General features: G+C 64.7%; 49 protein-coding genes and 1 riboswitch (1 of these 50 running past the window's edge). Of the genes, 24 read left to right on the plus strand and 25 right to left on the minus strand.

Going from position 1 to position 57,671, the window contains the following annotated elements; all coding sequences use genetic code 11:
• Positions 1–69: 69 nt before the first annotated feature.
• The 8 genes from R2834_13390 to cyoE all read right to left on the minus strand — a co-directional run bounded on the left by R2834_13390 (position 70) and on the right by cyoE (position 7,699).
• A complete protein-coding gene (locus tag R2834_13390; GenBank protein ID MEZ4701324.1) occupies positions 70–537 on the minus strand; it encodes a hypothetical protein in 468 nt (155 codons plus the stop codon).
• An 8-nt stretch (positions 538–545) separates the two neighbouring features.
• On the minus strand, positions 546–1,877 hold the full coding sequence (locus tag R2834_13395) for an amino acid permease (GenBank protein MEZ4701325.1): 1,332 nt from the start codon (positions 1,875–1,877) through the stop codon (positions 546–548).
• A 55-nt stretch (positions 1,878–1,932) separates the two neighbouring features.
• The gene (locus R2834_13400) at positions 1,933–3,612 is read right to left on the minus strand and encodes an ATP-binding protein (GenBank protein MEZ4701326.1); all 1,680 of its coding nucleotides are present in this window, start codon (positions 3,610–3,612) and stop codon (positions 1,933–1,935) included.
• Positions 3,596–3,820, minus strand: coding sequence for a hypothetical protein (locus R2834_13405; protein MEZ4701327.1), 225 nt, complete (start codon positions 3,818–3,820; stop codon positions 3,596–3,598). The genes R2834_13400 and R2834_13405 overlap by 17 nt, the downstream gene beginning before the upstream one ends.
• Before the next feature lie 12 nt (positions 3,821–3,832).
• A complete protein-coding gene (gene rlmN / locus R2834_13410) occupies positions 3,833–4,921 on the minus strand; it encodes a 23S rRNA (adenine(2503)-C(2))-methyltransferase RlmN (GenBank protein MEZ4701328.1) in 1,089 nt (362 codons plus the stop codon).
• Between the two features lie 70 nt (positions 4,922–4,991).
• The gene (locus tag R2834_13415; GenBank protein ID MEZ4701329.1) at positions 4,992–5,780 is read right to left on the minus strand and encodes an ABC transporter permease; all 789 of its coding nucleotides are present in this window, start codon (positions 5,778–5,780) and stop codon (positions 4,992–4,994) included.
• Between the two features lie 42 nt (positions 5,781–5,822).
• Positions 5,823–6,761 carry an ABC transporter ATP-binding protein gene (locus tag R2834_13420; protein MEZ4701330.1) on the minus strand — a complete coding sequence of 313 codons (939 nt, stop codon included), beginning with the start codon at positions 6,759–6,761 and terminating at the stop codon, positions 5,823–5,825.
• Positions 6,762–6,772: 11 nt separating this feature from the next.
• Positions 6,773–7,699 (minus strand): heme o synthase, encoded by a 927-nt coding sequence (gene cyoE / locus R2834_13425; GenBank protein MEZ4701331.1) that lies wholly within the window; start codon positions 7,697–7,699, stop codon positions 6,773–6,775.
• A 351-nt stretch (positions 7,700–8,050) separates the two neighbouring features.
• Here cyoE and glmM point away from each other — a divergent pair, with 351 nt between their 5' ends.
• Together glmM and R2834_13435 are read left to right on the plus strand one after the other, a co-directional pair.
• Entirely contained in the window at positions 8,051–9,433 is a 1,383-nt protein-coding gene (gene glmM, locus R2834_13430; protein ID MEZ4701332.1) for a phosphoglucosamine mutase, read from the plus strand.
• The gene (locus tag R2834_13435; protein ID MEZ4701333.1) at positions 9,430–10,692 is read left to right on the plus strand and encodes an Hsp70 family protein; all 1,263 of its coding nucleotides are present in this window, start codon (positions 9,430–9,432) and stop codon (positions 10,690–10,692) included. Before glmM ends, R2834_13435 begins: the two co-directional genes overlap by 4 nt.
• Here R2834_13435 and R2834_13440 read toward each other — a convergent pair.
• From R2834_13440 to R2834_13450, 3 genes are all read right to left on the minus strand, one after another.
• Positions 10,689–12,485 carry a T9SS type A sorting domain-containing protein gene (locus R2834_13440; protein ID MEZ4701334.1) on the minus strand — a complete coding sequence of 599 codons (1,797 nt, stop codon included), beginning with the start codon at positions 12,483–12,485 and terminating at the stop codon, positions 10,689–10,691. The genes R2834_13435 and R2834_13440 overlap by 4 nt on opposite strands.
• 100 nt (positions 12,486–12,585) lie before the next feature.
• On the minus strand, positions 12,586–13,347 hold the full coding sequence (locus R2834_13445; GenBank protein ID MEZ4701335.1) for a cupin domain-containing protein: 762 nt from the start codon (positions 13,345–13,347) through the stop codon (positions 12,586–12,588).
• A gap of 69 nt (positions 13,348–13,416) precedes the next feature.
• Positions 13,417–14,214, minus strand: coding sequence for a DUF6683 family protein (locus R2834_13450; GenBank protein MEZ4701336.1), 798 nt, complete (start codon positions 14,212–14,214; stop codon positions 13,417–13,419).
• A gap of 162 nt (positions 14,215–14,376) precedes the next feature.
• On the opposite strand from R2834_13450, the gene R2834_13455 reads away from it, so the two are divergent.
• On the plus strand, positions 14,377–15,627 hold the full coding sequence (locus tag R2834_13455) for an amidohydrolase family protein (GenBank protein MEZ4701337.1): 1,251 nt from the start codon (positions 14,377–14,379) through the stop codon (positions 15,625–15,627).
• Between the two features lie 118 nt (positions 15,628–15,745).
• Here the strand turns inward: R2834_13455 and R2834_13460 are convergent, their stop codons facing one another.
• The 7 genes from R2834_13460 to R2834_13490 form a co-directional block, all read right to left on the minus strand.
• Positions 15,746–16,117: a hypothetical protein gene (locus R2834_13460; protein ID MEZ4701338.1), complete on the minus strand. Its 372-nt coding sequence runs from the start codon at positions 16,115–16,117 to the stop codon at positions 15,746–15,748.
• Positions 16,118–16,153: 36 nt separating this feature from the next.
• Entirely contained in the window at positions 16,154–17,581 is a 1,428-nt protein-coding gene (locus tag R2834_13465; protein MEZ4701339.1) for an aldehyde dehydrogenase family protein, read from the minus strand.
• 14 nt (positions 17,582–17,595) lie between these two features.
• Positions 17,596–18,228, minus strand: a complete 633-nt coding sequence (locus R2834_13470; GenBank protein MEZ4701340.1) for a CAP domain-containing protein — start codon at positions 18,226–18,228, stop codon at positions 17,596–17,598.
• Entirely contained in the window at positions 18,218–19,222 is a 1,005-nt protein-coding gene (locus R2834_13475; protein ID MEZ4701341.1) for a MoxR family ATPase, read from the minus strand. The genes R2834_13470 and R2834_13475 overlap by 11 nt, the downstream gene beginning before the upstream one ends.
• Before the next feature lie 39 nt (positions 19,223–19,261).
• Positions 19,262–20,647, minus strand: coding sequence for a peptidylprolyl isomerase (locus tag R2834_13480; protein ID MEZ4701342.1), 1,386 nt, complete (start codon positions 20,645–20,647; stop codon positions 19,262–19,264).
• A gap of 104 nt (positions 20,648–20,751) precedes the next feature.
• Positions 20,752–21,651, minus strand: a complete 900-nt coding sequence (locus tag R2834_13485) for a peptidyl-prolyl cis-trans isomerase (GenBank protein ID MEZ4701343.1) — start codon at positions 21,649–21,651, stop codon at positions 20,752–20,754.
• A complete protein-coding gene (locus R2834_13490; GenBank protein ID MEZ4701344.1) occupies positions 21,644–23,731 on the minus strand; it encodes a peptidylprolyl isomerase in 2,088 nt (695 codons plus the stop codon). The genes R2834_13485 and R2834_13490 overlap by 8 nt, the downstream gene beginning before the upstream one ends.
• A gap of 218 nt (positions 23,732–23,949) precedes the next feature.
• Between R2834_13490 and R2834_13495 the strand changes: the two genes are divergently transcribed.
• The 3 genes from R2834_13495 to gltX all read left to right on the plus strand — a co-directional run bounded on the left by R2834_13495 (position 23,950) and on the right by gltX (position 26,733).
• Positions 23,950–24,549, plus strand: coding sequence for an RNA polymerase sigma factor (locus R2834_13495; protein ID MEZ4701345.1), 600 nt, complete (start codon positions 23,950–23,952; stop codon positions 24,547–24,549).
• Positions 24,550–24,601: 52 nt separating this feature from the next.
• Positions 24,602–25,141, plus strand: a complete 540-nt coding sequence (locus R2834_13500; GenBank protein MEZ4701346.1) for a zf-HC2 domain-containing protein — start codon at positions 24,602–24,604, stop codon at positions 25,139–25,141.
• 110 nt (positions 25,142–25,251) lie between these two features.
• Positions 25,252–26,733, plus strand: coding sequence for a glutamate--tRNA ligase (gltX, locus tag R2834_13505; protein ID MEZ4701347.1), 1,482 nt, complete (start codon positions 25,252–25,254; stop codon positions 26,731–26,733).
• Positions 26,734–26,738: 5 nt separating this feature from the next.
• On the opposite strand, the gene R2834_13510 is transcribed toward gltX, so the two are convergent.
• Together R2834_13510 and R2834_13515 are read right to left on the minus strand one after the other, a co-directional pair.
• On the minus strand, positions 26,739–29,111 hold the full coding sequence (locus R2834_13510; GenBank protein MEZ4701348.1) for a DUF5916 domain-containing protein: 2,373 nt from the start codon (positions 29,109–29,111) through the stop codon (positions 26,739–26,741).
• A 49-nt stretch (positions 29,112–29,160) separates the two neighbouring features.
• On the minus strand, positions 29,161–31,485 hold the full coding sequence (locus tag R2834_13515; protein ID MEZ4701349.1) for a DPP IV N-terminal domain-containing protein: 2,325 nt from the start codon (positions 31,483–31,485) through the stop codon (positions 29,161–29,163).
• Between the two features lie 100 nt (positions 31,486–31,585).
• Between R2834_13515 and R2834_13520 the strand changes: the two genes are divergently transcribed.
• Complete coding sequence (locus tag R2834_13520; GenBank protein ID MEZ4701350.1) at positions 31,586–32,119, plus strand: DUF1572 family protein; 534 nt, start codon at positions 31,586–31,588, stop codon at positions 32,117–32,119.
• Between the two features lie 11 nt (positions 32,120–32,130).
• On the opposite strand, the gene R2834_13525 is transcribed toward R2834_13520, so the two are convergent.
• Together R2834_13525 and R2834_13530 are read right to left on the minus strand one after the other, a co-directional pair.
• Entirely contained in the window at positions 32,131–32,526 is a 396-nt protein-coding gene (locus R2834_13525; GenBank protein ID MEZ4701351.1) for a hypothetical protein, read from the minus strand.
• A 7-nt stretch (positions 32,527–32,533) separates the two neighbouring features.
• Positions 32,534–33,601: a Gfo/Idh/MocA family oxidoreductase gene (locus R2834_13530; GenBank protein ID MEZ4701352.1), complete on the minus strand. Its 1,068-nt coding sequence runs from the start codon at positions 33,599–33,601 to the stop codon at positions 32,534–32,536.
• A 148-nt stretch (positions 33,602–33,749) separates the two neighbouring features.
• Between R2834_13530 and R2834_13535 the strand changes: the two genes are divergently transcribed.
• A complete protein-coding gene (locus R2834_13535) occupies positions 33,750–34,481 on the plus strand; it encodes a dienelactone hydrolase family protein (GenBank protein MEZ4701353.1) in 732 nt (243 codons plus the stop codon).
• A 144-nt stretch (positions 34,482–34,625) separates the two neighbouring features.
• Positions 34,626–35,573, plus strand: coding sequence for a CBS domain-containing protein (locus R2834_13540; GenBank protein ID MEZ4701354.1), 948 nt, complete (start codon positions 34,626–34,628; stop codon positions 35,571–35,573).
• On the opposite strand, the gene R2834_13545 is transcribed toward R2834_13540, so the two are convergent.
• The gene (locus R2834_13545; protein ID MEZ4701355.1) at positions 35,494–36,564 is read right to left on the minus strand and encodes a PA0069 family radical SAM protein; all 1,071 of its coding nucleotides are present in this window, start codon (positions 36,562–36,564) and stop codon (positions 35,494–35,496) included. The genes R2834_13540 and R2834_13545 overlap by 80 nt on opposite strands.
• 137 nt (positions 36,565–36,701) lie before the next feature.
• On the opposite strand from R2834_13545, the gene R2834_13550 reads away from it, so the two are divergent.
• From R2834_13550 to R2834_13560, 3 genes are all read left to right on the plus strand, one after another.
• Entirely contained in the window at positions 36,702–37,469 is a 768-nt protein-coding gene (locus R2834_13550; protein ID MEZ4701356.1) for a glucose 1-dehydrogenase, read from the plus strand.
• Between the two features lie 94 nt (positions 37,470–37,563).
• Positions 37,564–38,706: a hypothetical protein gene (locus R2834_13555; GenBank protein MEZ4701357.1), complete on the plus strand. Its 1,143-nt coding sequence runs from the start codon at positions 37,564–37,566 to the stop codon at positions 38,704–38,706.
• Between the two features lie 161 nt (positions 38,707–38,867).
• Complete coding sequence (locus R2834_13560; protein ID MEZ4701358.1) at positions 38,868–40,412, plus strand: bifunctional metallophosphatase/5'-nucleotidase; 1,545 nt, start codon at positions 38,868–38,870, stop codon at positions 40,410–40,412.
• A gap of 68 nt (positions 40,413–40,480) precedes the next feature.
• Here R2834_13560 and R2834_13565 read toward each other — a convergent pair whose 3' ends face one another.
• Positions 40,481–41,239 carry a spondin domain-containing protein gene (locus tag R2834_13565; protein MEZ4701359.1) on the minus strand — a complete coding sequence of 253 codons (759 nt, stop codon included), beginning with the start codon at positions 41,237–41,239 and terminating at the stop codon, positions 40,481–40,483.
• A 172-nt stretch (positions 41,240–41,411) separates the two neighbouring features.
• Here R2834_13565 and R2834_13570 point away from each other — a divergent pair, with 172 nt between their 5' ends.
• The 9 genes from R2834_13570 to thiC all read left to right on the plus strand — a co-directional run bounded on the left by R2834_13570 (position 41,412) and on the right by thiC (position 53,492).
• Entirely contained in the window at positions 41,412–42,353 is a 942-nt protein-coding gene (locus R2834_13570) for a DinB family protein (protein ID MEZ4701360.1), read from the plus strand.
• 3 nt (positions 42,354–42,356) lie between these two features.
• Entirely contained in the window at positions 42,357–43,430 is a 1,074-nt protein-coding gene (locus tag R2834_13575; protein ID MEZ4701361.1) for a phospholipase D-like domain-containing protein, read from the plus strand.
• 174 nt (positions 43,431–43,604) lie between these two features.
• A complete protein-coding gene (locus R2834_13580) occupies positions 43,605–44,342 on the plus strand; it encodes a PAS domain S-box protein (protein MEZ4701362.1) in 738 nt (245 codons plus the stop codon).
• A 485-nt stretch (positions 44,343–44,827) separates the two neighbouring features.
• Positions 44,828–45,211 carry a nuclear transport factor 2 family protein gene (locus R2834_13585; protein ID MEZ4701363.1) on the plus strand — a complete coding sequence of 128 codons (384 nt, stop codon included), beginning with the start codon at positions 44,828–44,830 and terminating at the stop codon, positions 45,209–45,211.
• A 178-nt stretch (positions 45,212–45,389) separates the two neighbouring features.
• Positions 45,390–45,836 carry a BLUF domain-containing protein gene (locus R2834_13590; GenBank protein ID MEZ4701364.1) on the plus strand — a complete coding sequence of 149 codons (447 nt, stop codon included), beginning with the start codon at positions 45,390–45,392 and terminating at the stop codon, positions 45,834–45,836.
• Between the two features lie 99 nt (positions 45,837–45,935).
• Positions 45,936–46,457 carry a putative metal-dependent hydrolase gene (locus R2834_13595; GenBank protein ID MEZ4701365.1) on the plus strand — a complete coding sequence of 174 codons (522 nt, stop codon included), beginning with the start codon at positions 45,936–45,938 and terminating at the stop codon, positions 46,455–46,457.
• Between the two features lie 107 nt (positions 46,458–46,564).
• Positions 46,565–49,786: a DUF1553 domain-containing protein gene (locus R2834_13600; GenBank protein ID MEZ4701366.1), complete on the plus strand. Its 3,222-nt coding sequence runs from the start codon at positions 46,565–46,567 to the stop codon at positions 49,784–49,786.
• A gap of 76 nt (positions 49,787–49,862) precedes the next feature.
• The gene (locus R2834_13605; protein ID MEZ4701367.1) at positions 49,863–51,308 is read left to right on the plus strand and encodes a DUF1501 domain-containing protein; all 1,446 of its coding nucleotides are present in this window, start codon (positions 49,863–49,865) and stop codon (positions 51,306–51,308) included.
• A gap of 57 nt (positions 51,309–51,365) precedes the next feature.
• A riboswitch (TPP riboswitch) is annotated at positions 51,366–51,500 on the plus strand.
• 66 nt (positions 51,501–51,566) lie between these two features.
• Positions 51,567–53,492, plus strand: a complete 1,926-nt coding sequence (gene thiC / locus R2834_13610) for a phosphomethylpyrimidine synthase ThiC (protein MEZ4701368.1) — start codon at positions 51,567–51,569, stop codon at positions 53,490–53,492.
• Between the two features lie 61 nt (positions 53,493–53,553).
• Here the strand turns inward: thiC and R2834_13615 are convergent, their stop codons facing one another.
• The gene (locus R2834_13615) at positions 53,554–53,847 is read right to left on the minus strand and encodes a hypothetical protein (protein MEZ4701369.1); all 294 of its coding nucleotides are present in this window, start codon (positions 53,845–53,847) and stop codon (positions 53,554–53,556) included.
• A 173-nt stretch (positions 53,848–54,020) separates the two neighbouring features.
• Here R2834_13615 and R2834_13620 point away from each other — a divergent pair, with 173 nt between their 5' ends.
• The 3 genes from R2834_13620 to folK form a co-directional block, all read left to right on the plus strand.
• Positions 54,021–54,164, plus strand: a complete 144-nt coding sequence (locus R2834_13620) for a hypothetical protein (protein ID MEZ4701370.1) — start codon at positions 54,021–54,023, stop codon at positions 54,162–54,164.
• Between the two features lie 620 nt (positions 54,165–54,784).
• The gene (locus R2834_13625) at positions 54,785–57,496 is read left to right on the plus strand and encodes a cytochrome c peroxidase (protein ID MEZ4701371.1); all 2,712 of its coding nucleotides are present in this window, start codon (positions 54,785–54,787) and stop codon (positions 57,494–57,496) included.
• Between the two features lie 146 nt (positions 57,497–57,642).
• Positions 57,643–57,671 carry the start of a 2-amino-4-hydroxy-6-hydroxymethyldihydropteridine diphosphokinase gene (folK, locus tag R2834_13630; protein ID MEZ4701372.1) on the plus strand. Its footprint extends 499 nt past the window's final position, so the window shows 29 of its 528 coding nt (coding positions 1–29); the start codon lies at positions 57,643–57,645; its stop codon lies beyond the right edge, outside the window.

Below are 57,671 nucleotides of genomic sequence, written 5' to 3' on the forward strand. Positions count from 1 at the left end.
GGGCGCTGTTGCTGATGGCCTCCCAGGCGCACCTCGTGACGGACGGAGACTGAGGACGATCCCGGCCCTTCAGAGCGAGTCGGTGGGCAGCGTCTCCGACGTCATGCGGGTCAGGCGTTTGTCGAGCTGGGCGAGGAAGCGCCGGCGGTAGTCCATCGTCCTTCCCGAACTGGACGCCATCGACGGCACCGCTTCCTGGGTCGATTCCACGATGACGCGGGTGACATCCGGGGTGACGCGCTCCAGGCGAACGGTGACGGTGGCGGTCTGCACGACGCTCTCGCTCGACGCGAACACGCGCTCCTGCGCGTTGCCGGTGAACACGTACGTCGCATTTTCTTCCAGCCATCCATGGTCCTCGATGTTGAGCCGGGCATCGGCAAACGCCTGCGCGACGGCCTCGACCGCCACCGGCAGCGCCGCGGCGTAGTAGCGCGGCCCTTCGTCGGCCAACGACTTGCTGGAGGCGCATCCGACGACGCCCGCGACGGCGAGGCCGGCGCAGACCGCGATGAGGAAACGAAGGCGGGCCGTCATGGGGCGGGTCAGGTTTTGTCGAGCGAAAGCGGCGGCGTTTTTCTCCGCATGAACACATAGAGAGGCAGGCCCAGCACGAGCAGCAGGAAGCCCCAGAAGACGGTCTCCTGGCCCGAGCCGGCGATGGCCCACATCGAATAGGCGAACGCGACGAGGCTGACCGCGAACCGGCCGGCGCGGCGCCATACATCCGTATTGCCGCCGTCGCGCATCCCGAGGAGCAGATCCGTCATGCTCGAAAATACATAGGGCATCAACGTCGCCAGCGTCGCCAGGAGGATCAGGAACGTAAAGGCCTGCACCAGTCCCCGGGTGTAGTTCATGGCGATCAGGACGCTGGAGAGCACGCTGGAGACGAGCAGGCCGGCGGCCGGCGTGCCCCGGTCGTTGAGCCGGGCGAAGCGGGCCGGCAGCAGGCCGTCGAGCGCCGCGGCACGCGGCAGCTGGCCGGACAACAGCACCCAGCCGTTCAGCGCGCCGAAACACGAGATGGCGGCGCCCGCGCCCATCAAAGACCGACCCCAGGGGCCCCACACCAGGCCGGCTCCGTCGGCAAACGGGGCGGTGGAGGCAGCCAGGTCCGCCGGGGCGATGATGCCCATGATCGCCACGGTGCACACGATGTAGATGACGGCGGCGATGATGGTGCCGAGCATCGTCGCGCGGGGGATGGTCTTGGACGGGTTCTCGACGTCCCCCGCCGGCACGGTGCCGGATTCGAGGCCGAGAAACGCCCAGAGCGTCAGCGTGATGGTCGCGCTCAGCGCGACGAAGGGCGACGAGTCGCTCGGGTTGAAGGGTTGGAAGTGATCAATGTTGAAGGAGAAGAACCCGAACAGGGCCACCGCGATGAGCGGCAGGACCTTGAGAATCGTCGTGACCAGCTGGACGCTGCCGGCCTCGCGCACGCCGGCGATGTTGACCGCCGTCAGCAGCCACAGCGCCCCGAGGGCCGCCAGGGCGCCCAGCGGCGGCGACTCGCCCAGCGCGGGCCAGAAAACCGTGCTGTAGCTGGCGAAGGCGACGGCCAGCGCGGCGTTGGTGGTCCACATGGAAATCCAGTACGACCATGCCACCCAGAACCCTCCGAAGTCGCCGAAGCCCTCGCGCGCGTAGGCATAAGGACCTCCGAGCCGGGGCAGCCGCTGGCCGAGCCGGGCGAACACGAGCGCGAGGCACAGGGCCCCGCCGGCGCTCACGAGCCATCCCAGAATGCTGATCCCTCCGAAAGGCGCCAGCGACGCCGGCAGCAGAAAGACGCCCGAGCCGATCATGTTGCCGACGACGAGCGCCGTGCACATCCAGAGGCCGAGGCCGCGACGTTGGGGTAATGCTGACATGGAGGTTAGGTTTGGTGGGTCGTTGGTTCGTGCGTGACGGGGCACGCAGCGGATCTCAGTAAAAGTCGGAGTCGATCGATTTTCGCGCTTCCTCGAGGGTACGTGGTCTCGGGCGGTCGTCCTGCGCGGTCATCGCATCGAAAAACGTCTGGTCGTACGTGCGGCTTCGGACGACGATCGGCATCGGCACGGCGTGCCCGAGCATCAAGGCCTGCTGCTTGGAGTCGAGGCCGGCAAGCACCTGCCGGAGCCCCGAGGAACCGCTCGTGCCGACGAGCGCGGCGGCGATGTCCTTCTCGTCGTTGAGCTGGGCCACGATCTTGGTGCCGATCTGGCTGAGCACTTCCTCGTCGATGGCGCTCGGCCGCTGGTCTACCACGAGGAGCGAGACGTAAAACTTGCGCATCTCGCGCGCGATCTTGCCGAAAGGCGTCTCCCGCGCGATGCCCGGGCTCAGGAATTTGTGCGCCTCCTCGATGGTGATGATCAGGGGAGTGGGTTTGTCGCCTTCGTTTTTGCTCTGCAGGTACTTGTTGGTCTTCTCCTCGTACGCATCCCGCAGCCGGCGCGTGATCACGTTGGCGACGAGCAGGTAGACGTCCAGACTCGCATACCGCCCGAACTCGAACACGATGGACTTGCCCTGGTCGATCGTTTCCAGCAGGGCCGCGATGACGTCGATCTTGTCCCGCGAGCTGTCCGTACTGAAGAAGTCGTGCCGCTGAAAGCGGGACAGCTTGCGCTTGAGGGCTTCGAGCGATGCCTGATGCGCGCCGCACGATTCCGCCAGCTCCTGCAGGGCCGGCCCGTCGGCGTCGAGAATGCGCTGCAGCCAGGCGCGGCCGTGTTTCTGCTGGACGAGGTAGGCGCTTTCGGCGGCGGTAGGGTTCAGGCTCAGGGTATCCCGCAGCGGGAGGATGTCGTCGGGGTCGATCTGGTCCGCGTAGAGCCGCACCTCGAAATCCGGCGTGACGCGGCGCTGGCGCGTCGTTTTCGGGTCGAGCGAAAAAATGCTCACCCGGGATGGAAAGAGGTCGCGCAGGCCCTTCACGAAGCCGGTGCCGCCGTCGTTTTCGACCGTGGCGCTGTACCCGTATTCCGAGTGCATGTCGAAGATCAGATTGACCGCGCGGTCGTTCTTGATGGTCCCGCAGAGCAGGAGGCGCGTCAGAAACGTCTTGCCCGTCCCGGTCTTGCCGAACACGGCATTGGAGCGTTCGACGAACCGCTTGAGGTTGATGCACACCGGGATGCCCTCCATCCCCAGCGGCTCGCCCATGTGGAAGTAGGTCTGGCCCCCGTCGTTCGCCTCGTGCCCGAAGATGCGGGCCACGTCGTCGTCGGTGGCGCGCGCGACCGGGGAGAAATGGGCGGGGATGGTCTTGACGGAACGCGCCGGCTCGTCTTGCAGGTCCTGATGCCCTTCGTTGGGCATCATCAGCATCGGCTTGAGGGCGACGGTCGCGTAGGTCGATACGCCGCGCATCACCTGGCGGAGGAGGTCGTCGTCGGCCGAAGGAGGATGCAGGAGGATGCCCTCGTTGGCCGCCTCGATGCGCGCGTCGGTGATCATCGCGAAGAAGTCGTACGATTCGCCCTGGATGACGACGAAGGAGCCGGCGGACATATCCTCGACGGAGAGGTTGTCGTCGAGCTTCATGTCGATCCCCTGGCTGAGGGATCCACGGGTGATGACCCCGATCTTGTTGGGGCGGTCGTTAGGGCTGTTCGTCATCGTCGCGCATGAGCCATTCGGTGAATTTCTCGAACAGGAGTCCGGTCAGGGCGATCCAGATCATTTCGGACGCCATCCGCGGCACGGCGCGCCGCGCGAAGACCCGAACGAGGCGGGGCAGGCTCAGGACGAGGAGAAACGAGCCGACCATGCCGAACATCCAGCGAAAGAGGCTGCCGGCTAGACGACGATCAGCGGGTGTGGCCATGGCGGTGGGTCATCAGGAGGCTTCGACGGGCGCATCGGAGCGTGACCGGAGCGCGAGCTGCCCGCAGGCGGCGTCGATATCCTGGCCCCGGCTGCGCCGCACGGTGACGGTCACGTGGCCGGCCACCAGCACCCGGATGAACCGATTCAGCTGGGGCTCGCTCGTGCGGTTGAAGGGAAGCTCCTCGACCGGATTGTACATGATGAGGTTGACCTTGCTCGGAGCCCAGCGCACGACGTTGATGAGGTGCCGGGCATCCTCTTCGGAGTCATTGAACCCCTTGAACATACAGTATTCGTACGTGATCTGCCGGCCCGTTTTGCGGGTGTAATACTGAATCGCCTCCTTCAGCGCCGCGAGATCCGTGCGCTCGTTGCGGTTTACCGGCATGATCTGGCTGCGCTTCTCGTCGATCGGGGCGTGGAGCGATACGGCCAGGTTGAAGCGCGTCGCGTCGTCCGCGAGTTGCCGGATGCGCCGGGCGAGGCCGACGGTCGATACGGTGATGCGGCGCGCCGAGAGCCCCATGCCGTCTTCGTGCGTCAGCGCTTCGATGCTCTGCAAGACGGCGTCGTAGTTGAGCAGGGGCTCGCCCATCCCCATAAACACGATATTCGTGATGCGCCGGCCGAACTCGTTCTCGGCGATCCGGTTCAGCTCCCACACCTGGTCGAAGATGTCGCCGGCGGTGAGGTTTTCGCTGAAGCCCATCATCCCGGTGGCGCAGAACGTGCAGCCCATCGCGCACCCCACCTGGCTGGAGACGCACACCGTCAGCCGGCGTGGATCGCCGTCCTCGTCGAAGTCGGGGATCAGCACGGCCTCCACCTTGCGGCCGGAGGCGATCGCGAAGAGACACTTGACCGTCCCGTCCGTCGCCTGGGCCCGCTGCTCCAGTGTCAGCGGTGCGAGGGCGAACCGTTCGGCGAGCGCGGCACGAAAGGTTTTGGGCAGGTTGGTCATCTCATCGTATGACCTCACCCCCTTGTTGTACAGCCAGTCATAGAGCTGCTCGCCCCGGTAGCCGGGCTGCCCGAATTGCGCCGCGAGGCCGAGGACCTCGGCGCGGGGAAGGGAAAGGAGCGGGGTAGTGGGGTTCACGATGGCACAGGATGAGGCGGAAGGTCCTCCTGCAACGCGCGGAACCGTGCCCGGGTTGCCCCAGCTCCGGTCAGTGCGCGGCGAAGAGCGGCTTGCGTACAGTCCACGCGGCAAACCCGACCATCGCGGCCGCGAAGCCGACGCCGATGATCAGGCTCCACGGGATGCCGACGAGCATCGACGGAGCCGTCCGGGGCCAGTACATGCCGGAGCGCATGCCGCTGATCATGTAGGAGACCGGGTTGAGGCGGATGCACCACTGCAGCACCGTCGAGGCGCCCTCATAGGGAAAAAACGCGCCGGAGATCAACCACATGGGCAGCAGAAAGAGGTTCATCACCGCATGAAAGCCGCGCGTCGTCTCCATGCGCCAGGCGATGGCGATCCCCAGGGCGGTGAAGGCGATGCCGGCGAGGATGCAGAGGGCCAGGATGAGGAGCAGGCCGGGGATGCTCGGGAAGATGGCGAGAAAAGGCAGCAGGCAAAGCAACAGCGCGGCCTGGATCAGCGCGAGGGTCGTGCCTCCGAGCGTGCTGCCCAGGACGAACACCGTGCGCGACACCGGCGCCACCAGCGCGGCCTGGAGGAAGCCGGCCTTGCGCTCCTCGACGATCGAGATCGTCGAAAAGATGGCGGTGAACAGGATCATCAGCGCGATGATGCCCGGAAACAGGAATTCGAAGTAGCCCACGCCGTCCGCGCCGCCGCCCGGCAGGCTGAACGAACGCTGGAAGCCCATGCCGAGCAGTACCCAGAAGAGGATGGGCTGGGCCAGCGCGCCAAAAACCCGGCTGCGATCGCGCACGAACTTGACGATTTCGCGTCGCCAGAGAGCGGATAGGCTGTGGATGTAGGACATCGGGTGGGGTACCGGTTAAAGGGTTCGGGCGACGGGGAGGGTTCAGGCGCTGGCTTCTTCCTCCTCCATGCGCCGGCCGGAAAGCACCATGAACACGTCCTCGAGGGTCGGCTTGCGGACCGTGGCCGAGGTGATCGCGCCGCCCATCCGCTCGTAGATGGCCGGCATCTGCGCGATGGCCTCGGCGCCGGCCACCCGCACATCGTTGCCCACGACATCGGTCTCGTAGCCGAACTCGGCATGGATCCGCTGGGCGAGCGACTCGGGGTCTTCCGCGCTGAGCCAGAGCATGTCGTCGCCGAGGCGCGCCTTCATTTCGGCCGGCGAGCCCTGCGCGATGAGCCGCCCCCGGCTGAGCAGCACCAGCGCGTCGCAGGCTTCCGCCTCGTCGAGCAGGTGCGTCGCCACGATCATGGTGACGCCTTCACGCCGGCGCAGCTGATGGAGCACGTCCCAGAAGGTGCGCCGGGCGATGGGGTCGAGGCCCGTCGTGGGCTCGTCCAGCAACAGGAGCCTGGGGCGGTGCAGGAGGCCGCGGATCAAGTCGACCCGTCGCTTCTGCCCCCCAGAGAGCTTGCTGATGCGTTCGCGCTCCCGGTCCTTGAGTCCGAACAGGACAAGCAATTCCTGGATGCGCTGCTGCAGCGGAGCGCCGGCGAGGCCGTAGAGGCTGCCGTGAAACGTCAGGTTTTCGAGGATGGTCAGCTCGCCATCGAGCGCGGGGTCCTGAAAGATCACGCCGAGGAGAGGGCGGACCTCGGCCGGGGCCGTGACGGGGCTGTGGCCGAAGACTTCGATGCGCCCGGACGTCGGATGGATCAGGGTCGAGATCGAGCGGAAGAGCGTGGTCTTACCGCTTCCGTTCGGTCCGAGCAGGCCGAACAGGTGGCCGGACTCGATGGAGAACGAAACGCCATCGAGCGCCTGGAATGCCCCGTAACGATGGGTAAGGGCATCAACGCGTACGGCAGGGTGAGCCATGTGGGGATGGATCAGATGAGCCGATCCAGTATGATGAACAGTACGAGGGCGGGAATGTGGTAGATGGACACCTTGAGCACGCGGCGGGCGTCCAGGTTGCCGCGGCTACGGAAGAAGACGACGCTGGCATACAGCAGCCAGCCGCTGAACAGGGTGGCGCCGGCGGCATACAGCCAGCCGGTGAACCCGAAAACGGAAGGCAGCACGCTGGCGATCAGCAGGGCGGCCGAGGCGAGCACGACCTGGAAGACGGTAGACCAGCCGTCGGGCTCGACGACGGGCAGCATCTTGAAGCCGGCGCGGCCATAATCCTTGCGGTACATCCACGCAAGGGAGAGGAAATGCGGCAGCTGCCAGATGACGAGGATCGCGAACATCAGCCATCCACCCAGACCGAACGACCCGGTGGCGGCGGTCCACCCGCCCAGCGCGGGCAGGGCGCCCGGCAGCGTGCCGACGAGCGTATTGTATTTCGTGTGCTGCTTCAGCGGGGTGTAGAGCAATACGTAGAGCCCGATCGTCGATGCGGCCAGCAGCATCGTGATGAGGTTAGTCATCGTGTACAGCAGGACGAGACCCGAGGCCGACAGCAGGATGGCGGTGAGGAAGGCCCGGGGGAGCGTGATGCGTCCGCTCGGAAGCGGCCGGTCGGCCGTGCGGCGCATCTTTTTGTCCAGCTCTCGCTCGAGGCAGAGGTTGAACGCGGCGCCGCCGGCGGAAGAGAGCGCGACGCCGACCAGGAGCCCGATGAGCACCACGCTGTCGATGCGCCCCGGCGTGCCGAGGAGGTAGCCCGCCAGCGCGGAAATGGCCACCAGGAAGGAGATTTCGGGCTTGGTGAGCGAGCCGTAATCCTTTAGCGCCTGCTTGAAAGACCAGGCCGCCGGCGCTTCTGCGACCACGGTCGCGGTAAAGGGGGTAGGTGACTCTACGGCCATGAAATCCCGGTTCATGAGATGATCGCGCTGCCCGCCGCGCGAGGCTGTGTCGATAACGCGCGCCCGGACAGCAGGCAGCAAACGGACGGAATACGGCGCTGTTCCATTAAAACCCCTTGAAGCCCGCCCCGAAGACACGCGGGGGTGGAACGATTAGGTTAGCAAACGATTCAGGAATGCCGTTCGATACATGCAAATCGCGAATCGTCTATCGCAAAATAGGGTGTGATATCGGGGTATGCTTCTCCCGGTTTGCGGACACATCGCCTGATCGAGCATACAATTTGCCCTTTGCGCCGTACCGGGTGCAGTCCTTCCGTTTCGTCTAACCACAACGCTACCTATTGACCCATGTCCAACCCAGGTACCCTCATCGTATCGATCTCCGGCATCCGGGGCATCTTTGGCGACGGCCTCGACGCACGGAGCATCGTCCGCTACGCGGAAGCCTTCGGGATCTGGTGTAGACAGCAGGCCGGCGGCAGGGCGACGGTTGTCGTCGGACGCGACGCGCGGGTTACGGGCGAAGTGTGTGCCGCGCTGGTGACGGCGACGCTCCAGAGCGTGGGGTGCGACGTAATCGATGCCGGCCTCGCGCCGACGCCCACGATTGCCTACGGCGTCCTGGCAGAAAACGCCGCGGGCGGCGTCATTCTTTCCGCCTCGCACAATCCGGCCGAATGGAACGCGCTCAAGCTCCTCGGCCAGCGCGGTGAATTTTTGCGGGCCGTCGAGGCCGAGGCCATGCTGGCCCTGGCCGATGCCCCGGGTTCGCCGACCGTCCGCTACGACGCGATCGGCTCACTGCGCCGCCACGATTACCTCGGCGACCATATCGACGCGATCCTCGCGCTGCCGTACATCCAGCCGGATGCCATCGCGAAACGTCGCTTCCGCGTCGTGGTGGACGGCATCAATTCGGTCGGCGCCGTCGCCATGCCGGCGATGCTCCGCCGCCTCGGGGTGGCCGAGGCCGACATCGTCGTCATCAACGGCGAACCGAACGGACGCTTTGCGCACAATCCGGAGCCGCTGCCCGGTCACCTGGCCGATCTCATGCACCGCGTGGCGAGCGAGAAGGCGGACCTCGGCATCGCGGTGGATCCTGACGCGGATCGCCTCGCCCTCGTGGCCGATGGCGGCGTCTACATGAGCGAAGAACTCACCCAGGTCATCGCGGCGGATTTTCTGTGGAAGCATGCCGAGGGGCCCTTCGTGACCAATCTTTCGTCCTCCCGGGCCATCGAGGACATCGCCCGCCGGCACGGGCAGCGCGTGTACCGCTCGGCCGTTGGCGAGATCAATGTGGTGGATACCATGCAGGCGGTGGGCGCGGTGCTCGGTGGCGAAGGCAACGGCGGCGTCATCGTACCCGAATTGCATTACGGGCGCGACGCGCTCGTGGGCGTGGCGATGGTGCTTCAGCATCTGGCGGACGAGGGGCTGTCGATGTCGGCCCTCCGCGAACGCCTGCCGCGGTACGCCATCGTCAAGGATCGGCTGCCGCTGGGCAACTCGAATCCGGACGACGTGCTCGCGAAGCTGGCCGAACGGCACAAAAACGACCGCATCTCCACCGTCGACGGGCTGAAGATCGACTTCGAGGACGGCTGGGTGCACCTCCGCAAGTCGAACACCGAGCCCATCGTTCGCATCTATGCGGAAGCGGCGACGGAGGCGGAGGCCCAGGCCATAGCGGATCGGTTCAAACGTGCGATGGGAGAGCTGGCGTGAAGTACATCTATGGGATCGACTTCGGGACGTCGAATTCGGTCATACAGGTTTATGATGTGGAAAACGGGCGCGTCCTCGATGTGCCGGCGGATGTGGAGACCTCCATCGAGAGCGCGCTCTTTTTCCCGCTCGGCCAGGGGGGCGACTACCTGCTCGGCGCGCCGGCGGTGGCGGAGTATGCGCGCTCCGGCATGACGGGGCGCTTCCTGAAGTCGATCAAATCGGCCCTGCCCGAGCCCTCGCTGGCCGAAGTGACGGTGCACACCAAACGCGTGCGCATCGAAACGCTGGTCTCGTATTTCATCGGCCATCTCAAACGGCAGTGCGACGCGTGGCTGGGCGAAGAGGTACGGCATGTGGTGCTGGGCCGGCCCACGTATTTTTCGGAAAACGACACGCGGGATGCCCTCGCCGTCCAGCGCCTCACCCGCGCGGCGCGGCTGGCCGGCTTCGAAGAGATCGCGCTCCAGCCGGAGCCCATCGCGGCGGCGATCGAATACGAGCAGCACATCGATCGCCCCGAGACCGTCTACGTCGTCGACATCGGGGGCGGCACGTCGGACTTTTGCATCATGCATCTCGACCCGGCGCGGATACGCGACACCGATCGCCGCAACGACATCCGCAGCACGTCCGGCATCAAAATCGGCGGCGACGACTTCGACGCCGAAATCATGTGGGCGCGGCTCGTGCCGTATTTCGGATACGGGGCGCAGTACGAATCGTACGGCAAGTGGCTGCCCGTACCGCCCAACATCTTCCGGACGATCTGCTCGTGGGAGAAGATGTCGGTCCTGAAACGGGCCGACATCCAGCAGGCGTTGAAGACCTATCAGTTCTTTTCGGACAACAAGCCGGCCATGGCGCGTCTGCTGTCGCTCATCGATAACAACCTCGCGTTTGGCGTCATCAAGGCCGTCGAACGGGCCAAGATCGCGCTGACCGACGACGAGCGCACCCGCATCCGGTTCGAGGCCCACGACATTGCGGTCAACGAACCCATCGCACAGGGCGAAATCCCCGGGATCCTCGACGGATTTACGGCATCGCTCGAAAAAACCGTCCGGGCCCATCTTCGCGAGAGCGCCGTCGATCCCGCCGCGATCGACGCGGTGTTTCTCACCGGCGGAAGTTCGCTGGTGCCGGCGGTGAGAAACACCATAAGTCAGGTCTTCGGGGCCGACAAGCTGCAGCAGGGTCACGCCTTCCGCAGCGTCGCGTACGGCCTGGCGTCGTCGGCCCGGCTGTTTTTCAGCTAGCGCAGCTTGACGACCTGGCGCGTGAGGCGCGTGGATGCGCTCTCGACGTGGATGAGGTACAGACCCGGAGGCGAGCCGGCGGCGTCCCAGCGGAACTGGTGCGTGCCGGCGGAGGCGAGGCCGTCGTGCAGCCGGGCGACTTCACGCCCCAGCACGTCGTACACCAGCACGCGGAGCGGCTGCGCGCCGGGCAGGTCGAGGTCGACCGACGTGCTCCCGGCAAATGGATTGGGATAGGCGGCATGGACGGTCAGGGCGCCGGGCAACTCGGCGCCGTCCTCTATCGCAACGGCTTGCTCCTCGCCCGTGGGGTATCGGCCGATGAAGATGTCGTTCTGGCCGGCGCCGATCCGCTCATCGACATCGTCCCCGCGGCCCAGATCCATCATAACCGAGAAGCCGCCGGTGACCACGACCGTCTCCCGCGCGTCGATCGCGATCCCCTGGCCGACGAGCAGTCCGGTGCCGGTCAGCGAAAATACCTTCCTGAACGCGCCATCCGCGCCGTAGCTGGCGACAAACACGTCGGTGCCGCCGCTGTTGGGAATCGTGATCTCGGCGGTGCCCGGTGCGAAATCTGTGGCGCCGGCGAACGTCCCGGTGATGAAGCTGACGCCCTCGTCGTCGGTCACGATATCCCGCGCCGAGCTCATGCCTCCTTGCAGGACATCCGCGAAGCGGTAGACGCCCTCGGCGGTGTAGCTGACCAGAAAGGCGCTCCCGTTGGCGTCGGCGAGCCGTTCGTTCGTGTTGCCGTCCTGGTTGGTGTCTTCTGGATCGAAGACGAGCACGTTGCTTCCCTCGCCGGCGACATAGACGTTGTCCAGGGCATCGATGTCGATGGCGTAGCCGCGATCGCTCTCGGCCAGCGCCGGACCGCCGAAGGTGTTGAGCCAGCGGAGATGGCCGGCGGCGGTGTAGCTGGCGATAAAGATGTCGTCCGTGCCGACGGCCGTGCGCTCGATGCGGTCGCCGTCGTTGTCGAGGTCGTCGGGATCGAACGCGGCCGTGCCGGTGAATTCACCGGTGAGGTACACGTTGCCGTCCGTATCGGCGACGATGCCCCACGCGGAGTCGGCCCCGGGGCCGCCGAGCGTATAGGCGAAGCGATAGACGCCGTCGGTCGTGAAGCTTGCCCAGAAGGCTTCCATGCTGCCCTGCGAGGAGATGTCGCCCCGGTCGTTGTCGTCCGGATCGAAATCGAGATAGGTCGTGTACCGGCCGGCGATGTAGAGATTGCCGTCGCCGTCGAGCGACAGGTCGTACGTTTCTCCGCCCGAGGTGTGGGCTCCGGTAATCGGAACGGACCAGCGATATGACCCGTCGCGCTCGTAGGCGGCGAGGTAGACGAGCCCGAAGGTGTTGGCCTCCTCGATGGGGTCCGGGTCGAAGTCGATCGCCCCGAAAGGCTGGCTTCCCGTCACGTAAAACCGACCGGACTCCTCGACGGCGATGCCGCCGGCGGATTCGCCGATCGAATAACCGTTTCCGATCCGGAACGCGAAGCGCACGTTGCCCAGCGAGTCGTACGAGGCGACGTAGGCGTCCGTATCGTTGGATTTGAGCTCCGCCGTTTCCGGTCCGACGGCGAAATCTATGTCGCCGTTGAAGTAGCCGAAAGCGTAGATGTTGCCGTCGGCATCGAGGCCTACGTCCGTGCCGGAATCGAAGTGAGCGTTGCCGAACGCGTAGGCGAACTGGGCGGTGGCGGATTGTGGCGTCGCCAGCATGAGCGCTCCAAACAAGGCGAAAAGCCCGGAATGGGCGAAAGAACGAGCGATCGAGCGTCGCATGAGTGTCTCCGAATAGCCTGTGGGTGACAAGGGTACAGGATATCTGGCGACAGGTGTGCGAGAATGTGGACACGGATGCCGGCCGTGTCGGGAAAAATCGCTATTCCCACTGGAAGGCGAAGTACGTGGTCGCGCCGGCGCCGGTGTTGGCGATGTTGTGACGAACCATCGAATCGACAAAGATCAGGTCGCCCGTCGCCGCGGGGTGGTCGATGCCGTCGATGGACTCGCGGGTGTCGCCTTCGATCGGGAGCAGGAATTCTTCGGCCGGGTGGGTATGGGGGGGATGGCTGACGAGGCCTTCGTTGAGGGTGGTGACATGCATCTCGAGCCGGCTGAACGCGGCCGTCGCCCGGTCCATGATGTTGCGCCGCCCGCCCTTGTCGTGCGGGGCGAAGGGGACGTCGTTCCAGTCGACGATCAACGACCCGCCGGCCTCGCGCCCGCGTTCCGGACGCATCGGTTGGCGCGAGACGTAGGCGAAAAGGTAGAAGGATGCCGGCGTGCTCCCGGCGTTGGTGAGGACGCTGGCCTCGCCGGGAAGCGCGACCACGACGCTGCCGCGTCCTACCGTGGCGGATGTGTCATCCAGGGCAACACGCAGCGCGCCGCTGCGCACGATGGCCAGCCGCTCTTCATCCTGGCCGGCCGGCGCGGACAGCGAGGCGCCGGGTTCGAGCGTCCATGCCGTGACGGACAGCCGCGCGAGCGCCGTGGTCGAGCCGGATGCCAGATCGCGCCGCGTTCCGCCCTCGACGGGGGTCGACGGGGCATCGTCCCATCGGTATACGCCGGAGGGCACGGCATCATCGGTATGCGGAGTCATGGCCACGAGCAGGAGGAATAGAAGGGGGATGCGCATCGGTCAAGGCGGGTGTCTGTGAGCCTCAACGAACGGCAAATGTGCCAGACGTGCAACCCCCGCGGGCGCCTATCGCGCGATGCCGGCCTCGGTGATGCGCAGCTCGCCGGCGCCCGATCCGAAGAGGCGTTCGAGGTTGTCCATGGCGGCCTTGCGGCGCTGCTCGGGGTCGCGGGTCTGGTCGAAGATCAGCGCCGGCATCGAGCCCATCGTCACAAACGATTCGGCCAGCAGCTCCTTGTCGTCGTCCTGCATGCCGGCCAGCTCTTCGTTGCCGAGCAGGATGGCCGCGGCCTGGGCATAGACGGCGATGGTCTTTTCGGCTTCGAGCCCGTCCAGGTCGTGCGCGTACAGATAACTCAGCACGATGTAGGCCGAAAGGGCCGCGCCGAGGTCGTCGAGCGGCATGCCGAGCCGTTCATGCTCTTCGCGGAACGATGCGTAATAGCCCTGCCAGAGCCCGTTGAAGAGCGCCTCCATCGCGCCGGCATCGAGGGTGGAGTCTTCCTCGGCCATCCGGGCGGCGAGCAGGGAGTAGCCGGAGGGTTCAAAGGCCAGCTCCGGGTAGAATGTCCCCGGCGCGCCGGCGGCGGGCAGCGATCCGACCCGGTCGAGGGTCTTGCCGGCGCCGGAAGAAGAAGCGATCGACTCGCCCAGGGTGCGCATATCGGCCAGCATCGACTCCAGAAACATGGATGAGGCGAGCGCATTCGAGCGGATCTGGTTCATCATGAAGTTGTGCCAGATCAGGCTCGGCATGTGGACGACGGGCGGCGGCGGCGGGGTGTACACCTGGGCGACGCCGGCGGCGGGAACGAGGGCCAGTAGGGCTGCGAGGATCGCAGGGCGCAGGGATGTGGATGGCATGGGTATGAGGACAGGTGCGTGCGATGCGGGTACGACGTCGACGCATGGGCTTTGATCCGCAGGAGGGTGCTTGTAAATCATCGCGGGTCGCGCGAGCTTGCGGTATCTCCCACCATCCGAGCTTGCGTTATGCGTGCAAACCTTTTTCGCATCCCACTTTCCTTGTTAGGGCTGGCATGGATGCTGCTTTGCCACCCGGTCACTGCCCAGACGTCAACCTATGTCATCCGCCCCGCCGGTGTCGTGGATACCCGGGCCGGCGAAATCCTGCCGGGCGCCCAGGTTGTCGTGCGCGGCGATCGGATCGAGGCCGTGGGCCGCAACCTGGCGGTACCCGCCGGCGCGACCGTGGTCGACCTGCCCGGGCACTACCTCCTGCCCGGATTGATCGACACCCATACACACATCACGCTGACGCCGGATTACACGGCCCGCAATCCGATCCTCTACAAGTCCATCCCGTATCGCACCGCCGAGGCGGTCGCCGCCGCGCGGGAGACGCTGCTCGCCGGCTTCACGACGATACGCGACCTCGACTCCGAGGGGGCGGACTGGGCCGATGTGGCGGTGCGTGACGCGATCAACAACGGCGTCGTCCCCGGGCCCCGCATGCAGGTTGCGACCCTGGCGATCAGCATCACGGGCGGCTACATGAACAACGACGGACTCGCGCCCGGACTCCAGGTGCCGCAGTTCGGCGCGCTCGCGGACTCGCCGGCCGCCATCGTGCAGACGCTCCGCACGCAGATCAAGAACGGGGCGGATTGGATCAAGCTGTACGCGACGGGAACGACCAAACACATCGACTTCGAGAAGATGGAGCCGCTCGGGCAGTTCAGCGACGCGGATATCCGGCTGGTCGTCGAGGAAGCCGCACGTTTCAGAACCCCCGTCGCGGCCCATGCCTACGGCGGTCATGCCGCGTACGTGGCGGTGGAAGCCGGCGTCCGCTCCATCGAGCACGGCATGATGCTGAACGATGCCACGCTGGACCTCATGGCCGCGAAGGGGACGTTCTGGGTGCCGACGATCTCGGTGTACTACCCGGCCGAAGGCGAGACGCCGAACGAGCGGCAGCAGGCCATCATGGATTCCCACCGCCGCGTCTTTGCCCGCGCGCTGGATAAGGGGGTGAAGATCGCCTACGGCACGGATGCAGGCGCCCTGCCGCACGGCCAGAACGCCATCGACCTGGAGCGCATGGTGGCATATGGCATGTCGAATGCCCAGGCCCTCCGATCGGTGACGCTCACGTCGGCCGAACTCATGGGGCTGGACGATCAGGTGGGGACGGTCGTGCCCGGGAAACGCGCCGACCTTATCGCCGTCTCGGGCAACCCGCTGGAGTCGATCGATGCATTGAAGAGCGTGTCGTTCGTCATGAAGGACGGGGTCGTCTACCGCCGTCCCTGACGGGCGCGGATCTGCCGAAACGATTCAGCGCGATGCGACGGTTGCAGTCCCCGTCGCATCGCGCTGAACGGTAATAGTCAGACGGGGCGCACAGTCGTAAAGACAGGTGCGAAGGTCATCAGAACGGTTTGTAGAGCGCCAGGTAGGCGGCCGTGAAGCCGAGCAGCAGGATCACGTACCAGAGCCACGACCCGCCGCGTCCCATCTTCTGGATCACGGCGGTGATGCCGCCGAAAACCACCCAGATGCCGAGCTTGACGAACACCCAGCCCGGCCACGGCCACGCGATGTTGAGGCGGGCCAGCATGCCGAAGCCGCCGAGCAGAATGAGCGTGAGACCTACCCCGTGCGAAATGGCGATGACGCTGCGCCAGCGGTTCTCGCTTTTGAGTCCGCCGTTGAAGGAATGCACAAACGCGCCGCCGACGGCGACGAACAGCATCATGATGCCGAGCAGGTGCACGAGTTTATAGACAAGGATGTCGATCATCTGGAAATACAGGTGATGGGTGGAGATGGGGCTGTATCAGCGGCCGTACCAGCGTAACAGGAATGCCTGGAGCCACCGCGAGGCACGATTATACGGCGGATAAAGTTTAGCGAAAAGCGCCATCGCGCCGGCATGCTGCCATAATACGGGACGTTCGTTCGAAAAGGCCATGAAGCCGGCGTGGCCGTGGCTGCGCCCGACGCCACTTTCGTGCGACCCACCGAACGCCATTTCGGGGTGGCTGAACTGGATCAGGGTGTCGTTCACCAGGATCGACCCCGTCGATGTGCGTTCCCGCACCCGTTTCACGGCCTCAGGGCGCGTGCTGAACACGTACAGGGTGAGCGCCGGCGGCTTGCCGGCGATCACGGCCAGCGCCTCGTCGAGGTCGTCGTAGGGGAGGATGGGCAGGATCGGACCGAAGATTTCTTCGGTCAGCAGACGGGATTCCGGATGCACGTCGGTGATGAGGGTGGGCATGACGACGCGTTCCGCCTCGTAGATGGCGCCGCCATGCAGCACGCGCGCGCCGGCGCCGACGGCCTCCTCGATCAGGTCCCGAAGCCGGCCCAGGTGGCGCTCGCTCACGATGCCGCTCAGCAGGAGCGGCGGACGATCCGTCCCGAAAAAGTCATCGATGGCTCGTTTCAGGGCATCGACCAGCGCCGGGAAAATCGAACGCTGCACCAGCAGGTAGTCGGGCGCGATGCACGTCTGCCCCGCGTTCGAAAACTTGCCGAACGCGAGGCGCCGCGCCGTCTGTTCGATGTGCGCGGAGGCGTCGACCACCGCCGGGGATTTACCTCCGAGTTCCAGGGTGACGGAAGTCAGATGCCGGGCGGCGGCTTCCATCACGAGGCGTCCCACGGTGGGATTGCCGGTGAAATAGATGTGGTCGAAGCGGAGTTCGAGCAGCGCCCGGGCCGTTTCGACGCCTCCCTCCACGACAGCGACCTCCGCTTCGTCGAACGTCTCCCGCACGATGCGCCCGATCAGGGCGGACGTCGCCGGCGTGAATTCGGACGGCTTGAGGACGACGCAGTTGCCTGCCGCGACAGCGGAGGCCACCGGCGCCAGCGCGAGCATGAGGGGGTAGTTCCAGGGGGCCAGCACGAGCACGACGCCCTTGGGCTCCAGATACCGGATGGCCGATGTGCCGATGAACGGCAGGGGCGTGTGGAGCCGGCGGGGCTTCATCCAGCGGCGCAGATGCCGTTCGACGTGGCTGATCTCGGCGATGAGTGCCGTGAGTTCGGTGAGATCGACCTCCTGGGCCGGCTTGCGGAAGTCGGCCCAGAGCGCGGCACGGATGGCTTCGCGATGGCCGAGCAGCGTCTGCTTGAGCCGGCGGAGTTTGGCGACGCGCGTCTTCCAGGTGCTGTGCCGAAGCGTGCGTGCCCGTTCCGTCTGTCGCTCGAGAAGCGCGGGGTAGTCTTCGACAAGCTGACCGGGTGGGACGCTCATGGCGGGTAGAGCGGTTAGCAGAAATTCTGCGTCAGAAACAACTGCCCTTCGTCATCGCTGGCTCCGCCGATGCCGATGGTCGTGTACTGCCGGCTGAGCAGATTGAGGCGGTGCCCCCGACTGTTCATCCAGCCCGTCACGGCCTCCTGGGCGATCGAATCGACGGTTTTCCAGTCGTAGGTGCGTTGGGTCACGCCGTCCCGAACGCGAGCAGTAAAAGCATTAAAAAGATAGGTGCTGAAGATGTTTTCTCCAATGCCGATGGCCATCCGGTTGTCGCCGGCCGACCGCACGCACGCGATGCCGCGTGTTTCACCGCGCTGGGTGGGGCCTTCGCCGCGCAGGTTCGTGTGGTCGAAGAACCGGTTGGCCGCCATGTCGGCGCTGTGCGAGCGCGCCAGGCCTTGAAGCTGCGTATCCGCGGCGAGCGGAGGAAGCTGGCGGCGAGCGCGTTCCGCATTGACGAGTTCGAGGACACGCCGCTCCACGGCGCCGATGTCGATGGGGGCGGGTTCGTCGAGCGGTCCGGGGTGATTCAGTTCGGACAGGGCGTGCACGCTCGGAGAGGGCGCGCAGGAGGGGAAGAAGATCAGAAAGGCCAGCAAGCACAGGGCAAGACCGGCCCGGGACGCTGACCTAGCCGGCATGCCGGTTGAGCAGCTGCTGGATGAGATCGACCGCCGATACCCCCTCGGCTTCCGCATTGAAGTTGGTGACGATGCGGTGCCGCAGGACAGGCACCGCCATGCGGCGCACATCGTCGATCACCGGGGTGGACCGGCCGTCGAGCGCGGCGAGCGCCTTTGCGCCCAGGATCAGGTATTGCGAGGCACGCGGGCCGGCGCCGTAGCTGAGGTAGCTCTTCACAAAATCGGGAGCCGACGGCGCCGACGGGCGGGTGCTGGTCACGAGACGCACGGCGTATTCGATCACGTTATCGGCCACCGGGATCTGGCGAACCAGCTGCTGATAGGCGATCAGCGCATCGCGCTGCAGGACCGGGCTGAGGGACACCGGGGCGGCGTTGGTCGTGTTGCGGACCACGTCCACTTCCTGCTCGAAGGAGGGATAGTCGAGCCACAGGTTCAGCATGAACCGGTCGAGCTGCGCTTCGGGCAGGGGGTATGTCCCTTCCTGTTCGATCGGGTTCTGCGTGGCCAGTACAAAAAAGGGCTCTTCGAGATCGTACGTATGGCCTGCGGCGGTCACGCGATGCTCCTGCATGGCTTCCAGCAGCGCCGCCTGGGTTTTGGGCGGCGTACGGTTGATCTCGTCGGCCAGGACGACGTTGGCGAAAACAGGCCCCTTCACGAACTTGAACGTGCGCCGGCCGGTGGTCATATCCTCCTCGATGATCTCCGTGCCGGTGATATCGCTCGGCATCAGATCCGGCGTGAACTGGATCCGGTTGAAATTCAGGTGGAGGACGCGGGAAAGCGTGCGGATGAGCAGCGTCTTCGCGAGACCCGGCACACCCACCAGCAGCACGTGCCCGTTGGCCAGCAGACAGACAAAAACCTGTTGCACGATGTCTTCCTGCCCGACAATCACCTTGCCCACTTCACGCGTCAGCGCCGCGAAGCTGGACCGGAGTTCTTCGAGCAGCGCGATATCGGTGTCAATGCTCTGGCTTTTCGACATGTACTGGGGTCGTTTCGGAGAATGGAAGGGGCGGTGTCGCTACAGGGTGTTCGCCGCAAGAGAGAGGGCCTTGGCTTTGCCGCGGAGATCGATGTAGACTTCGGTTCGAAGTTCCTCCAACCACTCGGTCATGACCCGGTTCTGCTTGTCCTGAAGGGCCAGGTCCTGGATGCGCTCATAGTCGGTCAGGATATCGACGGGATGCTCAGGCACGCGGCGATGGAGGAAGACGATGTGGAAGGCCCGCTTGCCGTCGAGCAACTCGACCTCCGCCGGCTCGCTGATCTCGCCGGGCTGGATCGTGTTGATCGTCTGGCGCCAGGTGTAGTTCAGCGCCTGCAGCACCAGGTCGCGCTCGCCCGTACGTGGGTCGACCACGCGGCCGCCGAGGCGCTTCGAGATTTCTTCCTCGGAATAGCGCCGCGCCATCAGTTCAAACGGGACCCCGCTGGTGACGATGGAGTCGCGAACGACCCCGAGGAGCGCGATGGCGTCCGCCGGGTCGGCCTTGCTGTCGTCGACCTGGATCAGGATGTGGTTGAAGTCGACGATGTCGCCCTTGCGGTTGTTCACGCGGAGGATGTGGTACCCGAAGGGCGACTCGAACACCGGAGACACTTCGCCGATCGGGGATCGGGATGCGACGGCGGCGAACTCAGGCACGAGTTCGCCCAGCCGGCTGCTGGTGTAACGGCCGCCATTTTCGGCGGACCCCTGGTCTTCCGAATAGAGCCGGGCGTATTCCTCGAGCGAGGCGCCGCCGACCACGATGGAGTCGCGAATGACCGAGATCAGCTCGCGTGCATAGGCCTTGGCCTCGGGCGCCGGCACGGGGTACCGAACGATGTGCGAGATCCGGACGATCTCCGGGATGACGGGCAGCGAATCCTGGGGGAACTGGGAGAACCATTCCGTCACTTCGGACGGGGTGATCTTGATGCCGCCGATCTTGCCGTTGCGGATCTGGTCGGCGAGCATCTGGTCGTGCAGTTCCTCGCGAAGGTCGCCCCGGATGTCCAGCAGGCTCTTGCCGTAAAACTCCTCGAACTGGGCGGTGCCGCCGGCCTGGGCCGTCAGCTGGTCGATGCGCTGGTTCAGGGCCTGCTCGACCTGTTCGTCCGCGATGACGATGTTCGTGTCGCGCTCCGCGTGGATGGTCATGACCTTCTGGTCGATCATCTGGTTGAGCGCGACCATCCACAGGTCCTCGGTGTAGGGCATCTGCTGCTGCTGGAGCAGGCCGAGCACGACGCCGTCGACTTCGGAGCGGAGCAGGATGCGGTCGCCAACGACGGCTACAATCTCATCGACGACCTCACTCGAGTCCTGGGCGTGGGCCTGGCGTGCCGGAAAACAGCATGCTGTCGCGGCGAGGAGGGCGTACAGCACGAATCCGTGGTACTTCGGAAGGATCGGTATAGTCATGCGTGGAGCATTCGAACAGAGCGTGTGGGATGTAAACGCTGTTCGTCTGGATATTATTGCCCGGTATCGCACAGGAGTCGACGACGAGCGGAAGAAGAGGTGCGCTACCGTATTTCGAGGTCCTCGCGGGCCAGCGCTTCGTTTCTGAGCCGTTGAACCTGACGCGCAACCATCTGTTTCCGGGCGTCGATGATGAGGCGTTCCTTGAGGTCGTCCTCGATCCATTCCATGCGGGGGGTGGTGCCGGCCGCCCGGCGTTCCACGACCTGCAGCACGTGGTACCGCCCGCCTTCGTTGAGTACGGGGGCGATCTGGCCGTCATTCAGCCGCTGCGTCCACTCCCGGAGCACGGCGGTCGGGAAGAGCCGGCTCTGGGGGAAAAAGTTGAGGTTGAGCCGGGTGGAGCCGTCGAAGTCCTGGGCGAACTCGCGCGCGATGGAGTTCCAGAGGGAATCGGCGGTGCCGGCGGCGGTGGCGTCGCGCAGGCGGTCGCGCGCGCGGTTGGCTTCGGATTCCGTCGCCGTCGTCAGATACCGCACCCGGAGGTAGTCCTCCTTGAGGAGAAATTGCTCCGCGTGCTGCGCGTAGTAGGCCTCGATGTCGCTCTCCGAGGGTTCGTTGTCCTCTTCGAGGTAGAACCGGGAAAGCAAGGCGCTCACGAGCACCGAGCGTTCGTTTTCGGCGACGAGGCGCAACACTTCCTCGTCGTTCTGGAGCCCCTTGCGAATCGCCTCCTGGGCGATCAGTTCGCGCGTGACCCATTGCTCGATGATCTGCTTCCGGGCCTCGACGGAATCCAGACCCGTCACCAGCGTCTTGAGACTGGCGTTGAGTTCGTCCACCGAGAGGTAGTTGCTGCCGACGCGGACCGCGAAGTCCGGCACGACTTCTTCCTTTTTGCAGCCGGCGCTGACGAAAAGCAGCAGCAGCGTGAACAGGAACGACCACCCCGGAAACCGGGCGAAGGGTTTCGCCCGGTCCGGGACGCGAGGGGTGTCAGTCATTAGCGATTTGTGGCAGTGTCGGGTCGATATTGGCGATCGCCGCCTTGTGCTTCTCCTCCGCGAAGGCCGGCGCGAGCTGGGCGGGGTAAAGCTGCACCTTGTATTTCTTGCGGAGCCGCTTCACCAGCCCGTCCTCGAGCTGCTCCTGGTATTCGCTCAGCACCTCGGCCCGGGCCTCCCAGAACGTCTTCTGGCGCGCGGGCTCCACCCCGTCGTTGACGAGGGCGATGTAGCTGCCGGCGTTCAGGATCGGCGCCGTAGCCTGGCCGCGGGCGATCGAGAGGGCGCGGTCGTACACCGAGTTGTTCGGGCCGGCCATGAAGGTCGTGTCGACCCGGATGATGTTGAGCGTGTCCTTCTGCGCCATGTCCACCAGCGCGGATACCGAGAGGCCGTGACTCAGGTGCCCGGTCATGGCTTTCAGCGTCGAGTCACTCCGGCTGCGGATGCTGATGATGCGCGTCCGGTCGGGAAACCAGAAGCTGTCGGCGCGCGGGTGATGATACGCCATCAGGGCGGCGGTGTCCTGCGCGGCGGCGGACCAGACCGAATCCTCCATGAGCTTGAACAGGAGCAGCCCGTCGCGGAACTCGGCCATGATGGTCTTGAAGTCGTCGTTCGTTACCTCGAGGCGCGATGCTTCGAGATCCAGCGCCGCGTTGTTGAGGTACATGTCGATCGTCCGGTAGACCCGCTGCAGCGTATCGGCGATGTACGGCAGGTTCGCCGTCTCGGCGTAGTCGACGATGTCTTTGAACGTTTGACGCTCGGAGCCGACGCCGATCACGAGCTTGCTCATGTCTTCCGCCGGCGTGTCCAGGATGTCGCGGGCCCGGAAGGGGCGGCCGTGCAGCGCACTCAGGATGGCGGTCGTATCGACGAAGACGCCTTCCCGCTTGCGGATCGTGGCGGCCATGCGGTCTTCCGCTTCGCGGACGCGGGGAAGGCGGGTGGCGTTCAGCTTGAGGTCTTCGTAGCTCTCCTCGAACGTCTGCGGTTCTTCGATCTGATCGAGTCGCACGATGTGCAGGCCGTACGCCGTCTCGATGATATCCGAGAAGCCGCCGGGTTCGGGAATGTTGAACAGGGCGTTCTTGAACGACTCCGGAAGCTGCGGCGTCGTGTAGGCGACGCGGCCCAGCTGGCCCCCGCGCGATCCGGTCTCGGTGTCTTCGGACCGGGTCTTGGCCATCTCGCGGAAGTCCGCGCCGGCCTTCAGTTCGGCGTAAATCGCCTCGATGCGTTCGCGCGGCGTCGAGTTGTCGCCCAGGCGCGGCGCGTCGCGGACGGCGATGTGGGACGCCCAGCGGTCCGGCACGCGGTCGCGGAGGTCGTGAACTTTCAGGATGTGGTAGCCGAACTGCGAACGGAAGATGCCCGAGATCGAGTCCACCGGCGTGGTGTAGGCTACTTCCTCAAACGATTCCACCATCTGGCCGCCGGAGAAATAGCCGAGCCGGCCGCGGGCGCCGGCCGCGTTGCCGCGCGCCGAGGGGTCTTCGGAGTTACGGGCGGCGAGGTCGCCGAAATCGACCCCCTGCCGGGCGGAGTCGCGGATGGCCATCAGCTTGTTGTAGGCGGCCAGCGTATCCGCCGGCGGCGCATCCTGCGGCACCCGAATCAGGATGTGACTCGCATCCACGATCTTCTGACGGCGCTCGTACAGCGTGTGGAGGATGGGCTCCATGATCGAGCGCTCGAGCAGGAACGGACGCGCGAGTTGCTTGCGGTAGGCGTCGATTTCGTTCGTGATCGAAGGGTCGCTGGCGAGCCCCAGCTCTTCGGCATACATGACCTTCATCCGGAACTCGGCATAGCGGTTCAGGAAGTCCTCGTACTCGGCGAGCGAATCGGCTATGGCCATCGGGCGACCACCGACGGAACGGGCATAGCGATCCTCGAATTCGTGGAGCGTGAGGGGTTTGCCGGCGATCCGCGCCACCGCGCTCCCTGTTTCCTTCCCGGATTCGATGGCGGTCTGGCCCGAACCGCTGCAACCGGCCAGGGTGAGGCCTACCGTGAGCGCCAGGGCGACGAGCAGTAGAGAACGCCGATGCGTTGGTTCAACTAGGTGTTTCATGATGCTGCTATGCGTACTGCTACTTGATTAAACGGAGTGAACAATGCGTGGACAAAGGGCGAGGATAAAGCGATGCTGGTGGAATCCTGGAAGGGGCGGGATACCGGGACGATAGCGCCACAAACGTCATACACGGGCGGGAGGTTCAGCACCGGGCAACTTTTAATCATGCCGATTGTCGTACTAAACGTATCCCGGAACCAGGATTCGCGGAACGTATGGACATGCCATCGAGCGACATACCACAGGATGATAGGGCGCTGATTGAAGCGTTCAAGTCGGGCGACGAGTTTGCGTTTGTCTCGTTGTACAACCGCTACAAGGCTGCTGTCTACGCCTTCTGCGTCAAAATGCTCCTGAACCGTGAACAGGCTCGCGACGCCATGCAGGAGACCTTTCTCCGTGTGTACGAGAACCGCGAGCGCCTGATTAAAACGGATTCGTTCCGATCCTGGCTCTATACGATCGCGCGGAATCAGTGCCTCAATCAGCTGCGCCGCAACAACTGGCAGGTAGCCTTCGAACCCCAGCACGAGGAATCGCCCTCGCTCCGTCCCGATCGCGAGACACCGATCCAGGAACTGGAGAAAAGCGAGCAGATCGAGCTGGTGAATCGCTACCTGGCGACGCTGAAGCCGGACTATCGCGAAGTGATCGTTCTCCGGGAATATCAAAACCTGACCTATGAAGAGATCGCCGCAATCACCCGCAGTTCACTCAGTGCGGTAAAATCGCGGCTCTTTAAAGCTCGGCGGACACTGGCCAAATACCTCGAGGATGCGCTTGGGAGCGAAGCTCCCAAGATCGGGGTGGAGTGACCTGGCCTCCTGCCAGGTTCACGGTATTTCGAATCGAGCTTGATATACGCGTATGTCTACGGAATCCAATCGACCGCTGGCCCATGCCGCGGACATCAATGACGATACGGCGCTGGAAGCGTTGAACCTGTTCGTCGACGGCGAACTGGGGCTGAACGAACAGGGGCCGCTTTTTGCGCATCTGGCGGAGTGCGTCTCGTGCCGGCGCGATCTCGAACACATCATGCGCTTCCGGCGGATGAGCCGCTCTGAACATCTCGTCGTCCCGCCCTCGGTCGACGACGGGTTTTTCAAGAAGCTCGATGCCCTTCGCGTGTCCTCGATACGCCATAACCGCGCCGACGACCGCCGGTCCGTGTGGCAACGCAAGGCCCCCGTCTCGTTCCGCGCGGCGGTGATCACCGCGGTGCTCGTCTTCCTCACCGGCCTGCTCTTCCCCTCGAACACGCCCGACTACGCCCGCCCCGGCTATGTCGTCGGCGCCGACGAGACGATCGAGTTTCCCGATGTGAGCCTGACGCCCACGGCGCTCGCGACGCTCTACGTCTTTTACCCCGGCGTCACCGTCGAAGCCGCCCAGCACGACGACTGAGGCGCGGGTCGGCTATTCGAAAATATGACTAGCACATGGCGGGAACGGTCTCGGGCCGTATCTTGAGCCGCTATTGTTGGCTCAAGAATCTATCGACACAGTGCTGAATCATGACTGACGTGCGGGTGCGCTTCGCGCCGAGTCCGACGGGGTTGCTGCATATCGGAGGGTTGCGGACGGCGCTCTACAACTACCTGTTCGCCCGCCGGCATGGCGGGACGTTCGTGTTGCGTATCGAGGATACGGACCAGGAGCGGTTCGTGGACGAGGCGGAACAGGATATCCTCGACGCCCTCGCCTGGGCCGGCCTCTCCTACGACGAGGGTCCGCGGATCGGCGGCCCGTTCGGATCCTACTACCAGAGCGAGCGCAAGGCGTTTTATAAGGAGCAGGTGGACCGCCTCCTGGCGGAAGGGCACGCCTATTTTGCCTTCGATACGCCCGAGGAATTGCAGGCCATGCGGGATCGGCTGACCTCGGGCGAAAACCCCAACCCCCGCTACGACGCCGAGACGCGCCTCGCCATGCGGAACGCCTTCACCCTGCCGGCCTCGGAGGTAAAGGCCCGCGTGGATGCCGGCGAGCCGTATGTCGTGCGCCTGAATGTGCCCCAGGGCCAGACGATCCAGTTTAACGACATCATCCGCGGGACGGTCGTCTTCAAGTCCTCGGAGATCGACGACCAGGTCCTGATGAAATCGGACGGGCTGCCGACCTACCACCTTGCGAATGTGGTGGACGATCACCTCATGCGGATATCCCACATCGTGCGCGGGGAGGAATGGCTGCCCTCGACGCCGAAACACATCCTGCTCTACCGGTCCCTGGGCTGGGAGCCGCCGCAGATGGCGCACCTGCCGCTCATCCTCAGCCCCAACGGCGGCAAGCTATCCAAGCGCAATGCCGACAAGATGGGCATCCCGGTCAACGTGCGCCAGTATCGCGAACTCGGCTACGAACCAGAGGCGCTCGTCAACTACCTCGCCTTTCTGGGCTGGAATCCGGGCGACGAACGCGAAGTGTTCAACCTGCCGGATCTGATCGATGCGTTTTCGCTGGAACGCATCGGGAAGGGAGGAACGCAGTACAGTCCGGACAAGATGAACTGGTACAACCAGCAGCATCTGCGCCAGATGGACGACGCATCCCTCGCCGGCCGCGTGCGCCCGTATCTCGATGCCGCCGGCCTCACGGCAGAGCCCGCGTATGTCGAACGGGTCGCCGGCCTGATGAAGGATCGCATCACGTTTCTGCACGAGCTGGCATCGACCTGGCGCTTCTTCTTCGAGGAGCCCCAGGCCTACGATCCGGATGGCGTCGCGAAACGGTGGAAAGAGGATTCGGCCGATCTGCTCGCCGCCTATGCGACGCGGCTGGAGGAGGCGCCGGCGTTCACGGCCGCGGTATGCGAGGAGCAGCTGCGCGAACTGGCGGAGTCGCGCGAGGCCGGTGCCGGCCGGATCATCCATCCGGTCCGTCTGGCCGTAAGCGGCATCACCAACGGCCCGAGCCTCTTCGAGATGCTCGAGGTGCTGGGGCGGGAGACCTGCGTGCGCCGGATGCGCGTCGCTATCGAGCGGCTCGCGGCCTGACCCGGCTACACGCGGAACAGGTAGCTCAGTTTGAAGAAGAAGCCGTCGTTGACGCGCCGAAGGGCGTTGAAGCGATAGGTGTTGGGCTCGTTCAGGCTGCTGCCGTAACCCAGAAAGAGCACCGTTCCGGGCGTGGGTCGGTAGGATAACAGCCAGTCGACCCGCACGTTGTTGGTGCGCCGCGCCACGGACCGCTGATAGGTGCCGGTCTCGCGGTCCAGCACGAGAATGGCGCCTTCCGTGCGCGAGTTGTCGCGGAGCGCATCCACGAAGTTGGCGTCGTATTGCCCCACGAGGCGGACGAACAGGGAGGGGGTGAGCTGGTACTCCACCTTCAGACGCGGTACGCGGCGGATGCCTACGTTGCTGCGGTCATTCGCGCGGATGTACTGCTGATGGCTGTACAGCAGGTTGAAACGCAGCTTGTCGGTGGGATTCCAGTTCAGCGCGAGGTCGATGAAAACGATATCGGCGGAGGCCCACTCGAAAAAGTTGTCGTCGCGGCCGGCGACGATAAAGACCTCGCTCGAAAACGTGTTGAGCTGGGGCGTGCTCATGAACGTCCAGAAGCCGAGGTTCGTCAGGCGGTCCACACCGGAGTAGGCCACGGTATCCACCGGCACGCCGGCGGCATCGGTCCGCTCGACGAAGAAGTCGGTGTACAGCTCGTCCGGGTACTTGAACGATTCGTAATAGACCGACGTCCCGCCGTTCCAACCGCCCCGCAGGCTGTACCCCGTGTTGCCATGGAGCTTGCGGTCGTTCGGACCGGTGCCGCGGGTGAAGCGGTCGTAGTCCCAGGTGCCGTCCAGGGTGATGCTCGTCGTAAACGACTCCACGGCGTCACCCTCGGTCCCGTACCAGGTGATGCGCGGTCGGAACGTCATCGTGGCGACGCCGGTCCGGTTGATAAAACCCGACTCGGCGTTGAACTCGCCGTGGTATCCTGTCGTGGAGAAGGATGCGCCGTACTTTCGGCCGGAGGCGCTCGCCGCCACGTACCACATCGGCGCCAGCGTGGTCTCTCCGGGATCTCCCGTTGCGCTGAAGCCCGTCTGATACGTCACCGAATAGATGTCGGAAAACAGGGTGCGTCCGTCGACGGCGGCGACGCGGTTCCAGTGTGCGCCGTCGATCTTGTCGGTATACGTGAGCCCGATCGTGTTCTGGCCGCGGAGGTCTCGGCGCAGGCGTACGGCGTTAAAAAATGCCGGGTCGAGCTGGGAAAGGAATTGCCGGGTGTTGTCGACGGCGCTGATGTACGCGACGTTCGTCGCCCCGGTCTTGCCCGTGATTTTGGCCGCACTCAGCGGATTGCCGATGCGCCGGGTATAGATGAGCTGGGACGGGGTCTGGAACTGCTCGATCCCGTCGAGGAAGAAGGGGCGTTTTTCCGGGACGAAGACCGCGCGGCGCGGGTCGTACTGGATCTGGGCGACATCGGCCTCGACCTGGGAAAAATCGGGGTTGACCGTCCCGTTGAATGTCAGGTTGTTGGATATGCCCCAGCGGACGTTGACGCCGAGCGGGTCGCGGGCGTTGAGGTCCCAGCCGGCCGTGGGGTCGAGCCGGCTCACCGCGCCCGTGACTTCCGGACTGATATCGAGCACCAGCCCTCGCCGCAGGTCGGTCAGCTGACGCAACTGCCCGTTCTGGGACAGGAACGACGCGCTCGCGAGCCGGACGGGCGCCCAGGTGTTGGAGAAGCCGGAGTGCTGCACCTGGCGAATGATGTTGAAGCCCCAGTCCTGCACGAAGTCCGACTGGTAGCGGAGGCTTTTGAAGGGGACGCGGATCTCGATCTCGTAGCCATAGGGTGTCAGATGGCCCTTCGATTCGTAGACGTAGTCCGGGCTGTAGTCCACGACATACGGTCTGCCGTTGCCGAAGGAGACGCCGGCGGAGACGGCGTCGCGCAGGATCCCGTCCGCCTGCTGCCCCAGCGCGTTGACGCCGATGACGACGGCCTGCCGGCTGTCGTTGTAGGTGTCCAGCAGAATCTGCACGTAGTCTTCCCCTTCGAGCTTGTCGCGGTCGGCGAGGGTGGCCCGGACTTCGTTGTGCGTCTCGTAGGCGCGGATGCCGAAGTGGATCGCCGTGGGGGAATACCAGACGAGCACGTGGGTGGTGTCGGTGGCCGGCCGGCCGTCGATCGGGAGGTAGTCGTAGAATCCGGTGAACAACGCCGCATCCTGCCACACCGGCTCGTCCAGCACGCCGTCGATCTCGATGTCGGCGTCGTCGACGCGGGGGATGTCCCTGACCACCGCCCCCGGCTTTTCCGGGTCGGGCGACAGATCGTGCGCATGCGAAATACCGAGGGACAGGGGTAGAAGCAGAACGGCGGCAAACAGCGTGCGCCGAAACAGAAAGCTCATGAGAAAAGGATGTTCGTGATGCGACGTCGGGCGTGGCAGGCGATACGCGTCAACCGGTGGGCTGTTGCACCTCCATACGCCGGCCGATCTCGTATTCTTTCGGGGGCTCCACCCCCTTCAGGTTTCGGACGAAATAATCCCAGCGCCGGCGCATGAAATACGCCGACGCGCTGCCGAAGCCGTGACGCGCGTTGGGGATCATCAACAGGTCGAAATCCTTGTTCGCCTTGATGAGGGCATCGACGAGCGCCAGCGTATTGTAAGGCGGGACATTGTTGTCCATGGTGCCGTGGGCGATGAGCAGCTTGCCCTTCAGGTTGCCGGCCTGCAGCTGATTGGCCTGGTTGTCGTAATTGGTCGTGCCGTCCGGGTACCGCTCGAGCAGGCCCTGCCATTTTTCGCCCCAATCGTCTTCGTAGATCCGGTTGTCGTGGTTGCCGGCGCTGGAAACCGCGACATCGTAGAAGTCGGGATACCGGAGCATGGCGGCCGCCGAGGCGAAGCCGCCGCCGGAGTGGCCGTAGATGCCCACGCGGCTGTCATCGATCCACGGGTTGCTTTTCGCCAGCTGCTGGATGGCCGTGATCTGGTCCGGCAGGCCGTTGTCGCCCATGTTGCCGTAATAGGCGTCGTGAAACGACTTCGAGCGGCCGGGCGTGCCCATGGCGTCGATCTCGATGACGACAAATCCGAGTTCCGCGATGGCCTGCTTGTCGCCGCGCGCCGCGGCGAAGCTGCGCGAGCCGACGCTGCCGGACTGGGGGCCCGGGTAGATGTAGTTGATGACGGGGTACCGTTGCGCCGCGTCGAACTGGGAGGGGCGATACATCAACCCGTAGAGATCGGTCACGCCGTCCCGGGCCTTTACGGTGATGGGGATGGGCGGCTGCCAGCCGGCGGCCTCGAGGGCCGAAATATCGGCGCGTTCCAGTTCCAGCATCAGCTTGCCCGATGCGTCGCGAAGGACCGTCACCGGCGGCGTGGTCGGCGTGGAATAGGTGTCGACGAAATAGTCGCCCGAGGGGGTGAAGGTCGTGGTGTGATGCGCCTCTTCCGGTGTCAGGAGCTTGAGGTTGTCGCCGCTGAGGTTGACGCGATACAGATGCTGGAAATACGGATCGCCGGCTTCGCGGCCGCCGGCGGTGAAGAAGATGGTCCGGCTCTTCGGGTCCAGGCGGACCACATCCAGCACGGCCCAGTCGCCCTGCGTGATCCGGTGCTTGAGCTCGCCCGTCCCCAGGTCGTAGAGGTAGAGGTGCCCCCAGTTGTCCCGCTCCGAAAACCAGATCACCTCGTTCGAATCGAACAGGACGTGCCAGTTGGCGTCGCTGTAGCCGGACTCGAAGTACGTGTTTGTCCGTTCGGTCAGGACGTCGCGCACCGCGCCGGACTCGGGATCGGCGACGCGGAGGGTGGCGACCTTGTGATCGCGGGAGCTGGAGACGAACGCAAGCCGGCTGCTGTCTTCGCTCCACTCCACATCGAGAAAGCGGCCTCCGCGGCCGGCGATGTGGTCGGTGGTCGTGCTGCGATGCGGATCGGGCGGCATCTGGAGCCGCACGACGCGGGGCTCGTCGACATGGATCACCACGCGCTCGATGCGGAAGATGAGGCTATCGCCCGGGAGCGGATATTTCCAGGCCTCCAGCTTGGGCCGCCCCGTCTCGGTAGACGTCAGGTACATGTTTTCCACGCCGCGTCCGTCGTGCTGGAACGTGGCGATCCTGCGGGAATCGGGCGACCAGAGCAGGACCGGCGTGTCGCTGCGCGTCCAGCCGGCGTTGTTGGTCGCGTAACCGAATTCCTCGACGCCGTCGGTCGTGAGCTGCGTCTCGGCGCCCGTCGCGAGGTCGCGCATCCAGAGGTTATGATCGCGGATGAACGCTGCTCGGGCGCCATCGGGCGAAATCACGCTGTTGCGGTCTGCACGCGCCGCGCGCCGGCGCGCGCGTTCGCAGGTGTATGCGCGGAGGTCGCAGGTGTAGCCGGCTCGCCCGATATCCACCGACACGGACCGCCCGTCCGCCGACAGGGCGATGGTGTTGAACGGCAGCTTATCGCCGGAGAACGAAGAATCGGCGGCTGCCGACAGGGCCTCTGCCAGCCGCGCATGATCGAACGCCAGTTCGCGGCTCTTTCGCCCGGGGTTGACCCGTACGAACTCGCTGCCTGCCGGTGTGCTGTTCCGATACCAGAACGCGTCGCCGCTATAAAAATCGGGGCGGACGGACCCGCGATAAACCAGGGGCCAGGTGCTCGCCGAAAGAAAGGATTCGGCGCGGGTGTAGTCTTCGAATGTGACAGGCTGCTGGGCCTTCGTAGACGCCGGCGCGAGGCCGATGACCAGAAGCAGGGCGAACAGAAACGTGCGCATAGCTATAAGCAGGAATGGTGTATCTTTCAGCACGAACAGTATACGAATCGCGCCGCATTGCGGCGCACCTTTTTGTCCACGTCGCATCCCCCTAAATCTCGTGATTCAGGACGCATTGCTCGAATTTAAACGGTACAAGGCCACGGCGGAAAACGCGATGGCGCAGGTCTCCGACGCGGCGCTGGACGTGGTCCCTGCGCCCGATGGCAACTCGATCGCCATGATCGTACGGCATATGAGCGGCAACCTCCGCTCGCGATTCACCGATTTCCTGACCTCCGACGGCGAGAAGCCGTGGCGCCGGCGCGACGAAGAGTTCCACGATCGCCCCTTTCCGGACCGCGCCGCCATGATGGCGTACTGGGAGGAGGGCTGGGAGGTGGTCTGGCGCGAGGTGGGCGCCCTTACGGATGCCGATGCGGACCGGACGGTCACGATTCGCGCGCAACCCCTCACCGTCCGCGCCGCGCTGCTGCGGGCGGTCGCCCACGTCGCCTACCACGTCGGCCAGATCATCCTGCTCGCCCGGATCCAGCAGGGCACGCAGTGGGACTGGATTTCGATACCGAAGGGGCAATCCGAGACCTACAACCTGAATCCGACACGCGAACGCTCGCCCGACCCACCCCGTTGAGGTGTGCCGCCTCAGCTCGCGAGCAGCCAGGCGGTGAATACCCCGGCGCCGATGAGAAAGACCAGCAGCACCCGCTCGTACCAGAGGATCTTGAAGTACATGCTGACGGCGATCAGCAGGAGGCCGACGGCGATCGCCGCCATCAGCCACACCAGTTCGTCGGCGACGACACTGGCCGGCGACAGGCCGCGGTGGACGCGAACGCCAAAATAATACCCGAGATACCCGATCCCGTATCCGCCGAAAAACACATCGTAGAACGTCGGGGTATCGTCCTGTACGCCGCGCGAGCGGTTGAAGATGACCTCGATGATGTAGCCGATCGGCCGGAACGCGCGGCGCGCGGCGAAAAACACCGCGATGCCGCACGCGATGGCGATCAAAGCGTCCGTGCGCCAGGGATCCATGCCGCCGTCAGAGGTTCACGACGCGTCCGGTGCGGAAGGCCTCGTCGGCGGCGAGCACGATCTTGAGGCTGTTCACGGCGTCGCGGCCGTGGTCGGACAGGTCGACGTCGTTTTCGATCGCGTTGAGCAGAAAACGCTGTTCGAGTTCGCAAAGCGCGTCGTGAGACGGCTCGTCCGACGTATCGATCATGTCGTCCGGCCGGGCGAAGTGACCGCCGGCATCCAGTGCGCTGTGGTGCAGGCGCAGCCCACCGGTTTTCGAATGGTCGTCGATGGTGTCGCTCGTGCCGGCCGGCTTGTCCTCGATGCTCACGCATCCCCGGGGCCCGATCACGTCCTTCACGAAAAACGCCGTCTCGCTCATCATCGGCCCCCAGCCGGCCTCGTACCAGCCGACCGAGCCGTCGTCGAAGGTCACCTGCAGCTGGCCGTAGTTGTACATGTCGGCCGCGATCTCGTCCGTCAGTCGGGCGCCGATGGCGCTCACGCGGACGGGGTTCGCGCCCGTCATCATGCACATCACGTCGACGTAGTGGACACCGCAATCGACGATCGGCGACATGGTTTTCATCAGGCTCTTGTGCGTCTCCCAGTTTTTGCCGCTGCTCTGCTGGTTGAGGTTCATGCGCATCACGAGCGGCTTGCCGAGCGTCTGGGCGATCTCGATAAACCGTTTCCAGGCCGGATGGACCCGCAGGATGTATCCGATCACCAGTTTGCGGCCGTGCTGCCGGGCGAGATCGACGATCTGCTGGGCTTCCTCTACGGTGTTCGCGAGCGGCTTCTCCAGAAACAGGTGCGCGCCGGCTTCGAGGCTCTTCCGGGCATACTCGGCGTGGGTTTCGGGGTAGGTATTGATCGACACGACGTCGGGCTTCGTGGCGGAGAGTGCCTCGTCGAAGCCGGCGAAGGTGGGCAGGCCGCCCAGCTCGGCCGAAAGCCGTTCGCGGCTCTCGGGTTTGCGGCTGACGAGACCGACGATCTCGAACGCATCGAGCTTGTGGTAGGCCCGGGCGTGCGACGTGCCCATATTGCCGCATCCTACGACGAGCACACGGAGTTTTTTACTGGCCATTGCAATGACATCTGGTTGGCGGGGATGGAGCGATCGACACGAGCGCGGCCGGTACGGCGGCCTTTCTGCGTGCGCCGGCGGCTAAAGTACGATGGGGATTCCGGTGATGCCATATATTTCAGGCGCACCTGCCACCGCCCACACCCGCATGCACCATCCGCCCCGATCGCTCGAAGGCTTCGCCGCCCCCTTCCCGTTCACGACCGCGGGCATGGCCCACTGGGTCTACGTGTCCCACGCCTCGGGGCCGCCTGTCCTGCTGATGCACGAATTGCCCGGGCTCACACCGGAGTGCAAGCGGCTGGCCGACACCCTGGCCGCGGAAGGCTTCCGGGTGTATATGCCCCTGCTTTTTGGCGATCCCGAGGAAACGGCGGTGGGATGGAACACTGTTCGAGTCTGCATCAGCCGTGAATTTTACCTGTTCTCGCGGCAAAAAACGAGTCCGGTCGTGCGCTGGATGCGCGCCCTGGTGCGGGCCATGACGGACCGCGAGGGCGTGGACCGCGTAGGGGTGATCGGGATGTGCCTGACGGGGGGCTTTGCGCTCGCGCTCGTCGCCGAGCCGGCGGTGGATGCCGTGGTCAGCGCGCAGCCGTCGCTCCCGTTGCTGTTTCATGGGGAGCTTGGTCTTGCCGCCGGCGAGCAGGCTGCCGTGGTGGAGCGCGTCGGGAGGATGGGTCCCTGCGCCGTCCTCGGCTTCCGCTACGAGAAGGACAGGCTCTGCCGGCAGGAGCGCTTCGACCGGCTTCGCGCCCTGCTGGGCGACGGATTCGACGGACACGTCATCCCGGGAGCCGGGCACGCCACCCTCACGCGCGACCTGGATCCGCAGGCCCTGGAGAACACGCTGGCCTATCTCAAAAAGCGGCTCGCCTGAGCCCCTGCCTTCCCGATCCGGCGCGCGGGGTATGAATTCCGCGCGGAACGGTTGATGAAAACGGCGGAGGGACGATACCACACAGGATGACACCCCCCGTGTTGTCTCCGTGCGTATGTTTCAATCAGCCGCGGCGAACGGCAGATGCTGAAAGACAAGGATTTCCAGTTATTCAACGACAGCCTCGAACGCTGTCTGGAAGGCAACCAGTTTATCGAGGAGTTCTACGACCGTTTCATGCACTCCTCGCATCAGATTGCGGCCCTCTTCGCGCACACCGATATGGAACGGCAGTATCGGATGCTGCGCGGATCCATCTACATGTGCATGCTCGCCGCCAAAAACCATATCCAGGTCCGCGGCCGGCTTTCGGCGCTCGGCGACAGGCACAACGAAATGGGCGTTCGCCCCCTGTATTATTCGTTCTGGCTCGAGAGCCTGCTCGAGACCGTACGCACGAACGACCCCCGGTTCTCGGACCAGATCGAGGACGTGTGGCGCGCGATCATGGCGCCCGGCATCCGCCTCCTCGTGTCGCGCTATACGGGGCCGGACGAAGCGCTGACGCTGGTTCGCCACGCCGGCCTGACCGACAATCACCCCGTCAAACGCGTGCGCGACGTCATGTCGGCGCCCGTGATCACGGTCCACATGGACGACAGCCTTCAGTTCGTCAGCGGCGTGCTGGAGCGTCACGGGATCCATCACGTGGTGGTGATGGACGAGCAACGGGTCGCCGGCGTGATCTCGGATCGGGACGTCAAACTGGCCATGAGCCCGTACGTCGGCACCATGGGCGAGCAGGATCGGGACGTTCGCACGCTCGAGCGGCGCGCGCATCAGGTGATGAGCCGGCAGATCGTGTCCGTGACCCCGGAGGCCTCGGTTGAGGAAGCCGGCCACCTGCTGGTGGATCGCAACGTATCCTGCCTCCCCGTACTCGATGCGGAGGACGACCGGCTCGTGGGCATCGTGTCGTGGCGCGACATGCTGCGGTACGATTCGGATCGGGTCAGGGAAACAGATCGAGCTGACCCGCCTTCGACGGACGGCGAAAATGCTGGGTCGCGAGCGGTTCTCGAGGCTGATTGAGGCCGAGCCGCTGTATCGTGAGCCGGTAGAGCCGGCTGATCACGGCCGCCCAGTGCCCTTCGCCGCGCATTCGGACCCCGAAGCGGCTGTCGGTCAGTTCATCCCCACGCAATTCGGTCAACCGGTTGACGACACGCTGTTTTCGGTCGGGAAATGCGTGATCGAGCCAGGTGAGAAACAGCTCGCGCACGGCGCCCGGTAGCCGGAGCATCACATAGTGCGCGCGCTGCGCCCCGTGGTCGGCGGCGGCCTTGATGATGTCTGGCAACTCTTCGTCGGTCAGCCCCGGGATGACGGGCCCCACCATGACGCCGACCGGTATCCCTCTTTCGGCCAGCTTTTCGATCGTGCGCAGACGTGCCTCCGGGCGGGAGGTGCGCGGCTCCATCGCCTGGATGAGTTCGGGCCGGAGGCTGGTGATCGACAGCGTGACACTCACGAGATGGAGCGCCGCCAGCTCCTCCAGGAGGTCCAGGTCCCGCGTGATGAGGGCGTTTTTGGTGATGATCGAGACCGGGTTGCGGTAGCGAGCGAACACCTCGAGACAGGCCCTGGTGAGCCGCAAACGCCGTTCGACAGGCTGGTAGCAGTCGGTGTTGCCGGACAGCATGATCGATTGCGGGGTCCAGGACGGCTTGTCGAACGCGTCCGCCAGCAGCGTGGCGATATCCTGTTTCACGACGATGCGCGATTCGAAGTCTAGGCCGGCGGAAAATCCCAGGTATTCGTGCGACGGGCGGGCGTAGCAGTAGATACACCCGTGTTCGCATCCGCGATACGGGTTGATGCTGTAGGTGAACGGGATGTCCGGGCTGTCGTTTTTGGACAGCGCCTGTTTCGTGGTGTCGAAGAAGAACTCGGTGCGGATCTGCCGCAACTCGCCGGCATCGAGCGCCGCCGGGTCCTCCTCGAGGTGCATGGGCTCGAAACGGTTGGGCGGGTTGTAGGCGGCGGCGCGGCCGCGGCGGGGAGGGAGCGATGCGTCGGACATGGGCCTGCGGGTTGATGGGTAAACATACTCCACACATATGGTCTCGTTCCGCGCATTCGCTATCTTAGGCACAACCCACCCGTGACCGGCATCCGGCTGGATGCCGAGCCGGTCATTCCGCAGCCCGTATGTCGCTCATGGAACGTTTTCAGGACCGCACCGCCGTCGTCACCGGGGGCGCTAAGGGAATCGGCGCCGCCATCGTGCGCCGGCTGCTCGCCGAAGGCGCGCGCGTCGCCTCGCTGGATCTCGACGAGGCCGGCGATCCTGCCCTGGCCGGCGAGCGCTACCGCTTCGTGCGATGCGACGCCTCCCGCTCGGCCGACGTGGCGGAGGCGTTCCAGGCCGTCCGCGACGCCTTCGGCGACCCCGATATCCTCGTGAACAACGCCGGCATCCAGCATTACGGCACGGTGGTGTCGACGACGGAGGCGGAGTGGGACCGCGTCATGGCCGTCAATCTCAAGAGCGCCTTTTTGTGCGCGCAGGCCGCGATACCGGGCATGCAGCGCCGGGGGGCCGGCATCGTGGTCAACATGTCCAGCGTGCAGGCCTTTCACTCGCAGGCCAACGTGGCGCCGTACACGACCAGCAAGACGGCGATGCTCGGCCTCACCCGGAGCATCGCCATCGATTTCGGGCCGTCGATCCGGAGCGTCGCGGTGTGCCCGGGCACGGTCGATACGCCCATGGTCCGCTGGACGGCGGAGCAGAGCGGCGATCCCGCCGCCCTGTACGACGAGGTGCGCCAGATGCACCTCGTGAAACGCATCGCCGAACCGGACGAGATCGCCGGCCTCGTCGCCTATTTGTGCAGCGACGAAGCCACCTTCATGACCGGCCAGGCGGTTCGGATCGACGGCGGCCTGGGCGTCGAACTGGGCGGCACGGTGAAGGCGAGGTAGGAAACCCCGATCTCCTTCGCGCCCGTCCGTTCCAAAACGAGGCCGGCGGGCGTCCTCACGCGTGGCGCTGCACCCACCCATCTGAACAGACATCATGCTCGAATCGGTATTCGGACAACCATCCTGGCGTCTCGCGACGCCCGAGGTCGAACTGGCGCTCACGCAACAGGGAGGGCACCTGGGGCCGGCGCGTTTCCAGTTCGGCGATCGCGCCATTTCACCGTTTCATGTGGCCCCCTGGTGGGACGAGCCGGCGACCCGCGAGGCGCTGCCCCCCATGCTCGCCACGCTGCGCGGCGACTTCTTCTGCCTCCCCTTCGGCGCGAACGATGTGCCCTATGAAGGGGAGTCGCACCCGCCTCACGGCGAGTCGTCGAACGAAGTCTGGACCTTCGAGGGCCGGGAAGAGGGCGCCGTTCGGACCACGCTGCACCTGAGTCTGGAGACGCGCGTCCGGAAAGGTCGGCTGGATAAACGTATCGCGCTGGTCGACGGCCATCACGCCATCTACAGCGAACACGTCATCACGGGGATGGAGGGGCCGTTGAGCCCGGGGCACCACGCCATGCTCGCCTTCCCCGACGAGGAGGGCAGCGGCGTGCTCTCCACCAGCCCGTTTGTCTGGGCGCGAACGGCCCCCGAACCGCTCGAGAAACCCGAACAGCGCGGCTACTCGTTTCTTGCGGCGGATGCGTCGTTCGAGCGGCTGGATGCGGTGCCGTCGATCACCGGCGAACCCGTGGACCTGACGCGGTTTCCGGCCCGGCGGGGCTTCGAGGATCTCGCGATGATCGTGTCTGACCCGAGCCTGGACATCGCCTGGACGGCGGTCGTCTTTCCCCGGGCCGGCTACGTCTGGTTCGCGCTCAAGGACCCGCGCGTGCTCCGCAACACGATCTTCTGGCTCTCCAACGGGGGAAGGCACTACCCGCCCTGGAACGGACGCCACGCCGGCGTCATGGGCATCGAAGAGGTGACGGCCTATTTCCACTACGGCCTGGCCGGCTCTGCGGACCACAATCCGCTCTCGGACGACGGCTTCCCGACGACACTCCACGCCCAGCCCGGGCAGCCCCTCGTGATTCGGTACATCATGGCCGTGCAACCCGTGCCGGCCGGCTTTGACCGGGTGGAACGCCTGGAAGCCGCCGGCGACCAGGTTCGGTTGGTCTCGGCCAGCGGCATCGAAATCGTCGCGCCGCTGGATGTGTCCTTCATCACGGATATCGATGCCTGATACCCCCCTGGCCAGGCAAAATACGGGTCGAACGCTGTTCGATCCGGCTCTGCACGCGCTGCCGGCGCCCCTTCATCGACTCCGCACGCCTGTTTTTCGGGAATGACAGGTAACTACGCGCAGCGTCTTCTGCCCCACAAGCGATTCCCCGGTTTCCCACTATGATGCGTTCCCTCCTGGCCGGCGTGCTCGCGCTGCGCCTCCTCGCGGGCTGCGGCGCCGGCCCCGCGGTCGTCGCGCCGCCCGTCGCCGCGCCGGCATCGCCCGTCGTCCGGGTCAATATCCTGCAAATCAACGATGTGTACGAGGTCGCGCCGCAGGCCGGCGCACCCGGCGGGCTCGCCCGCGTGGCTGCCTTGCGCGATAGCCTGCTGCGCGAAACCCCGAGCACCTTCACCGTGATCGCCGGCGATTTTATCAGTCCGTCGGCGCTCGGCACCGCCCGCGTCGATGGGGAACGCCTCGCGGGGCGTCAGATGGTGGATATGCTCAACGCGGTGGGCGTCAATTACGCGACTTTCGGCAATCACGAGTTCGATCTCGGGTACGACGTGTTGCGGCGGCGGATGGAGGAAGCGGGGTTCACCTGGATTTCCAGCAATGTGACCGACACGCTGGGCGAGGCCCTGTCGGTCGCGCGCGCCAGCGAGGTGATTGCCGTTCCGGGGCCCGCCGGCGTCTTCCGGATCGGCCTGGTCGGGGCGACCCTGGCGGAGAACGATCCGGATTATGCCGCGTTCGCGCCGCCGATCGAGGCGTTGCGCGAGGTCGTGGGCCGGCTCCGCCCTCGCGTTGATGCCGTTATTGCAATTACGCATGTCGATTACCAGGAAGACCTGCGCATCGCGACCGGGGTGGAGGGGATCGACCTCATCATCGGGGGGCACGAACACGAAAACGTCGCCACGTCGTTGCACCGGAACGGCCGGATGACGCGGGTGGCGAAAGCCGACGCCAACGCGCTCTCCGCGTACGTGCACCGGCTTGCGTTCGACACCCGGACGAGTAAACTGACGATAACAAGCGAACTCGTCGTGCTGGGCGACGATCGTCCCGAACACGCCGGCGTCGCGGCGCGGGCGGCATCCTGGCAGGAGCGCGCCTATGCGGGGTTTCGGCAGGACGGCTTCGAGCCGGCGGCGCTGGTCGGTTGCTCGACCGAGGCGCTCGATGGCCGGGAATCCGCCGTGCGCAACGGGCCGACCAACCTGACGCGCCTGATCGTCGAGGCGATGCAGAGCGAGGTGCCGGATGCCCGCCTGGCCCTGTTCAACAGCGGGTCGATCCGGGTGGATGACGTCCTGCAGCCCGGCCGGCTCACGCAGTACGATGTGCTGCGCACCCTGCCGTATCAGGGCCGCGTGCTGGCGGTGGACATGCCGGGCCGGCTGCTCATCAGCATCCTCCAGCGCGGGGCCTTTCTGCGAGGCACCGGGGGCTATCTGCAGTGGACGGACAATGTGAGCGAAGCCGCGAGCCGCTGGATGCTGGACGGAGAACCGATCACGCTCGATCGCACCTATCGGGTGGCGGTGAACGACTACCTCGCGAACGGGCTGCAGAACGGACTGGAGCTGTTCGACATCAAGGTCGCCGGCGACGACCAGGCGCACCTCGTCGCCACGTATCGCGACCTGCGCAACCTCCTGGTCGATGCGGTGCAGATGGCCTACCCGCTCAACGCCGAAGGCGACTGCACGCCGTAGCCTGCAGCCGCCTTCTGGCGAATCAAAGGGCCGTGGGCCGGATACCAGCCCCGCCCCCGCGTGGCGGTTTAGCGAATCCGCCGGATATGCACCTTGGCGACCGGGTCGTTCCAGCCGTGGATCGCCGGGACCAGATCCACGCCGCCTTCCACGCCGTCGTGGTGCATGATCACCCCGTTCTGGGCCAGGGCCGGGTTGCTGACGCCCGAGCCGGCGTCGTCCGACGCCACGCCCGTGAGCGCCGGACAGGGCGGCACGATGTCGGCGAAATCTTCCGTGTTGATTTCCGTGCCGGCGTCATAGGCATTCAGCCCGAGCGCGATCTCGTCGCCGATGCGGCGGGGCAGCATCTGGCTGTCGATGCCGGTGAATCCATCGTTCGTGCACACGAGCATGCTCGCGAACGAGAAGTAGCGGTGACCGGGCGTCGAGGTGATCTCGAAAGTGACCTCGTTGCCGGGGAGCAGGGGCGGAATGTCACTCGACACGGCCACGACCAGATCACCGATTTCGGGGCTACCGCTCAGCGCGCCCACCAGGGGATCGAGGTTGCCGTTTTCGGCGATCTCCTTGATGCCGTTGCTGGCGGCTTCGCCGACGGTGAAGAGGTCGGCTGCGGCGCTATGCGTCACGGCGAGGGGCGGCGTGAAGGGCTGGCCCTTGGTGACGTTGCGGACGCGCACCTGGTAGACGGCGTCGCCATGGCCGTACGCGTTTTCGTTCGCGGCCGATGCGGCCTCGGGTTCGGCGTTGATGTCGTTGAGCGAGTCCTGGCAGCCGGCCAGGGTCAGGGCCACGAGAAGGGTTAGAGCTGCTACGGTTTTCATCGTATCGTGATGGTTGCGTTGTAAAAAAAGAGGGGTTGGTTGATGCGATGAAGTCTACGACCCGAAGGCGGGGGCACGTATCACGAAAGTCTAACGCGATCCTCACTTATCTCTAACTTCGACGCCGGACGGGGCGTATCTTGCGGCATTCAGACACCAGAGCCATTATGGAATGAGCGACACCTCTCTGAAACCCGGGTCCATTTCGTGGATCGATCTCACCGTCCCGCAGGCCGATCAGGTCCGCGCGTTTTACGAAGCGGTTGGCGGGTGGAAAGCCCATCCGCTGGATATGGGCGACTATGCCGACTATACGATGCACCCGGCCGGCGAGTCGATGCCCGTGGCCGGCATCTGCCACGCCAGGGGGAGCAACGCGGGCTTACCGCCGCAGTGGTTGATCTACATCACGGTGGATGAACTCGAAGCCCGACTCCTGACCTGCGAGGCGCGCGGGGGCCGGGTGGTGCAGGGGATTCGTTCGATGGGATCCTACGGCCGGATGGCCGTCATTCAGGACCCCGCCGGCGCCGTGGCAGCCCTCATCGAGCCCGCCGCCCGCGTGGCCGCCGAGCCTTCGCTGCTGGACCGCATTCCGCGTCCGGCCGAGGGCGACTTCCCGGAGTTCTTCCGCGGTTACATCGACCGAACCGCCGACACGACGTGGGCCTCCGCACTGCTCGCCCACCCGACGACGACGTCGCGGATGGTGCGCATGCTCGGCGAGGTCGACGGCGACTACCGGTATGCCGAGGGAAAGTGGTCGGTGAAGGAGGTGATGGGGCACCTCATCGATACCGAGCGGGTGTTCACGTACCGGGCCCTTTGCATCGCGCGGGGTGAAAAAGCCTCCTTGCCCGCGTTCGAGCAGGACGATTACGTCCGGACCGCCGGCGCGGCGCGGCGCACGCTGGCCTCGCTGGCGGACGAGTTCGACGCCGTACGCAGCGCCACGCGCGCGCTGGTGGCTTCGCTGGACGACGAAAGCCTCGCCCGGAAAGGCATCTCCAGCGGCCGGCCCGTCACCGCGGCGGCCCTCGTCTACGCGACCGCCGGCCATGAGGCCCACCATCTTGCCCTGTTCCGTGATAAATACGGACTGCAAGGAGCGTAGGGCATGCCGAAAATCATAGGGAATATCGAACTCTACATGGGCCCGCACCAGCTCGGCGGACCCGACAACCTGGAAGAGACGATCGTGCGCTTCATCGATGGCGCCCGGAAAACGCTCTTCATCGCCGTTCAGGAGCTGGACTCGCCGGCCATCGCCCACGCCATCATCCGGGCCAAAAAGCGGAAGGTGCTCGTCAAGCTCGTCCTCGAGGCCGATTACCTCGTCGCGCCGGCGTTTCGAGGCGATCCGTTTGTGCCGGGCGGCGGCCACGAGATCAATCGCGAGCTGCACAACGCCATCCTCCGGGCCGCGATCAAGGTCAATTCGGATTTTAACCCGCACATCTTCCACCAGAAGTTTGTCGTGCGCGACAGGACCTCGGTGCTGACCGGCTCGACCAACTTTACGGAAACCGGCACGAGCGTCAATCTCAATCACATCGTCATCGTGCACGACAAGGACGTGGCGAAGGCGTACGATCTCGAGTTTTCGGAGATCCAGAAGGGGCGATTCGGGGCGGAGAGCGATGTGCACGGCCCCAAGCCGCTCGTCAAGCTGGTCAACGACGTGCGGGTCAAGGTGCTGTTTGCGCCCGAGCACGCGCCGGAGATGGAGATCATGAAGCAGATCGCGAAGGCGCGCCGGCGGATCGACTTCGCCATCTTCACGTTCGCGCAGTCGTCGGGGATCGACGATCAGCTGGCGCTCGTCAAGGAGCGCCCCGGGGTCGAGATCCGCGGCGCCCTCTACCGCATGCAGGCGAACCAGTCGTGGTCGTCGAAGGATCTGTTACACGCCGCCGGCGTCGAGGTGAACCTGGTGCCGACCCCGGGCCGGCCCGGCCCGATGCCGGGCAAGCTGCACCACAAGCTCATGGTGGTGGACGAGTCGCTCGTCATCGCCGGCAGCTTCAACTATACCGGCGCCGCCAACAAGCTGAACGACGAGAACCTGATCATCCTGGGCGACCTCGAATGCACAGATCCGGAAGGCGTGCGCAAGCAGCGTGAACTGGCCCGTTTCGCGATGGATGAGATCGACCGGATCGTCGAGGTCTTCGGGGAGCGGGTCGTCTGAACGCGCCGATCACAGAATCGTCATAGAGCGACGCAAAAAGACCGATGATTTGTGACACAACCGGGCGTGCAAATTGATTTGATTTAGGGGCATATCCATTCCCCTCAAATCAGCGCGTGTCCGTTCGTGCCTCCTGTGTCACACAGGACGGCGGTCCGGCGCTGCACCCGGCACATGCAAAGCATCCCTACCCGCACCGACACCTCCGAAAGCGCGCGCCGCACGATGAACAAATATTTCCTCCTCGTGGCCGGTCGCGCCTACGCGGATGTGAAACGCGTCTGTTCTTCCAATCCCCACGCTTTTCGCTTCATCGGCGACCTGCTGCTGGCCGAGGCGCGATTCTTCCGCAACTGCTCGGATTATTCGCTGTATCGCCGGAGCGCGCCTATCGGCCGCGCGCGCGGGCCCTTCCTGGCGATCATCTGCGCGCAAACGCATCAGTGGCTGCGCACCGACCCTGCACTGGAAGCCTTTCTGGGCTATTCGCGTGAGGAGATGGAAGAAGACTGGGTGGTGACGCTCCATCCCGAAACCTGCCAGGAAACGGACAGCCGGCTCGTTCAGGTGTATCGCGACCTGCACAGCGGCAAGGTGCCCTACGCCCGGGCCGAAATTCGGTACCAGACCCGCATCGGCTACAGCGTCTGGGCGCAGGTGACCCATTCGCTCGTGCGCGACAGCCAGGGCCGGCCGGACCGCTACGTGCTCGCCTTCGAGGACTGCTCCATGAAGCGGTGGACCGAGCTGTTTCACGGCGAGCTGATCGCGCTGCGCCGCATCATGGAACTGAGCGGCTACGAGGGAGACCATCTGAACCGCGTCGACGGCCTGATCCGCCATTTCGAAGGGCAACCCGTACCGGCATCGCTGCTGGGTGAACTCGTGGAGCTGTTCGCGACCGTGGCCTGAGTGGAGGCCTCACGGCAACATGTATGAATGACTGATCTTACGCAACCATGTGCCGGTAATCTGATGCAGGATGCAAGATGCAGGATTTGTACCGGGCAACAGGCTTTTCGGACGAAATCCTGCATCCTTCATCTTGCATCCACAGATGGACACGATGCCTTGCGTCACGAGTTGATGTGCGCACCATAGCCTCGGTCTTCCGACGAATGCACGCCACCATCAAACGCACGGTTTTTCGGAAACATCTATCTTGTATCCATAGTCGCCTCGCAAGCCTTGCGTAACGTCATCCCATCTCGCTTCGCTGTCCGGCACAACGTCGCTTAAGTATCCCCACACTGCGACGAAATTGGATGGGTACAGGAATTGTGTAGGCGGGTGACGAACGAATGCTCGTTGCACGCGCGTTCTGGAACGGCGGATTCCGGCCATCGTCAAAGAAGTGCTTCGCTCAGCCCGCTACGCTCTGTAAGATCTCACTGGTTATGGATATTCTCGAGGCCGGCCCGGTCACGGCCATGGTCGATCCTGTTTCTGTGTTTTATCGGATGACCTCGGCGTTCAACGCGCACGATGTGGATGGCATGCTGGCGTATGTCGATGACGACATCCAGTGGTTCAGCATTAGCGGCGATCACATGGATGTAGAGGCGCGCGGCAAGGCGGCATTCCGGGCGGCCATGGAATCGTATTTTGAGGCGATACCGAGCGCGCGCTCGGAGATCGAATCGGCCGTTGTGTCCGGATCCTATGTATCGGTGCGCGAACGGGCGTATTGGGGCGAGGATCAGTCGCAGGTGGCGCTGGGGGTATTCGAGGTGCGGGACGGGTTGATTACGCGGGTTTGGTATTATCCCGCATCGAAGTGAGTCGATACCCCGAACATACGTCAAAACGTAACGCAGGGGGGTACGTGCCGAAACACTGCCGGCGCGAGCGAAGCTGGCTCATCATGTTGTAGGTGAATTCGAGGGGGCTTTGTGGGTTGGAATGACGCTTGCTTGCTATGCCTCGACCCCGTCTGGATCCTATTACATCCATTGAACTATGGAAGCCAACTCAACCACCTACTGCCTCATCTACGCGAGTACGGCCACGCATGAGATGTCGGATCGCGAGCTGAACGAAATCCTTGCCGTTGCGCGCGACCGGAATACCGAACTCGACATCACCGGGCTGCTGCTCTACGCCGACGGCAATTTCATCCAGATCCTCGAAGGCGATCGCGACCGCGTCGACGCGCTATACGAGCACATCGCCACCGATCCGCGCCACTATGGCGCCGTGCGTCTCATGCGGCGCAACACCGGCCAGCGGCATTTTTCCGACTGGCGTATGGGTTTTAAAACCATCAGTGCGAACGAGTTTGAGGAACGGGTGCCCGGATTTTCGTCCATCCTCCATTCGGCGGACGAACGGGATGCGCTCAAGGACCAGGTCTCCAGGGATATCTGGGCGCTGCTGATGTCGTTCCGCGCGGTAACCCGCGTCTGACGCGACCGGTAGCGCTTTGCTTGCCAATCTCTCGGGGTGATGTTATCCTGCGGCGTCTCGCACCGCCATTGAACCGCCATTGATTCGCAACGCGCCGCCATGGACCTTCGCTACCCCATCGGGAAATATACCCCGAACCCGGTTATCACCTCCGCTGAGATCGAACGCTGGATCGATCAGATCGCCGAACTGCCTGGCTACTTGCGCCAGGCCGTAAGCAAGCTCGACGACGCCCGGCTCGACACGGCGTATCGCCCCGAGGGCTGGACGCTCCGGCAGGTCGTGCACCATCTCGCCGACAGCCATCTCAACAGCCTCATCCGGTTCAAGCTCGCCCTGACGGAAGAGGAGCCCACCATCAAGCCCTACGATGAAGTCGCCTGGGCGCAGCTGGCGGACTACCAGCTGTTTTCCGTCGATCAGGAGCTGGATTTCATCGCGCTGTTGCACGCGCGATGGGTCGTGCTGCTCCGATCCCTCGCGCCGGCCGATTTCGAACGCACCTACCGGCATCCCGAATCCGGCGTCAAACGGCTGGACTGGACCGTCGGACTGTATGCCTGGCACGGCCGGCATCATCTGGCGCACATCACGACGACGATGCTGCGCGAAGGCTGGTAGCGTTCTTTTTGACGGGATAATCCGCAGGTCCTCTTGATAACGCGGTGAAGGGGGGGGATATTGATCACCGTCCGTGGCCCCGATCCATCCCTTATTTCCATCGCGTCATGTCCCATCCCGTGGTGGCTTCCCGCGTAGCGTATTGCCTCGTCTTCCTGTGCCTCATCGTTGCAGCCGGCTGCCGTGAGCCGGTTTCCGACGATCCGGATATTCTGGCCCGCCTGCCCGAGGTCGTCGATTTTAACTACCACATCCGTCCGCTGCTATCGGACCGGTGCTTCAAGTGCCACGGCCCCGACGAAAATACGCGGGAGGCCGGCCTGCGGCTCGACATCGAATCCGCCGCGCTGGCCGAACTGCCGGAGAACCCGGGGCATGTAGCGATCAAGCCCGGCAGCCTGCGCCGCAGCGCCGTCGCTCAGCGCATCGTGTCGACCGATCCGGAAGTGCAGATGCCACCGCCGGAGTCGAACCTGTCGCTCTCGAGCTACGAAGTGGCGTTGCTCCGCCGGTGGATACAGCAGGGAGCCGAATGGAAGCCGCACTGGGCCTTTACCCCGGTCGGTCACCCCGAGCCGCCTCCTGTCCGCGACGCCGGCTGGCCGGCCTCGCCGATCGATGCGTTTATCCTGGCTCGTCTGGAGCGCGATGGCATCGCGCCGGCGCCGGAGGCCGACAGGGAACGCCTGCTTCGCCGGGTCACGATGGATCTCACGGGGCTGCCGCCGACGCTTGAGGAAATGGACGCCTTTCTGTCCGACGGCGCGCCGGACGCCTACGAACGCGTCGTCGACCGGCTGCTCGCCTCGCCGGCCTACGCCGAGCGCATGGCCGTCGAGTGGATGGATCTCGCCCGTTATGCCGATTCCCACGGGTATCACGCCGACGGCTATCGCCTGATGTGGCCCTGGCGCGACTGGGTCATCCAGGCCTTTGACGAGAACATGCCGTACGACCGGTTCGTGACGGTCCAGCTTGCCGGCGACCTCCTGCCGAACGCCTCCCGCGAACAGATCCTGGCCACCGCCTTCAACCGCAATCACCAGATGACGGCGGAAGGCGGCATCGTGGATGAAGAGTATCGGATGGAGTACGTCGCCGACCGCACCAACACCTTCGCCGAGGCGTTTCTCGGGTTGACGATGGAGTGCGCGCGGTGCCACGATCACAAGTTCGATCCGGTGACGCAGAAGGAGTATTACCAGCTGGCCGCGTTTTTCAACAACGTGAAGGAAGTCGGCATGACCGGCGACGACGGCAACGCCGGCCCCATGCTGATGCTGTATCCGGATAGCGTGCAGACGGCGCTGGCCACCGTGCGCGACAGCATCGCGGCGGTGGAACGCAAGCTGGCCGCCCGCCTGGCGCAGGTGGAGGCGCAACCGGATCGCTGGCGCGGGGCGCAGCCGCCGGCCGAGCCGGCTGGCCTCGTCGATCACTACCCGCTCGAACGGATCGCCGACGGGCAGACACCGAACCTCAAGACGCCCTCGCGGCCGGCCTCCGCGTCGGGCGACATCGAACTGGTGGAGGGGCCGCGCGGCAAGGCGGCCCGGCTGGATTACGACTTCGACTATGTAGAATTGAAGGGCGCCGGCCTGTACGACCGGTACGAGCCGTTTTCGGTCGGCATCTGGGTGTATCCCGAAAAGAAGGAGGAGTATGCCGAGCTGTTCGGCAACGCCGGCCAGAAGAACTCCTACTGGCGCGGCTACGAGGTGTATCTCGACAGCCTCAACCGCGTCAATGTCCGCCTCATCAACGCCCTCCCGCACAACTACATCCATGTGCGAACGCGCGACGGCATCGCCGGCGACGCCTGGACGCACGTGATGCTCACCTACGACGGATCCAGCAAGGCCGCCGGCGTCCGGCTCTTCCTCGACGGCGCTCCCGTAGCCCTCGATGCACCGTACGATCGCCTCTACAAAAGCATGTACCCGGTTGAAACGCGCTACGAGCGCTGGGATCGGCCGATGCGGGTGGGCAAGAGCTACCGCGCGTTCAGCGGCAACGACGGCATCTTCACCGGCCGCATCGACGATATCCGGGTCTACAACCGCGCCTTGACGGGCATCGAGGTCGAACGCCTCGTCGGCCAAAAATCCCTGTCGGATGCCGAACGGGCGCGGGAAGAACTGGCGTACGTCCTTGCGAGCCAGGACGAACCCTATCGGCGCTTGAGCGAGCGGTTGAAGACCCTCCGCATGGCCGAGTTCGATCTGATCGAGCCGGTCATGGAAGTGATGGTAATGGAGGAGATGCCGGAAATCCGGGAGACGCACATCCTGAATCGGGGACAGTACGACCAGCCCCGCGACCGGGTCGACCCGGGTACGCCGGCCGCCGTGCTCAGCTTTCCCGATACCCTTCCGCGCAACCGGCTCGGGCTGGCGCAGTGGCTTTTCGCCCCGGAAAACCCGCTCACCGCGCGCGTCGCCGTCAACCGCTTCTGGCAGATGTATTTCGGCCGTGGGCTCGTGGCCACGCCCGGAGACTTCGGCTTCCAGGGGATGCTCCCGTCGCACCCGGCGCTGCTCGACTGGCTGGCGGCGGAGTTCGTGGCTTCGGGATGGGATGTCAAGGCGCTTCAGAAACGGATCGTCATGTCCGCCACCTACCGGCAGGCCTCGCAGCCGCGGGAGGGACTGCGCGAGGTCGATCCGGAAAACGTGCTCCTGGCCAGGGGCCCCAGTTATCGCTTCTCGGCGGAGATGATTCGGGACAATGCCCTGGCGGCGAGCGGACTCCTCGTGCGGAAAGTCGGGGGCCCGAGCGCGAAACCCTATCAGCCGGAAGGGCTCTGGATCGAGAAGGGGACCTTCTCGCCCATGTTGCTGCGGTATATCCCCGACAAAGGGGAGGGCCTGTACCGGCGCAGCCTGTACACGTTCGTCAAGCGCACGTCGCCTCCGCCGTCGATGATCGCGTTCGATGCCACCGATCGGAGCAGTTGCGTGATTCAGCGCCAGCGTACGAACACGCCGCTCCAGGCGCTCATCCTGCTCAACGACCCGCAATACGTCGAGGCGAGCCGCGTGCTCGCCGAGCGGATGCAGCGCGAGGCGGGCGACACGCTCGACAGCCGGCTCGGACTCGGGTTCAGGCTGTTGACCGGGCGCCACCCCATCGACCAGGAAATCGGGGTCTTGCGGGAGTTGTACGAGACCGAAAAAGCACGTTTTGCGAGCCGGCCCGACGAGGCCCGCGCCCTGCTGGCCGTTGGCGACTTCCCGCGCGACGAATCCCTCGATCTTTCCGAGACGGCGGCGCTTACCATCGTGGCAAACACGATGATCAACCACGACGAGGCCTACATGAAGCGGTGACGGACCGGGATGAACGCCATCCCCAGAAGCCCCTGCCCGACGCCCCGCGATCGATGCCCCATGACTCTTCTCCGCCATGCACGACTGTCATAATTACCCCAACCAGTATTCGCGACGCGATTTCCTGACGCGGACGACGCTCGGCCTCGGTGCCGCGGCGCTCGCGTCGCTCATCGATCCGGCGGCTGCGCTGGCGGACCCGTCGGGTGCCGGCGTGCTGGGTGGCCCGCATTTCATGCCCCGCGCGAAACGGGTGATCTACCTGTTCCAGAGCGGCGGTCCTTCGCATCTGGAGCTGTATGATTACAAGGAAACGCTGGTGAAGCGTCACGGGGAGCAGCTCCCGGAATCCATCCGCAAGGGGCAGCGGCTCACCGGCATGACGGCCGGCCAGCGGTCCTTTCCGCTCGTGCGTCCGCACTATCCGTTTTCGCAACACGGCCAGAGCGGCGCCTGGGTCAGCGAATTGCTGCCCCACATCGGCGGCATCGCCGACGAGGTCTGCTTCGTGCAGTCGATGTACACCGAAGCCATCAACCACGATCCGGCCATCACCTTTTTCCAGACCGGATCCCAGCATCGCGGTCGCCCTTCCATCGGGGCGTGGCTGAGCTACGGACTGGGCAGCGAGAACGAAAACCTGCCGGCCTTTTGTGTGCTGCTCTCGGAAGGGCGGCAGGGGGGCCAGCCGCTGTATGCGCATCTCTGGGGGAATGGCTTCTTGCCTTCCGAGCACCAGGGCATCCAGTTCAGGGCGAGCAAGGACCCGGTCCTTTATCTCAACAATCCACCCGGGATCGAGGATGAGGATCGCAAGCGCCAGCTCGATTACATCAAGCGGCTGGGGCAGATCCAGTTCGATGAGGTCGAGGATCCGGAGATCCAGTCCAAGATCGCCCAGTACGAGATGGCGTACCGGATGCAGACGTCGGTGCCGGAAGTGACCGACCTGGGCACCGAGCCGGACTACATCCTCGACATGTACGGCGACGACGCGCGGACGGCCGGCACGTTTGCCGCGAACTGCCTCCTCGCGCGGCGTCTGGCCGAGCGGGGCGTGAAATTCATCCAGCTCTACCATCAGGGATGGGACCAGCACGGCAACCTGCCCAAGGACATCGCGAAGATGGCCAGGAGCGTCGACCAGGCCTCGGCGGCGCTGGTCCTGGATCTCAAGCAGCGGGGCATGCTGGACGACACGCTCGTGATCTGGGGCGGTGAGTTCGGACGAACCAACTACTCGCAGGGCCGGCTCAGCGACGACAACTTCGGGCGCGATCACCATCCGAGCGCCTTCACCCTCTGGATGGCCGGCGGCGGCGTGCGGCCCGGCATCACCTACGGCAAAACCGACGAGTTCGGGTACAACGTCGTCGATGATCCGGTCCATGTGCACGACTTCCAGGCGACGCTGATGCACCTGCTGGGCATCGACCACGAACGCCTCAACTTCCGCTACCGCGGCCGCCGTTTTCGGCTCACGGACGTGCATGGCAAGCTGGTGCCGGGGCTGCTCGCCTGACGCGCCGGGATCATTGTATGGTCCCGACGATTCAATCCGAGGGTCTGCTCGACAGACCCGCGAAGCTAGGGGTGCCGCTGCGACGGCGGCGGGTCGACGAACGCATTCGGCGATCTGCTGCGGCAAGGCTGAGAGAGTCCCTTGGAACCTGATCCGGGTAGCGCCGGCGTAGGGAAGCTTGAGCCTTTCTGGTCCGTATCACCGTCCCCGATACGCCGGCTTCGCCTGATTCCGCCTCCATCACCAAGCGAACAGGCCATGCCCGTTAAGCCACCCGCCTCCTCCGGCGATGGCGCTCCCGTCAGCGCCGACGCCATCGAACGCCCGCACGCCCATGCTGCCGAACTGGCGGCCGAAATGACACGCCCGCTGCCCGGATCGCGGAAGATCTATGTGGAAGGCAGCCGGCCGGATATCCGCGTTCCGATGCGCGAAATCGAACAGGAGGATACCCCCTCGCTGTTCGGCGCCGCCGAAAATCCGCCCTTTTTTGTCTACGACACGTCCGGCCCCTACACCGACCCTGATGTCGCCGTCGACGTCCGCGCCGGCATCGCGCCGATCCGCGAGCCCTGGATCGCCGAACGCGGCGACTTCGACGAGCTGCCCGGGCCGACCTCGGCTTACGGACAGACGCGCGCCGGCGACGAACGGCTCGATCCGCTCCGTTTCGATCACATCCGGATGCCCCGCCGGGCGAAAGCCGGCCGGCGCGTCACGCAGATGCATTATGCGAAGCAGGGCATCGTCACACCGGAAATGGAATACATCGCCATCCGCGAAAGCCAGCGGCTGGAATCGCTGAAGGAGTGCGGCCTGTTTGCCCAGCATCCCGGCCACGCGTTCGGCGCGGCCATCCCGGCCGACATCACGCCGGAATTCGTGCGCAGCGAGGTGGCGCGCGGACGCGCGATCGTGCCGGCAAACATCAACCATCCGGAACTGGAGCCGATGATCATCGGCCGCAACTTCCTAGTGAAGATCAACGCCAACATGGGCAACTCGGCCGTCACGTCGTCGATCGCCGAGGAAGTGGAGAAGATGGTGTGGGCCACGCGCTGGGGCGCCGACACGATCATGGACCTGTCGACCGGCAAGAATATCCACGAGACGCGCGAGTGGATCCTGCGCAACAGCCCGGTGCCCGTGGGCACGGTGCCGATCTATCAGGCGCTCGAGAAGGTCGATGGCAAGCCCGAGGAATTGACCTGGGAGCTGTTCCGCGACACGCTCGTCGAGCAGGCGGAGCAGGGCGTCGACTATTTTACGCTGCACGCCGGCGTGTTGCTGCCGTTCGTCCCGCTCACCGCGAACCGCGTCACGGGCATCGTATCGCGCGGCGGGTCGATCCTCGCCAAATGGTGCCTGGCCCATCACCAGGAAAACTTCATCTACACGCACTGGGATGAGGTGTGCGAGATCCTGGCCGCCTACGACGTGTCCATCTCGCTCGGCGACGGCCTGCGCCCCGGCTCCATCGCCGACGCGAACGACGAAGCCCAGTTTGCCGAACTCAAGGTACAGGGCGAACTCACGACGCGGGCCTGGGATTTCGACGTGCAGGTGATGAACGAGGGACCGGGCCATGTCCCGATGCACCTGATCAAAGAAAACATGGAGAAGCAGCTGGAATGGTGCCACGAGGCGCCATTCTACACGCTCGGGCCGCTCACCACCGATATCGCGCCGGCGTACGACCACATCACGTCGGCGATCGGCGCCGCCATGATCGGCTGGTACGGCACCGCCATGTTGTGCTACGTCACGCCGAAAGAGCATCTCGGCTTGCCGAACAAGCACGATGTGCGGGAGGGGGTGATCACCTACAAGATCGCGGCGCACGCGGCCGACCTGGCCAAGGGGCATCCCGGGGCGCAGGCGCGCGACAATGCGCTCTCCAAGGCGCGTTTCGAATTCCGCTGGCGGGATCAGTTCAACCTCAGCCTGGATCCCGAACGCGCCCGCGAGTACCACGACGAGACGTTGCCCAAGGAATCGGCGAAGATCGCCCATTTCTGCTCGATGTGCGGCCCGCGGTTCTGCTCGATGAAGATCACGCAGGACGTGCGCGATTATGCGAAGGCGAAGGGCCTGCTCGATGCGCAGACGGCGCTCAAGGAGGGGATGAAAGAGCAGGCGGAGGCGTTCCGCTCGCAGGGCGGAGAGCTGTACCACAAGGCCTGATCGGCAGGATTCGGGGCGAGCATGAGCGCGGCGCGCGTCCGCTCGTGCTCGCCCCGTTCCGTCAGGACGGGTCCGCTTCCTCGCTCTCGCCGGACCTTGTATCGAAATAGCGCCAGGCCTCGTAGGCCAGCGTGACGGCGATGGCGCCTCCGTAGGAGCCGCCCACGACCGTCACGATGCGCATGCCCAGCGACAGAGCCATCCGGCTCGATACGAACGAGCCCACGACACTTCCCGCAAGCGCGCCGACGCGCTTGAGTTCACGTTCCCAGTCGACCGACTCGAGGTTGACGCGCAGGTCATTGAGCGCTTCGAAAGGGAAACCATATCCGGAATCGCCGGCAGGTGTTTCCATAAGCTTGCTGTTGGGTCAGGTTGTGAGGAGGACTACGGCATCGTGGATAAAAAGTTTTTGGGATGCCGGCGGTTAAGTCTGCGTGCCGCCAGACGATACCGTGAGTAGGGAAGCAGGACGGTGTGGATGTGCCGGCGCTGTTTTCCGCTTAAAACCCCGCAGCCTGGACGCACATGGAGTATCCGAACAACCTGGAAACAGGTACGGAAGAATTATCGAATGAAGAAATTGTGTCGGGCCTGGTTCTCTTGTTTCTGCTGATGCTGATGAATGCCGTATTACTCCTGGATTGGTTCGGTATCATCTCGCTGGCGTAACCAGTTGTCGCGACCAACGGAATTCGCCTCCCGGACAACGAGCAATCGTTGAGGCGAACGTAGCCCAGCCCCGTAAGGCTGGGCTTTTTTTTGTTCAGCCGGCACCTCGCCGGATGCCTCGCCCGGAACGCGTCCGAATCTTCTCATAAAACGGTTACGAGCGGGTAACAAGTTAGTGTTGCAGGGGCCTGATAGCACTGTTATTAATGTTGAGCCTGGAAAAGCGCTTTTATCGTGGAATGGTGTTTGTCCCAACACCCTTCTGATTGCGGTCTGGCTGTCCCCTTGAGTCCGCAAGCGCTTCTGCTGTGCGTGGCGTCGCGACATTCTCCTCTCTTCCCGTCGCGCGCGCAGCGTGTTTCCGTTTGTCATCCCCCCTCCAAGTCCCTTTCCGCCGCCGATCCTGTCGGCCGGTGAAGGCCTGTCTATTTCCAGGCCGTCCCGTAGGCGTAGGGCGCATGGGGGAAGGCAAACCTCTTACAACCACCTTATTCTGTAGACCCAAGAGGTTTGACATGAACATCGTTACAAGGCTTTGTGCGCTATTGTTGCTAGCGTGCGCGAGCCCCATTGTACTCCCCGAAGCCTGGGCTCAGGTGCCTGTGGGCACCCCGCCGCCGTTGAGTACGCTGGCGGTGCCGGGGCCGGACAACTTGCCGGCCATCGATCCGAACCTGTCGAATTTGATCAATAACAAGAAGGTCCCGTATTCGCAGTTCGTCATCGATGAACAGGCGCTCGTCCAGCTGGGCAAGGCGCTTTTCTGGGATATGCAGGTGGGCAGCGATGGGGTCCAGGCGTGCGCGAGTTGTCACTTCGCCGCAGGCATCGACTCCCGTTCGCTCAACCAGCTCAACCCCGGTTTGAACGGGGGGGACACCAGCTACCAGCTGGGTGGACCGAATTACCAGCTCAAGGCGGGCGATTATCCGTTCCATAAACTCGCCGATCCTGCGGACGCCGCTTCCGCGGTGCAGCACGACTACAACGAGGTCGCTTCATCGCAGGGGATCGCCGGCTCGATCTTTAACGACATCGTACCGGGTAGCGGGGTGGACGACATCACGACGATCGCGAACGACGCGCCGTTCAACAACGGTTCGTGGAATACGCGCCGCGTCGAGCCGCGTAATACGCCCTCTACCGTGAACGCGGTCTTCAATTTCCGCAATTTCTGGGATGGCCGGGCGTCGAACAACTTCAACGGGGTGAATCCCTTTGGCAACCGCGACACGCAGGCCATGGTGGTCAAAGCGCAGGGGACCAATGCCCGGGCGACGAAGGTCCTGTTGATGCTGTCCAGTCTGGCATCACAGGCGGTCGGGCCGGTGCTGAGCGACTTCGAGATGTCGGCCGCCGGGCGCAACTGGGGGAAGGTAGGCAAGAAGCTGCTGGACCCCAACCTGGTGCCGCTGGCGGGGCAGATCGTCGATCCGACGGATCCCTTCCTCGGAAGCCTGTCGAACGGTCCCGGCCAGCCGGGTCTGAATACGACCTATGCCGACATGGTGAAGGCCGCGTTCAACGCCCAGTGGTGGAACTCCGCGCGCATCATCACCTTCCGGACGGCCTCCAACGGTACACTGATTCCGGTGGTGGGCAAGAGCGGCACGCCGGCCAACTCCGATCAGTTCACGGTGATGGAGGCCAACTTCTCGTTGTTCTTCGGGCTGGCGGTACAGGCCTACGAGCAGGAGCTCGTCTCGGATCAGACGCCGTTCGACGCGTTCGCCGGCGGCAACCTGAACGCCCTGACGGCGCAGCAGCAGCGCGGCCTGAACATCTTCCTGAACGTCGGTCTCGACCCGACCGTGCCCGTGGGCGCGTGCATCGTGTGTCATGCCGGCTCGGTCTTTACGTCGGCCACGACCAACCAGATCGGTCTGGTCCTCGATGCGCCTCCGGCGCCGCCCGAGGCCATTTTCGAGCGGATGCAGGCCGCCTTCGGGGCCGCGCTGGCCACGCTGCTTTTCACAGCAGGACCGGTGCCGCCGCCGCCTCCCGGCGAGGTGATCATTCCGCTCACGTTCGATCCGCGAGGCACGTTCCTCGAAGTCACGAACAGCGGCACGACGGATGTGTTGTTCTCGGGGCTCATGCCCGGCACGCCGCAGCCGTTCCCGCAGACCGGGGTTTGCACCACCGATGCGCAGGCGCTCGTGATGACGGCGTCGCCGCTCGTGACGGCGGTGGGCGCGACCGCCGCGGCCGACTTCACTCTGACGGCCGATTGCGCGTATGAGTTCGCGACGACGATCGATCTGTTGCCTGTCGGCTTCTACGATCTGTATGTGGATGGCGCGCTCATGGGCACGATGCAGCAGGTGCCGCCGGTCATCTACGACCTCGGCTTCTACAACATCGGCGTGCGCCCGACGGCCGAGGACATCGGCATCGGGGGCAAGGATCCCTTCGGGAATCCGCTGTCGTTTTCCGACATGGAGCTGCTTCAGCCCGGCCGGCGCGACACCCGCGTAGGGGTCCCGGGTGGCGGCATCGGCGGCGGGTTTGAGCTCAACCCGCCGGCGGGTGCCCTCGGCGAAGGTATGGACTCTCCCGGTGCCTTCAAGACGCCGACGCTGCGCAATGTCGAACTGACGGCGCCCTACTTCCATAACGGCGGCCAGCTCAACCTGACGCAGGTGGTGGAATTCTACAATCGCGGGGGCGATTTCGCCGCCGCGAACCTGGCCACGCTCGACGCGGACATCGCCCCGATCGGCATGACCTCGCAGGATATCGCGGATCTCGTCGCGTTCCTGCGTTCGCTCACGGACGAGCGGGTGCGGAACCAGGCGGCGCCGTTCGATCATCCGCAGCTGTTCATTCCGAACGGCCATAGCGACATCGACGGGATCACGCTGCTGGCCGAACTGCCCGCGGTGGGCGCGGCCGGCGGTTCGCCGATCACCACGTTCCTGTCGACCAATGGCCCCGCCCTGGCGATGGCCGGCACGGCGCCGAACGTGGGCCGGGATGCCCCCGCGCTGGCATCGGTAAGCGAAGACACGGCGGGCGAGTTGCGTGTCGCCACGAACGACGACGCGGTGCCGGCGACGTTCGATTTGTCGCAGAACTATCCGAACCCGTTCAACCCGAGCACGACGATTCGTTTTTCGCTTGCGAAACCGATCGACGTCACCCTCGAGGTCTACAACCTGCTCGGTCAGCGCGTGCGCACGCTCGTGCAGGATCAGCTCGACGCCGGCATCCACGCGATTACGTGGGACGGCACGGGCGACGACGGACGCGAAGTAGCCTCGGGTTCGTACATCTACCGGATCTCGACGCCGAACTTCACGAGCAGCCGCACGATGGTTTTCGCCAAATAAGCGCTTTGCTCCAGGGATAAAAAAGGCGAGCCGAGGGACACGGCTCGCCTTTTTTATGGTCTCCAGGGGCGCCCTCTCGGGAAAGAAACGATGCGGAGTTTCGGGCGTCTACATCCGTCCCCATCCACCCAGCGATTCCCGAACACATGGCCGAACCCGTCGCGACCGCCTATAT

The sequence above is a fragment of the Rhodothermales bacterium genome (genome assembly GCA_041391505.1).
Taxonomy (GTDB): Bacteria; Bacteroidota; Rhodothermia; order Rhodothermales; family JAHQVL01; genus JAWKNW01.

Excerpts from the sequence above, each read along its gene's own strand:
- R2834_13390 (MEZ4701324.1), bottom strand. The coding sequence starts at position 537 with ATGACGGCCCGCCTTCGTTTCCTCATCGCGGTCTGCGCCGGCCTCGCC.
- R2834_13395 (MEZ4701325.1), bottom strand. The coding sequence starts at position 1,877 with ATGTCAGCATTACCCCAACGTCGCGGCCTCGGCCTCTGGATGTGCACG.
- R2834_13400 (MEZ4701326.1), bottom strand. The coding sequence starts at position 3,612 with ATGACGAACAGCCCTAACGACCGCCCCAACAAGATCGGGGTCATCACC.
- R2834_13405 (MEZ4701327.1), bottom strand. The coding sequence starts at position 3,820 with ATGGCCACACCCGCTGATCGTCGTCTAGCCGGCAGCCTCTTTCGCTGG.
- R2834_13415 (MEZ4701329.1), bottom strand. The coding sequence starts at position 5,780 with ATGTCCTACATCCACAGCCTATCCGCTCTCTGGCGACGCGAAATCGTC.
- R2834_13420 (MEZ4701330.1), bottom strand. The coding sequence starts at position 6,761 with ATGGCTCACCCTGCCGTACGCGTTGATGCCCTTACCCATCGTTACGGG.
- cyoE (MEZ4701331.1), bottom strand. The coding sequence starts at position 7,699 with ATGGCCGTAGAGTCACCTACCCCCTTTACCGCGACCGTGGTCGCAGAA.
- glmM (MEZ4701332.1), top strand. The coding sequence starts at position 8,051 with ATGTCCAACCCAGGTACCCTCATCGTATCGATCTCCGGCATCCGGGGC.
- R2834_13440 (MEZ4701334.1), bottom strand. The coding sequence starts at position 12,485 with ATGCGACGCTCGATCGCTCGTTCTTTCGCCCATTCCGGGCTTTTCGCC.
- R2834_13445 (MEZ4701335.1), bottom strand. The coding sequence starts at position 13,347 with ATGCGCATCCCCCTTCTATTCCTCCTGCTCGTGGCCATGACTCCGCAT.
- R2834_13450 (MEZ4701336.1), bottom strand. The coding sequence starts at position 14,214 with ATGCCATCCACATCCCTGCGCCCTGCGATCCTCGCAGCCCTACTGGCC.
- R2834_13460 (MEZ4701338.1), bottom strand. The coding sequence starts at position 16,117 with ATGATCGACATCCTTGTCTATAAACTCGTGCACCTGCTCGGCATCATG.
- R2834_13465 (MEZ4701339.1), bottom strand. The coding sequence starts at position 17,581 with ATGAGCGTCCCACCCGGTCAGCTTGTCGAAGACTACCCCGCGCTTCTC.
- R2834_13470 (MEZ4701340.1), bottom strand. The coding sequence starts at position 18,228 with ATGCCGGCTAGGTCAGCGTCCCGGGCCGGTCTTGCCCTGTGCTTGCTG.
- R2834_13475 (MEZ4701341.1), bottom strand. The coding sequence starts at position 19,222 with ATGTCGAAAAGCCAGAGCATTGACACCGATATCGCGCTGCTCGAAGAA.
- R2834_13480 (MEZ4701342.1), bottom strand. The coding sequence starts at position 20,647 with ATGACTATACCGATCCTTCCGAAGTACCACGGATTCGTGCTGTACGCC.
- R2834_13485 (MEZ4701343.1), bottom strand. The coding sequence starts at position 21,651 with ATGACTGACACCCCTCGCGTCCCGGACCGGGCGAAACCCTTCGCCCGG.
- R2834_13490 (MEZ4701344.1), bottom strand. The coding sequence starts at position 23,731 with ATGAAACACCTAGTTGAACCAACGCATCGGCGTTCTCTACTGCTCGTC.
- R2834_13495 (MEZ4701345.1), top strand. The coding sequence starts at position 23,950 with ATGGACATGCCATCGAGCGACATACCACAGGATGATAGGGCGCTGATT.
- R2834_13500 (MEZ4701346.1), top strand. The coding sequence starts at position 24,602 with ATGTCTACGGAATCCAATCGACCGCTGGCCCATGCCGCGGACATCAAT.
- gltX (MEZ4701347.1), top strand. The coding sequence starts at position 25,252 with ATGACTGACGTGCGGGTGCGCTTCGCGCCGAGTCCGACGGGGTTGCTG.
- R2834_13510 (MEZ4701348.1), bottom strand. The coding sequence starts at position 29,111 with ATGAGCTTTCTGTTTCGGCGCACGCTGTTTGCCGCCGTTCTGCTTCTA.
- R2834_13515 (MEZ4701349.1), bottom strand. The coding sequence starts at position 31,485 with ATGCGCACGTTTCTGTTCGCCCTGCTTCTGGTCATCGGCCTCGCGCCG.
- R2834_13525 (MEZ4701351.1), bottom strand. The coding sequence starts at position 32,526 with ATGGATCCCTGGCGCACGGACGCTTTGATCGCCATCGCGTGCGGCATC.
- R2834_13530 (MEZ4701352.1), bottom strand. The coding sequence starts at position 33,601 with ATGGCCAGTAAAAAACTCCGTGTGCTCGTCGTAGGATGCGGCAATATG.
- R2834_13535 (MEZ4701353.1), top strand. The coding sequence starts at position 33,750 with ATGCACCATCCGCCCCGATCGCTCGAAGGCTTCGCCGCCCCCTTCCCG.
- R2834_13540 (MEZ4701354.1), top strand. The coding sequence starts at position 34,626 with ATGCTGAAAGACAAGGATTTCCAGTTATTCAACGACAGCCTCGAACGC.
- R2834_13545 (MEZ4701355.1), bottom strand. The coding sequence starts at position 36,564 with ATGTCCGACGCATCGCTCCCTCCCCGCCGCGGCCGCGCCGCCGCCTAC.
- R2834_13550 (MEZ4701356.1), top strand. The coding sequence starts at position 36,702 with ATGGAACGTTTTCAGGACCGCACCGCCGTCGTCACCGGGGGCGCTAAG.
- R2834_13555 (MEZ4701357.1), top strand. The coding sequence starts at position 37,564 with ATGCTCGAATCGGTATTCGGACAACCATCCTGGCGTCTCGCGACGCCC.
- R2834_13560 (MEZ4701358.1), top strand. The coding sequence starts at position 38,868 with ATGATGCGTTCCCTCCTGGCCGGCGTGCTCGCGCTGCGCCTCCTCGCG.
- R2834_13565 (MEZ4701359.1), bottom strand. The coding sequence starts at position 41,239 with ATGAAAACCGTAGCAGCTCTAACCCTTCTCGTGGCCCTGACCCTGGCC.
- R2834_13570 (MEZ4701360.1), top strand. The coding sequence starts at position 41,412 with ATGAGCGACACCTCTCTGAAACCCGGGTCCATTTCGTGGATCGATCTC.
- R2834_13575 (MEZ4701361.1), top strand. The coding sequence starts at position 42,357 with ATGCCGAAAATCATAGGGAATATCGAACTCTACATGGGCCCGCACCAG.
- R2834_13580 (MEZ4701362.1), top strand. The coding sequence starts at position 43,605 with ATGCAAAGCATCCCTACCCGCACCGACACCTCCGAAAGCGCGCGCCGC.
- R2834_13585 (MEZ4701363.1), top strand. The coding sequence starts at position 44,828 with ATGGATATTCTCGAGGCCGGCCCGGTCACGGCCATGGTCGATCCTGTT.
- R2834_13590 (MEZ4701364.1), top strand. The coding sequence starts at position 45,390 with ATGGAAGCCAACTCAACCACCTACTGCCTCATCTACGCGAGTACGGCC.
- R2834_13595 (MEZ4701365.1), top strand. The coding sequence starts at position 45,936 with ATGGACCTTCGCTACCCCATCGGGAAATATACCCCGAACCCGGTTATC.
- R2834_13600 (MEZ4701366.1), top strand. The coding sequence starts at position 46,565 with ATGTCCCATCCCGTGGTGGCTTCCCGCGTAGCGTATTGCCTCGTCTTC.
- R2834_13605 (MEZ4701367.1), top strand. The coding sequence starts at position 49,863 with ATGCACGACTGTCATAATTACCCCAACCAGTATTCGCGACGCGATTTC.
- thiC (MEZ4701368.1), top strand. The coding sequence starts at position 51,567 with ATGCCCGTTAAGCCACCCGCCTCCTCCGGCGATGGCGCTCCCGTCAGC.
- R2834_13615 (MEZ4701369.1), bottom strand. The coding sequence starts at position 53,847 with ATGGAAACACCTGCCGGCGATTCCGGATATGGTTTCCCTTTCGAAGCG.
- R2834_13620 (MEZ4701370.1), top strand. The coding sequence starts at position 54,021 with ATGGAGTATCCGAACAACCTGGAAACAGGTACGGAAGAATTATCGAAT.